The sequence below is a fragment of the Bacillus sp. MMSF_3353 genome (genome assembly GCF_030733445.1).
Lineage (GTDB): Bacteria > Bacillota > Bacilli > Bacillales > Bacillaceae_G > Bacillus_A > Bacillus_A wiedmannii.
This window is the reverse complement of sequence record NZ_JASHJA010000003.1, coordinates 57,672-115,342: the sequence shown is the minus strand read 5'-3', so window position 1 is coordinate 115,342 and position 57,671 is coordinate 57,672. Positions and strand designations below refer to the sequence as shown.

The window sequence follows — 57,671 nt, the reverse complement described above, 5'->3', positions numbered from 1 at the left end:
TGCTGCTGCGAAACTACTTACTGGAGACGATAATAAACTTGCGGCTAAAATACCTGCCGCGACTGCACGATACTTCATAAAAAATAATACTCCTCTCGACAATCAATTTTTAATAACGCGTAATCTTAATATATAAATTTCAATAAATCCGAACAAAAAAAATTAATGCGCCTCTATCATTTTATAATACTCGAATTATGTAGTAAACCTACTTTCTTAATATTGTAAAATAAAATACAATTAATTTACTTTTTGTTAAATAAAGTCGATTTCCCTGCAAACAAAAAATAGGCTACTAGAGGTAGCCTATTTCTTTTCTTATTCTGCAATCATCTCTGATAATACATATGCATAAACAAGTGCTTCTGTATGAGCAATCGAACTTTCATGTGTACGCTCAAATGCATGAGAAGAATCAATACCCGCTCCAATTAATGCATGTTTCACATCAAATCCAGCGTGAATCGCAGCTGATGCATCCGATCCATAGTACGGATAAATATCTACTTTATATTCAATATGATTCTTTTTCGCAAGCTCTACTAAATGTTTACGCAGTGCATAATGATACGGACCACTAGAGTCTTTTGCACAAATAGATACAGTATACTCGTCAGATGCTTGTCCATCACCTAGCGCTCCCATATCAACTGCTAAATATTCAACCGTTTCTTCTGGAATGTTAGAGTTACCACCGTATCCAATCTCTTCATTATTAGAAATTAAGAAATGAGTTGTATATGGTAATGTTATGTTTTCATCTTGTAATCTCTTAATTAATTTTAATAGAATCGCAACACTTACTTTGTCATCTAAATGACGTGATTTTATGTATCCACTTTCTGTAATTTGAACGCGCGGGTCAAATGAAACGAAGTCTCCTACTTCAATTCCTAATTCGCGTACTTCATCAGCTGAAAATACACGCTCATCAATACGAACTTCAATATTTTTCTCATCGCGTTTCGCTTCACCTGCATCTTTATATACATGCACAGATGTTTGATGCATTAAAATCGTTCCTGTATACGTCTTACCGCTTGATGTTTCAATTTCGCAATATTCTCCTTCTACAGAGTTCCAGCGAAATCCGCCAATCATAGAAAGACTCAGACGACCGTCAGGCTTAATTTCTTTCACCATCGCACCTAACGTATCAACGTGTGCCGTTAATAAACGGTGCTGTGCATCATTTTTCCCTTTTACCGTTAAAATGAGAGCGCCTTTATTGTTACGCTTCGTTTCTACATTCCACTCACTTACATAGTTTTCAATAAAACGAATGATTTTCTCTGTATTTCCAGATGGACTTGGAATAGAGACAAGCTCCTTAATAAGTTCCATCGTTTCTTTCGTATGATGTGCCATTGTCGTTCCCTCCTCATTTTCTCTATTATTTAGTATACCGAATTTACTATAAATCCTCTACTCATATAGCTTAATTTTCTAAATTGCGGTAAAATTCTTTTTAGTATACAAAAGGAGTTATAAAATATGAATATATCAAAAAAATATATACATATTGCACTCATTTGGTTTTTAGCATCATTATTTTGTTTACAAGTTTCTTATGCAGTTCACACTACTACTTCTATTACAATTGGCTGGGTATTAACAGTTATCTTCTTCATTATTAGTTTAATTGCAACAAAAAAGCATAGCGTTACTCACTAACGCTATGCTTTCCCTACGAAACTATTCTTCTGAAACATCCAACAAATAAATGCCTCTTTCAAATCCACCGCGCTCTATTTCTTTTTTCTTACGAAGACGTTCTACATCTTCAATTGTTGCACCTTCTGCACGCGCTAATGAAATGATCACTTCCAGTGCATCCGCAAGAGAATCTAGCGCATGTTCACGCTCTTTCATAGAAGCAAATTCACGAATTTCTTCCGTTCCAATTTTCGCTAAAGCTTGTATGTATGCTTGTCCTGTTAATTTTTGTGCTGTATATGTTTTTCCAGACCTTAAAATCTTCTCTGGAACACGATCTCTTACTAACTTGTTATATGCTGACATCATTCATCCTCCTATGTTTAATAACATCCGAGCTCTGCTTTATAGAAAAACCATTTTTTCTTCACGCACGCACTAAGCATATCAATTCCTGATCCATGTGCCCTTACGTGAGGAAAGAAATAGTGCTCTGATTCTTCTTCCTTACCATATAGAGTTTGGTACTCAGCTGGAATTGCTTCTTTTTTCACATCTTTTTCTTTCGTCACTTCGCCAGAAAACGCAACGCTTGGATGTCCTTCAAAAAACAACGCAGTTCGCACAGCCATAGATGGTGTACTATGCAAAGTATAATATGCTATTACAATCATGCCGATAACACCAATAATTTTCTTCATATATTACTCCTAAAAAAAAAGTGCTAACACAATTATACTAAAATGTGTTAGCACTTTCTCCCCTTTACCTTAAATTAACCGGCAGTAAAACTACTATTAATTCAAATTTCACTTTATTCCCCTTTAAATGCAGGCAAACGTTTTTCTAAAAATGCAGCAATGCCTTCTTTATGATCCGCTGTTTGTCTCATCGCATATTGGCCGCGCTTTTCAAGTTGCAATGTTTGTTCTAAATTGGAGCGATTTACTTCACATAAAATTTGCTTCGTTTGAATCATCGCTTTGATCGGCTTTTGTGACCATTCACTAATTTTTTGCTTCACAGCCGTTTGGAAATCCTCACTGATTACTTCATCAATTAAACCGATATTAAGCGCTTCTGTTGCTGATAATTTCTTTCCTTCCCAAATAATTTGCTTCGTCATATTTTCACCGACACGCTTTTGAAGGAAGAAATGGCCGCCACCATCTGGAATTAAAGCGATTCCAATAAAGTTCATCGCAATAATGGATGATATATCTGCCATCACATAGTCAGCTGTTAACGCAATACTTAACCCAAGACCAGCAGTTGGTCCATGAATCGCACTAATAACAAGCTTCGGCATCGTATATAAAGTCACAACAACTTCAGAAATGGTATTCATAATGCCATCAAACTTGCTTTCATCATTACTTGAAAGCATCGATTTAATATCTCCACCCGCAGAAAAACCACGACCACTTCCGCATAACACAACAATGTGTGCAGAACTCTCCGCTACTTCTTTCAATTTTTGTAATAACTCTTTTAATGTTGGCTCATCTAATGCATTTAACACCTCTGGGCGATTGACCATAACCGTTGCAACGTGCCCTTCATATTTCACAACGACAGATTCTGTTTTACTTGTTACTTCCATTATATATACCCCTCTTTTCTACATAAAGATTATACTTATATAATTATAGAAAGGTGGTGAAAAACCCTTCTTTTTTTCTCAATTTTCTGTCTAATAATCTCGTAATTTGTATATGACCTTGTATAAAACATACAATTCCGTTGAAAAATATAGAAATTAAAGTCGGTTTATCACCTCTCTTCATCTATTTACCATTACAATGAAATGGTGTATTCTTAAGTCTGATATAAAAATTAAATATAGAAATTCATTCTCCTTCCTATTTATATAGAGGTTCTGAAATAAAGGAATGAAGAAATGGAGGAACATATGGTTACTAAGTTCAAACAGACGGATAACTACTTCCCGCATTTCCTACTGCTATTCATTGTGTTTCAACCAATTTTAGATTTGTTAACGTCTTTTTCAATCTATGTATTACACATGAGCGCAACAGTCGGAATCGTAGTCCGTTTCGCCTTTATGCTTCTTGCATTAGGTTATCTACTTCTTCATCATAAACAACAAGGCGCGAAAAAGTATATTCTTTATTTATGTCTATTTGGCATTGTACTCGCAATTGGCCTTGTGAATAATTTAATGGTCAAATCTCCAGTTTCATTTGGAGAAGAAGTGAAATTTATTTTGAAAAGTGTATATCCAATAGTACTACTGTTTGGATATATTATCGCACTAAAAGAATTAAAAAATAACGACTACGCGTTTCATAAAATCATTACGTATTTCTTATATGCAACGTTAATTTTAAGTATTTCAATCATCGCGGCTATGGCAACTGGTACAGATTTCCCAAGCTATCCGAACTCAAAGATCGGTTCAAGAGGATGGTTCTTTGCTGGAAATGATTTAAGTTCCATTTTTGCAATTATGTTCCCAATCGTTGTCTTATACTCAGTTCATAAAACAACTTCTTTCTCAAAAGCGTATTACTGGATTCCAACTGTAGTTGCAATGTATGCAAGCATTATGATTGGAACGAAAGTAGGCTATGGTGCCATCGTTATTACACTTGGTATCGCCCTTTTCTTCTTATTCATTGAATATATAATACATCGTAAAAAAGAAGGAAAAGGATTCACATATCTTGTAAATACAGTTGTTGCTGCTGTCGTATTAGGAGGGTTACTCGTACTTACACCGCAAACTCCTATCGCAAAAAACATGACCATCCATTTACAAATATATGAATACAAAAAATCAGTACAAGAAGAAAAAGACCGAAAAGAAGGAAAAGTAGTTACAGAAGAAGAACATGAGCAAGGCGAACTAACAGACTCTGAAATGAAAAGTTTAATTTACAGTGATCGCGACAAGTTTTTAAAAGTATATAAACAATACTATAAAGAAGCACCACTATCTCAAAAACTATTTGGAATGGGGTACGCTGGTAACTATACAACGAAAATGAAGTTAGTCGAAATGGATTTCCACGACCTATTCTTCGCATTCGGAATTGTTGGCTTCCTTATGTACTTACTGCCACTTCTTTATTTCGGTATAAAAATATTCATTCGCATCATCACAAACTTCAAGAAACTATTTAGCGTAAAACATATGCTACTAGCTAGCACACTCGTCTTATCGCTCGGTATCGGCTTTATGTCTGGACACGTATTAACAGCACCAGCCGTTAGCATTTTCTTTGTTGTGATACTCGCTTACTTAATTGTTGATTTAGAAATAGAATAGAAAGAAGCAGCATCCATCTGGATGCTGCTTCTTTCTATTCCAAGCCTTTACCGCCTCTAGCATTCAAAGTGCTAATTCTTTCTGCTCCAGTAATCATTGGTTTTGCTCGCTTTATTAAATTTTGTGTAGACTCTAACGTTAAAGATGCTTTATGTGCTTCTTCATTACTCCATACTTCAAAAACATATACAGCATTTGGCTCGTCATCAGAAGTACTTACAATATATACCTCACAACTATGAAGTACGTTCATCGATTCCGCAGCCTCTAGCAAAATATTCGTTAATTCTTCCCGATTACGTTCTTCCACAATAAACTTACCATACAATCCGAATTTACTCATTCTTCTCCCCCTAATTATGCCACTTCTCTTATCTCAAAATTAATAATTTCCATAAAAAAACACTTAATGGCACACCTTTCTTATGTATGAAATGAGAAACTACTTATATAGAATAATTATTTTAATCAAATTATTAACATGATAAAATATTAAAGGCACTATTATATAAAAGAATATATAATAGATATGTCGGTTTTTTTTTGCACGAAATGTATTTCGAAAAAAGTGAGGAGAGTCCTTTGGTATTTAGTAGTTCGATTTTCTTATTTATCTTTTTACCTCTCGTATTATTTCTCTATTTTATAGTGCGTGCCGAGCTACGTAATTTCGTATTACTTGCATTTAGTTTAATTTTCTATGCATGGGGCGAACCGCGTTTCGTTCTTTTAATGCTCTTTTCCATCGTATTAAACTACTGCTTTGGCCTACTTGTGCATCATTATGATAAACGAAAAAATATGAAAGTCACATTTTTAGTTATGGCTGTGGTCGGAAATATTTTATTACTTTCTTATTTTAAATATATTTCATTTTTCACAGACATTTTAAACAAATCATTGCATTTATCTATTCATGTGGAACCTATTCCACTACCAATCGGAATTTCATTTTATACATTCCAAGCGATGTCCTATGTCATCGATATATACCGTAAAGATGGGGATGTTCAAAAAAATCCACTTAATTTAGCGCTATATATATCTATTTTCCCTCAGCTTATTGCCGGACCAATTGTTCGTTACAATATCGTCGCTGAGCAAATTAAAACGCGCATCCATTCTTTTGAACGATTCACAGAAGGTATTCAAATTTTCGTTCTCGGACTAGCAAAAAAAATATTAATCGCCAACCAAGTAGGATTTGTCGCCGATAAAATATTTGCCTTACCACCATCTGAAATAAGTGTTGGAACGGCATGGATTGGTATTATCGCCTACACTCTCCAAATTTATTTCGATTTCTCAGGGTACTCTGATATGGCAATCGGACTTGGAAAAATGTTCGGATTTGATTTCCCGAAAAACTTCAACTACCCATACATCTCTAAATCTATTTCAGAGTTTTGGAGAAGATGGCATATTACACTCGGTTCTTGGTTCCGCGATTACATATATATCCCGCTCGGCGGAAACCGTGTTTCAAGACTAGCGAATTATCGTAACCTCTTCATCGTATGGGGATTAACTGGTTTATGGCACGGGGCGAGCTGGACATTTATCGCCTGGGGCTTATATTATGGCTTTATTATTTCAATTGAAAAAGCTGGATTCGAAAAAATATTAAACAAACTATGGAAACCGCTGCAACATGCATACGTATTACTAATCGTTATGATCGGTTGGGTCTTCTTCCGAGCTGACAACTTCGCTTACTCGTTCCAATATTTAAAAGCGATGTTCGGCATAGGAGGACAATCTTTCATCGATGACAATACAATGTTATACGTACATGAATACATTATCGTATTTCTCATTGCCTTTATCGCAGCGACTCCAATTTTAAAACGAATGAAAAACATACTAGAACTTGCGCCAAAAACGTATATGTTCACGACGCAATTTGTACGTCCTATATTATTACTAACATTATTTATGATTTCGGTTATGTACTTGATTAACTCAACATATAATCCATTTATTTATTTCAGGTTTTAACTGATGTAGGAAGGAAAAGTTATTATGAAAAAATTGGGGAACCTCATCCTGTTTATCGGTTTTCTCACCATTATCTTTTCATTTGGCATATTATCGTTACTCAAAACAGACCGAGACATTTCACCAGTTGAAAATCGGCCGCTCGCTCAAAAACCAGCACTTACGAAAGAAGCTCTCCTAACTGGTAGCTTCTTTAAAGATTTTGAAACATACACAAATGATCAATTAATCGGACGAGATGAGCTTATTAAAAACTATACGATTGCCCAAATTAATATGGGCAAGTCTCTCATTAACGACATTATTTTAACTGATGATAAATGGCTCCTAAAAAACCCGGCGTGGACGACAAAATATAACGAAATTGACCAATCCATGCCTGCTATAAACGACTTATCTCAGTTTTTAAAAGAACAAAACGTCGAGTTTTACTTTGCTTTACCACCGTCAAAAACGAATGCATTATCATTTAAATTACCTTCTCATATTCACACTTATGCACAGGACAATTTAAATTACTTTCTAACAAAACTTCCAGCTGACGTAAAGCCAATAAAACTTATGGAACACTATAAACAGAACTATACGAACGAAGAAATACAGGACATGTATTTCAAAACAGATCATCATTGGAATATGGACGGTGCCTTCTTAGGCTACCAATATATAATGAACACAATCGGGCAACAGTCTTCTATATATAAAGGAAAAGAAATAAAAAAAGAAGACTACACTCGTACATGTGCGCAAAATAAACATTTAGTCGGAAGCTTCAACAACCAACTATACCAACTCATCGATGCAACTGGGGAAAAATTGTGCTACTACACACCGAAAGGCGGTTTCAACTTCACAAGCGTTACCGCAAAAGATGTGAAAGGTACTGTTCATCAAAACTTAGATGACATATACGGCGTAGAAAAACAAAAAGATACAACATCATACGCAGGATATTACACGGACGACTATCCAGAAATCGTCACCGAAAATAACAATGCACCAAATGAAGTACGCGCCTTAGTCCTAAAAGACTCATTCGCAAACGCAATCGTGCCACACTTAGCACAAAGCTTCAAACACACATCTATCCTCGACCTGCGTCACTATCACGAAAAAGATGTATATCAATACATTAAAGACAACAATATTAACATGGTATTGTTCGTGTATAGTGATTCGAATTTGATTGGGGATATGTTTAAGTTTAAGAAATAGAAAGAAGGCTCTTGTAAATGTACAAGAGCCTTCTTTCTATTAAAAAATCAGTGGGGATGAATCCCCACTGATTTTTCACTTCATCTATAATCGAATTATAGATTTGGGTTGTTAAGAACGTTAACGTGTACAGCTTGTGAACCGATTTCGCTTGTAATAACATTTTTATCTGTTAATACTTTGAATACTAATGTACCTTTGTCAGTGTACTTAGTAGTTAAAGTATCGTAAAGGTCTGCCTTGAAGTTTGGAAGTGTAGAATCACTTGTTTGAGATACTGTTACATCTCCAAGTTTTACATCGCCAGCGTTAAATACAGCATCGCCGTTTCTATCTAAGTAAAGTTTACCTTGCTCGTCACCAGATTTTACAACACGTACTTTATGTTGTGTTTCTTTCGTTAAGTTAATACCTTTTACGATATCATCAAGGTTACTCTTCTCAAGCTCTAATACAGTACCGATGTTGATTTTCTTCTCAACGAAGTTTTCTGTTTGAACTGGTTTGAAGTTTACAGATTTAATAGCGATTGTTTCTTGAACGATTTCAACTGTCGCTTTACCAGCAGTTGCACCATTTTTCGTTAAGTGGATATCAACTTTACCTGGTGCTTTACCTGTTACAACAACTTTATTTCCAACAATTTTAGCATCAGCTATATCTTTGTTTTTAGACTCAACTACATAACCCTCTAAGTTTTCAGGATCAGAGTATACGCGATCTGAAGTGTACTTAGATAATTGATACTCAACTTTGTTAGAAACATTTAGGTCAAGTTTCGTATCAGGTGATTGGCCGTATTGACCTACTTTAGATACAAGTTCAAAGTTTTTAAATGCAACGTTACCTTCTGTTACATTCACATATAATGAACCTAAAGTAGCTCCATTAGCATTTTGGAAGTGAACTGTACCTTCGCCTACTTCGTTACCTGTAACCGATACAGTTTTTGTACCGATTGAGCCAGCATCCGTTGTTACTACATCTAATCCACCTTCTGCAACTACACCTGTTTTTGGAAGAACTTCTTTAATTGCAGCTGAGTTAGCACCAAATGGATCACCATATTGGTCAGTTGTTACGAATGTAACAGGTAATGTTTTATTTTGAACAACTTGTAATTTGTCTGGGTTAGCTTTTACTGATACTAATTTACGAGAATCAGTCGTTACTTTAAATTTAACATCTTTCGTTACGTCACCTACTTTAATAGTAAGTGTAGCTTCACCAGCAGCCTCAGCAGTAATATAGTTGTTTACTACAGAGATAATACCGTGGTTTGAAGATTTGATGCTAATTGATCCTGGATCAACTACTTTATCTTCTCCAGCAATTGTAGCAACTAATTTACTAAGAGATGCTTTTTCACCAACAACTAAAGTTTGGCTATTTAAAGCAAAGTCTTTACCAGCAAGCTTGCTGCCATAGTTTACAGCACCATCATTATCAGCATCTACCGCAAATACAACATTTTTAATTGCAGAAGCTGGTGTATCAAGGTTTTTCACTGTAATAATACCAGTGTTAGAAACTGTTAAACCACCGCGTTTTGTAACTTGTACTTCTACTTTGTAGTCACCTTGCTTAATGCCAACAGCTAGTTTACCTGTAGTAGAAGTAGCTTCTCCACCTTCAAAGATGTTTGCTGATGTACCATCTAAGTTATTTGCTACAAATTTGACGTCATGATCTGCTAAGTTTAAGTACTCAACATCAGCGTTACCTTTTTCATCGTTTAATTTGAAAGCAACTGTTTGACCAGCACGATCATCGTCAAATGTAAGTTTTTCTACTGCTAATTTTTTCACTTCGTATACGAATTTCGTTACGAATGATTGATTTTTCACTTTTACAGTAAGATTTTTATTTGGAGCTACTTTACCACCAAGTGTTACAACTGCAGAAGTACCGTCAGCACTTGCTTCAATCGCAACAGCTTTGTCTCCATCAAGAGTTACATCTTCAGCAGCAAGCTTATCTAAACCAGTACCTGTTAATGTTAATTTCGTTGGTTCAGAAATTTTCACATCAGTTACATATGCTTGTGCATTATCTTTTTTGCCATATTTTTTATCTGCTACTGCGATAAATTTAGCTGCTTCTGCACGAGATACAGATTTATTTGGCTCCCATTTATTTCCGCCTGTTCCTTCAGAAAGTCCAAGATTGATTAGGATGTTTGCTTTTTCTTCACCCCAATGATCTAATAAATCTTCAAATTTTGTAACTAACTCGCCGTTAACTTTATCTTTTAAGTTATAAGCACCTACTATCATAGAAGCGAAAGAAGCACGGTCAATCTTTTTATCTGGAGAGAAGTTTTCTTTACCATCACCTCTAACAACACCCGCTTTTTCAACAGCTGCAATGTATTTAGAAGCCCAATGATTTTTAGCATCTTTGAAAGATGGTTGTGCACCCTCTTCAACTTTTAAACCTAAAGTAATTGCCATAATTTTCGCAGCAGAAGCACGATCAATTTCTTCAGCTGGAGCGTATGTACCATCTGGCTTACCTTCGATTGCACCTTTATCTACTAAGTAATTGATAGAATCTAATCCCCAATGACCAGCTGGAACGTCTGGGAATGATTTTCCTGCTGCTGCTACTGGAGATACAACACCTGCTACCATTGCTGCTGTCATTGTACCTGCGATTACTTTTTTGTAAGAGTTAGTCTTTGCCATTTTATAAATTTCCTCCTTCAGGAATATGCTACTAGTTTCATATCATATTAAATTTGAAAACTAGCTAGTTAGAAAAACCATAAAACAATAAAAGCACAAACAAAAATACTATAATGAAAAGTAGTTCATATAATAAAATGATACAAACCGTTAAATGTAAATATAAGGTTTAAATACCATTTTTTGAAACAAGTTCATCATACTATACAAAACTATTCGTTATCAAGAACTTTCTCAAAAGAAGATTCGACACATTCTGATAATTCAGTCTTTTCATTGTATTATTAGTATATTAATAATACTCAAATATAGAAATGAACAAACTGTTTTCCTATAAACCACTCTCACTGCGCTTCGTATATTTTTCATATCGAATACACAATTGGAATTATAGCACATATTTCCACTTCATCACTTAAATGTTTTTTACAATAAATACAATTTTCAGACTGCATTCGACTAAAATTATTGAATTTCGACATTTTATTCTTCTTTTCGAATGTTTTTTTAACAAAAAAAGGTGTGAATTTACAAATAATTTACATATTAATGAGATATTCTTCTATTTTTGAAAACGCTTTCGATTTATTTCTCAATAAAACGAACTACTAATTTGCAAAATATAATCTATTTTTTAGAGATCGTTTTATATAGAAATTAACCATAAAAAAAGAGCCCACATATTGTGGACTCTTTTCATTGAAATAAATTTCAATTAGCGAGTTGCTGTTACTGATTTGAAAGCAGCAAGTGCATTTCCTGCTTTGTCAGTAGTCTTAAACTCATATTTAGCATTATTTTCTAGTTCTTTAGCTTTTACTGTAACTGTACCAGTTGCTAAGTTAACATCTGTTGGAGCTGTTACTTTAAGAACTACGTCTTTAGAAGCTTCAGCTGTTACATCAGCTTTTGTCGTAGTTAATACTACACCGTTTAGGTCAATTACAAAGTCATTTGCATCAACGTTTACAGCTTCAGAGAATGTTAAAGTGATTTCTTTAGCATCAACTTTTGTAATTTTAGCTGATTTGAATTCAGGAGCTTTTGTATCTACAACATTTACTAATAAGTTTGTTGTACCCATTTTTACTCCATCTTTGTTTGCAACGTTAGCTACTGTGAATTTCACTGTTTCTGATTTTTCGAAAGTAAATGTTTCTGGTAATTCAATTGTTACTGATTTTCCATCAGCATTAACAACGATTAAAGTACCTTCTGGTAATTTAGCACCAGCTAAAGTGTAGTTGTTTGCATTAGAAGCTGAATCAGTGCCTTGGCCACCTTTTACTTCTTTATCAAATGTTACTGTAAACTTAGTTTTGCTATCTGCAACACGCTCAACTTTAGTTGCTTTTGGTGCTACTTCATCTTTTTTACCTTCTTCTTTTTTCTCTACAACTTTTACTTCTTTAGTAAATGCTGCAGATTCATTACCAGCTGTATCTTTTACAAATCCTTTTGTAGCAGCAACTTTATAGTTACCCTTTTCTGGGAATGTTAAAGTGATAGCTTTTTTATTATCCTCAACTGGAGCAACAGCTACTTCTTTAGTTACATCTTTACTTGTATCTAAGTTAATTACACGAAGTTTTCCTTCTTGCGCAGTTACATCTTTATCGAAAGTAAGTGTTGCTGCTTTATTTTCATTAGCTTCAACTTTTACGAAGTTAGGAGCTACAACATCTTTTGTAATTTTTACTTCTTTAGTTACTTTAGTACCTACATTGTTAGCTGCATCTTTGTAGCCAACAAATTCAACTGTAATGTTTGCAGCTGTTTCTTTCTCTGTAAGAGCTCCTGGTACTGTAACAATTGCTTTTGTAGTATCTTGATCAAGAGCGATTGTAGTACCTTCTACTACTTTATTACCTTTTTTAACTACTACTTTACCTTCTGCAGAAAGTTCTTCTGAGAATGTAACTTCTAATGTAGCTACGCCTTCAGCAAGTTCTTTCACTTTAACTTCTTTAACTTCTGGAGCTGTAACATCTTTTTCTACTTTATAAGTAGCTTTACCTTCGTACATTTCCATTGTGTTACCAACTAAATCTTTAGCACCAGTTACGATTACGTTAAATGCTTCACCGTTTTTAACTACAGATGCAACATCAGCTTTTGTTAATGTAACTGTATTGTCTACAGGAGAAGCTGTGAATTTCGTACCGTTAATAACAACAGTTACTTCATCTGCACTTAACTTTTCACTGAATACTACTTTAACATTTCCGTCTGGAGTAGATACTGTAGATACAGTTGGAGCTACTTCATCGTTAAAGAAAATTACTTCTAATGCTTTTGGAATGTCTTTTCCATCTACAGATTTAACCTCTTTAACATGTGCAACATAAGCTTGTTTATTTACAAGTGCATTTTTTAGTGTAATAGTTGCTGATTTTTTATCTTTGCTTAACTCAACTTTTTCAATATCAAGTTCTTTTGAACCTTCTACAACTGCAAAGTTTGCAGCAGTTACATCTTTAACTTCAGTACCGAATTTAACTTCGATCTCTTTAGCGTTGATTGCTTTAATAGACTCAACTTTAGCTTCTGCTTTTTGTCCGAACTGCATGTCAGTCTTAGCAATGAATTTAGCAGCTTCTGCACGAGTTACAGATTTATCTGGCTCCCAACCATTACCAGTACCATTAGTGATACCTAAAGCAACTAAAATGTTAGCAGCTTTTTTACCCCAGTGCTTTTCTAAATCAGAGAATTTAGTTTCTAATTCTCCGCTTACTTTGCTGTCTAATTTGTATGCTTTTACGATCATTGTTGCCATAGAAGCACGATTAATTTGGTTGTTTGGATTAAACTTACCAGTTTCATCCCCTTGAATCACACCAGCTTTTTCAACAGCTGCGATATATTTAGCAGCCCATGAATCTTGAGCATCTTTGAAAGATGGTTTTGCACCCTCTTTAACTTCTAAACCTAATGTAATTGCCATAATTTTCGCAGCAGAAGCACGGTCAATTGCTTCAGTTGGAGCGAATGTTCCGTCTGGCTTACCTTCGATTGCTTTTTTTGCTACTAAATAATCAATGTACTCTGCACTCCAAGAACCAGGTTGAACGTCTGGGAATGATTTTCCTGCTGCTGCTACTGGAGAAACAACACCTGCTACCATTGCTGCTGTCATTGTACCAGCGATTACTTTTTTGTAAGAGTTAGTCTTTGCCATTTTATATATTTCCTCCTTAGGAATGTAATACTAGTTCCATAAGTTTTTAAATAGATATTCTATTTATTTTTGAAACTAGTAGATATAAATGTGGTTAACATATTCTTTGTACAGAATAATAGAATATCCTGTATTACGGAATCGTAAAGAAATCATACACCCTTTTCATCCAATTTAAAATCTCAAATTCGACAAAAAAGTGAATTTTCGAAATTCTGAACGATCATTTTTTCGACTTTTATTTTAAAACATCCAGATTATAAAATCAGAATATTTTAAATGAACGGAAAAACGCGTCAGAATTACATTTTCAACCATCTTCTTATAACCATTTACAACTATAACAGAAAAACGTTTCCAATTTCAATATTTAACTATGAAGATATTACGACATTAATCGACAGCTTATTTTTATATACTTCGACATTTTTATTACATTCTCATTCTTTAAAATTAACAAACCTATTTTCTTATAATTTACCAAATAAAACGCATAATCCTAACATTCTCTATATAAGAATGTTAGGATTATCAAACATACATCTTATCTCTCAAACTTCTTTTTTATGAGCATACATTTAAAAGTATTTATACAATTCGACATTTTTCTACAAATATTTATTTTCTTTCGACATTTTATATTTTTCAACTAATAAAAAAAGAGGATGTCCTCTTAAATTAAGATTACATTCCCCTTTTTTCGAACTCTTTTGAATTCAAGTCACTTATGATGTAGCGAGACGCTGTTGAAATTTGTTCTCTCAATTCTTCTACTCTTTGTTCCAATGTTTCTTGTACATATTCTTTTTGTTCCAGTTGTTTCGTTGCCACGTTATACAAAGTTTCAGCCGTCCAGTCACCATCTACGTTTCCGATAATCGGCTGATTTACTTGTTGTAAAAATGAATCGATCTTTGGATCATATGAAATACCGACCATAGGAATATTAGCAACCGCTGATAATATAAGCGCATGAAGTCTCATACCTATTAGAAGCGAACATTCCGACAAAATTGAAATTTTCTCATGAATATCCAGCTTATACGGAAGCATATGAGCTTCTTCTCCCATTAAGTTAATAATATCGCGTGATGCATTTTGATCAAATGGTCCGTGCATTGGTACGAATAAAATATGGTATCCTTCACGCTTAAATTTTTTCAGCGTATCTGCTAGCTTCTTCATATAATCTTCTTTCGCGTCCCAATACCTCACACTAACTCCAATTACTTTCCCTTGAATCGAATGTTTTTGCAGCCAATCCGACTTCATTCCTTCTGGTTGACATGCCAATACTGGATCTGGAACTAGTTCGATCTCTTTCTTAATACCCATTTCTTTTAAATACAAAAATGAATCTTCATCACGAACTGATATATATGCCGCTTTTGATACTTGCCATTTCACTAATAAACGATTTTGTCTTTTCGTAATTGGACCAATTCCTTGCGCGTAAATATAATACGGCTTCTTCAAAAAACGAGCAATCCGCATAATACCTGTATAGTACAAAATGCTTTTAATACTCGTTTTATCTTGAAGGAGACTTCCCCCTCCGCTAATTAAACCGTTACTTCTCTTTATTTCCTTATAAATTGCTCTTATATCCCAGCGATTTACTGCCTCTACACCGTACATTTTTCTTGTATAGTCGGGGTCATTCGAAAGTACAACAAGCTCAAGAGTAGGATTCTCTTCATGTAGCGCTTTAATAATTGATTGCAAAATTGCTTCGTCCCCAACATTATAAAAACCATAATATCCTGATAAAACTAACCGCACTCTTAATCTCCTCCAACATTTCGCAATCAACTTTTTGTCATTCAACAAATTGCTATCAACTCTTTAATAAGAAAAGTTGGATAACTTCAAATTGATTTCTTTCACAAACATATACATAGCCATACTCATTTATAGACAAATTTACTTACTTAAAAATGGAATTTGCTTTTTGGATATCCAGTTCAACTTTAATGCGCATATGCCATATATGAACAAGGCCACACAAAATGCTAAACCACTATACATCATTGCAATAAATCTAGAATCTACCACATTTATTACAGTAGATGTGAAATATAATCCTATACCTACTATACTAGATACTCCGATTACAGCAAAAAATCTCCCCATGCGAATTGAATAAGCCAATTCTTTTCGAATGTATATATAATTTACGATACAAATTATGATATATATGATCAGTGTACTATAAGCCGCACCAGTTATGCCAAATTGACTTACGAGTACTATATTTAATATGACTTTTACAAAACTCGCTCCAACAACTATCCACGCCGCTTGCTTAGAACGGTTAATTCCTTGCAAAATCCCTATTGATAATACCATAAGTGATGTGAAATACGAACTACCAATTAAAATAGCTAACATGCCGCTCCCTTTAGCATCTGTAAACAACCCAACATTTAACGGGACTGTAAGTGCCATGAGCCAGATTGTTATCGGCGTTGTTAAAACATGAGCAAGCTCATTTGTTCGTTCAATTGTGTGTTTTGCTAACGCTATATCTTTCTTTGTTAATGCAGCAGTTAACAACGGGATTAACGGAAATACCATCGCGCTTGCAAACACGACAATTAATTGTGTAAACGCAAAGCCACGACTATATATACCAAATTGTTCTTGAATCGTTGTAGTGGATTCATGCAACATATGTGGAATCGTTACAGAATCAACTAAATTTAACAACGGCATCGATAATGCTCCAATCGCAATTGGAATCGAAACCTGAAGTATCTTTTTTGCATTTTCTTTAAAGTCTTGCAGTGAATATGTATTACTTTTATAACGATATATACTTTTTACATACTTCAATCTCAAATAGATAAGTGACGTAATTACCCCAAGGCAAGAACCAATCATTGCGCCGCCTGTTACAACATCACTATCTTTATTCCAAGATACGAATAAGAATGCAATTGCTAACATAAAGAAAACACGAATGAACTGCTCAATCACTTGTGACACCCCGGTAGGAATCATATCTCCAAAACCTTGGAAATACCCTCGATATACCGCCATATATGGTGCGATTAATAAAGCAAACGAAGTGACAATTAATGGGAGTCTCGTATCTTGTCCACCAAGCATATTTGCAAACATACTTGATCCAATCATAATAACCGAAAATCCAAGCACCCCAAATATTACTCCAATAATAGATGCTGACGTAAATAGTTTGGCAATCCCGCCCTGGTCATTCTTCTCATGAAGTTCAGCGATTAACTGTGATATAGCTAGCGGTACTCCCGCTACTGATAAAGTTAAAGCTATCATATATACAGGAAAAACAAGGCGGAAAATCCCAAGCACTTCATCTCCTGCTATATTTTGTAATGGGATTTGAAAAAAACTTCCCAACACTTTCGATAGAAACGTTGTAATCGTTAAAATCGCAGCGCCTTTCACAAACTTATTATTCATCTTCTAGCTCTTTTCTTTCAATATATAATTTAAATACTTATTACATCATAAAACGAGATAGCTATATTCTTCTCTTTTTTGAAAATTTTCACTTTATCTCATTTAGCTATCATACCAAATTTCTTATACATTGAATACTCTCTTTCTTTATGCCCTTCAAATATAGCATGTGCAATAACACCTTATTTATATCCAGTTTTTTCTTCAATTTACTACTTCTACTTATTCCAGATAAACATGTGCTATAATGTAGCTATTGTCAGTAAGAGGAGTGTTTACAACATGCTGAATTCGGTAAAAAAGCTGTTAGGAGATTCTCAAAAGAGAAAACTAAAAAAATATGAACAACTTGTTCAAGACATTAATAATCTAGAAGCAAAACTATCTGCTTTATCTGATGAAGAATTACGTCATAATACTATTATATTTAAAAACATGCTACATGATGGAAAAACAGTGGATGATATAAAAGTAGAGGCGTTCGCTGTTGTACGTGAAGCAGCAAAGCGTGTACTTGGATTACGACACTACGATGTGCAGTTAATTGGTGGCCTTGTACTATTAGAAGGTAATATTGCAGAGATGCCAACTGGCGAAGGAAAAACATTAGTTTCTTCTCTTCCAACATACGTACGTGCTCTTGAAGGAAAAGGCGTTCACGTTATTACTGTAAATGACTATTTAGCAAAACGAGATAAAGAATTAATTGGCCAAGTTCATGAATTTCTAGGTTTAACGGTTGGATTGAATATTCCTCAAATCGATCCTACCGAAAAGAAACTTGCTTACGAAGCTGATATTACATATGGTATTGGAACAGAATTTGGCTTTGACTATCTACGTGATAATATGGCCTCTTCAAAAAATGAACAGGTACAACGTCCCTATCATTTTGCTATTATCGATGAGATTGATAGCGTTTTAATTGATGAAGCGAAGACGCCTCTTATTATCGCGGGTAAGAAATCAAGCAGCACTGATTTACACTATTTATGTGCAAAAGTTATTAAATCATTCCAGGATACTCTTCATTACACGTACGATGCAGAATCGAAATCTGCTAGTTTTACAGAAGACGGTATTACAAAAATAGAAGATTTATTTGATATCGATAACCTATATGATTTAGAACATCAAACTTTATATCATTATATGATCCAAGCATTACGAGCTCATGTCGCTTTCCAATGTGATGTTGACTATATTGTACATGATGAAAAAATTCTACTTGTAGATATTTTCACGGGCCGCGTTATGGATGGTCGCTCTTTAAGTGACGGTTTACACCAAGCTCTTGAAGCAAAAGAAGGTTTAGAAATCACTGAAGAAAACCAAACGCAAGCATCCATTACAATTCAAAACTTCTTCCGTATGTATCCAGCATTATCTGGTATGACAGGTACAGCAAAAACGGAAGAAAAAGAATTTAACCGTGTATATAACATGGAAGTTATGCCAATTCCGACAAACCGTCCTATCATTCGTGAAGACAAAAATGACGTCGTGTACGTAACAGCCGATGCTAAATATAAAGCTGTACGTGAAGATGTTCTAAAGCACAATAAACAAGGACGCCCGATTTTAATTGGGACAATGTCTATTTTACAATCTGAAACCGTTGCGCGTTACTTAGATGAAGTGCATATTACATATCAATTATTGAATGCGAAAAGCGCAGAACAAGAGGCCGATTTAATTGCAACAGCTGGACAAAAAGGACAAGTTACAATTGCGACGAATATGGCCGGACGAGGTACTGATATTATACTAGGTGAGGGTGTTCACGAACTTGGTGGATTACATGTAATCGGGACAGAACGCCATGAATCAAGACGCGTTGACAATCAGTTAAAAGGTCGTGCTGGTCGTCAAGGAGATCCAGGTAGTTCTCAGTTCTTCCTTTCTTTAGAAGATGAAATGTTAAAACGTTTCGCACATGAAGAAATGGAGAAATTAAATAAATCACTGAAGTCAGATGAAACAGGACTTATTCTAACTTCTAAAGTTCATGACTTCGTGAACCGTACACAATTAATTTGTGAAGGTAGCCATTTCTCAATGCGTGAGTACAATTTAAAGTTAGATGATGTAATAAATGACCAACGTAACGTTATTTATAAATTACGTAATAACTTGTTACAAGAAGATATAAATATGATTGAAATTATTATTCCAATGATTGATCATGCTGTAGAAGCCATTTCTAAGCAATATCTTTTGGAAGGTATGCTTCCAGAAGAATGGGATTTCGCTAGTTTAACAGCAAATATAAATGAAATTTTACCAGTAGAAAACATGCCATCACTATCAGCGAATAATGTACATTCACCGGAAGATTTACAATCCGTTTTGAAAGAAACATTATCTCTTTATAAAGAGCGCGTAAATGAGCTAAATAGCCATACTGATTTACAGCAGTCGCTACGATATGTTTCCCTTCATTTCCTAGATCAGAACTGGGTAAATCACTTAGATGCAATGACTCACTTAAAAGAAGGCATCGGGCTAAGACAATATCAACAAGAAGACCCTACTCGTCTTTATCAAAAAGAAGGCTTAGATATCTTTTTATACACATATGGTAATTTCGAAAAAGAAATGTGCCGCTATGTTGCAAGACATTTAGGTGTTCCTGAAAACGTACAATAACGAGGTGAAAGATTATGTTATCATTCCTAAAAAGAGCTAAGAAAAGCGGAAAAGATACGACTGTCTCTAGTAATCAATTATTCGGACAAGAAGAAACAAATACTGAAAATAAAACAGTAAAACCAACGCTTTACTTCCACCCTAGCTGGGGTGCAGTAGCACAAGAACAAAAATACATTTATCAATTTTTACATAAAGAACTAACACGTTTACAAGAATATCAAATTTCTTTATCTGGAATTGAGATTGAAAAACGTGATAATGGTTATGACGTAGCTGTATTTATTCGTAGCACTGTTCCGAAACCAATTTCTTTCGAAGAGGTTACATTAATCCTTCTAAATAAAGAGAAGAAACTATGTGCCCGCAAAACATTTAACCTTTCTGCATTAGGAGATATTCCTGCAAATGTAAATATGCCATTCATCTTTACATTTGAGCAAGAAACAATTACAGGTGCCGAATTATCGCAAACAGATTGGGAATTAGCGTTTGAACTTGAAAGTAAGCATGTATTAGATTTAGACCCATCTTGGGAAGCTCAGTTACCTGAAGCAAGCAAAGAAGCTTTACGTAATTTCGTAGACAATTTAACACCTCCAAATGATGGTGAAATTAACTTCCTAGGTCTGCAAGCTGCAAGAAAAGAAAACGGTGATTTACATACAACGCTTCTTATTCGTAACGGTTGCAAAGACGACATTCAACTAGAGCAACTTCCTCTTCACATTGAAGATGCAGCAGGTGCAGTTGTTGTTAAAGGTGCTTTCACATTACCGAACCTTGAAATTAAAACGAACACTACAAAACCGTGGTCATTTGTCTTCCCTGCTTCATCTATATTAAAAGAAGATATGGATCTATCTTCTTGGAAAGCATTTGTACCACAAGACTAATAATAAAGAGAGGCTGCTTCCAAAGCTACCTCTCTTCTTCTTTTTCGTACAAAAAAGCCTGTTCAAAAAGATGGTCATCACACCTCCTTGGACAAGCTTATTCTTTATGTAAAATTTACTTCGTTACTAATAAACGTTCAATATGATATTCAGCTTCTAATTTGCACATTTCATCTGCATGGTTCACTTTATTTCTCTTTAATTGCTCCACTTGCTCTTCGGTCGGTTTTTCATTAATAAACTCGTTAATTTTTTCATTCACTTTCATCGCTAATGCTTGATGGAAATCTGGATGTCCTTTCAACTCTTCGTCTACTTTATTAATCCAAGTTGATTTTGTGTATAAATACTGTTTCCACTGTTCAACAAATTGCTGCATATCAAATTTTTCTTCATGCCATTCAATTTCTTTCATATACTTCTCAAAAGAAACAACAATTGATCGCGTAATCCCGATCTTCACTCCATGTGGTAACTGTTTGTACATCAAATATTCCCTCCAGCTTACAGCTCTTCCTTCTGAATATAAAGGAATCTCAAAATTCATATACCTTCTTATAATAGCACATACCTAATCTAGAATGTTACTATACTGCTAAGATTAATAAATGTCAATAACATAAAAACATCACGATATAAAGATATTGAACACAATAAAAAACACCCTCATACGAGGGCATTTCCTTACATAGCACCAGCTTCTACAAACTGTAATTTATCTTTCTGCTCATTACTCGCCAGCGTTACTAACGTTTTTTCAATATGAGTAGGCACTTGTTCTAGCGTCACACTCACTCCTGACTTATCCGACTGCTCAATGAAATTAAATAACGCCATTGCGCCTGATACATCCATATAGCGCACATCTTTCATACGTAAAACAACCGGAGACTTTACGTCTTGTAAAGCATAAAAAATACGATCCACTGTTAAAAATGAAAGTGGGCCTTTAATTTTATATGTCGCGTCTTTTTCTTTTACAATAGAAGCTTTACGTTCTTTACATTTCACCATGTATATAATGAACGAAAGAATAATACCGAACGCAACAGCAATCATTAAATCGAACTTCACTGTGACAATCATCGTTACGAGCATAACAATGACATCACCTTTTGGTGCTACATGCATTTTCTTCATGCTTTCCCAATCAAACATTCCAATACCAGTTATAATTAAAATACCTGATAATACAGCAAGCGGAATGTATTGTACGACCGATCCAAGTCCCATAATGAAAATAAATAATATAACACTATGCATACTTGCTGAAAGCGCCGTTTTACCACCGCTTCTTATATTAACGATAGACCGTACAGTCGCCCCTGCCCCTGCTAATCCGCCAAACAACCCGCTCATCATATTACCGATACCTTGTCCGACCAGTTCTTTATTACTTTTATGACGTGTACCTGTCACATTATCCATTACGACCGATGTTAGCAACGAGTCAATCGCTCCTAATAAAGCAATACTAAGCGCTGGTAAAATAAGTTCTGCAATCCCTGTTCCATTTAAAGATGGAATATGAAGCGTCGGCATCGCTTCTGGAATCGTCCCAATTTTTTCAATCACCTTATTTAATGACAAGTTTCCGATAATCGGTAACTTCACTGTAAGCCCTTCTAACGCAGAAGAAAATAAAGGAAGCAAAGCAGTTACACCGACTAATGCAACTAAACTAGACGGAATAGCCTTAATCCATTTTCCAGAAACAATCATTACAATAATCGTTAATACTACGAGTAGAAAACTATTTTGCACATGCTTTATTTCACCTAAAATAATAATTAATGCGATTCCGTTCATAAATCCTGAAACGACAGGATACGGAATGTATCGAACGTAAGATCCAAGCTTACATACACCGAATAAAATTTGAAACAGTCCCGCCATCATAAAGGCTATAAAACTCGCCTCTAATCCGTGCGTCGCAATAACTCCTGTTGCAATAACCGTAATCGGTCCAGTTGGCCCCGTTACCTGCCCAGGTGTACCACCAAATAACGCCGCAAATAAACCTGCAAAAATCGCACCATACAATCCGACTAGTGCTCCCTCAGATGTTCCCGTTGCAGCAATACCAAATGCAATGGCAAGTGGCAACGCAACAATCGCAACAGTAAAACCTGCTAAACATTCCTTTGCTATTTTTTGAAACATATAAATAACCACCTTCACATTAAGTCCACGTTCCATTGTACACCTAAAAGAATACATTCGTTAGTCCACTTTTTACAGTATCGTGACGTAAACGCATTCAATTGTAAGCTCACGCCGCATCTTTGGAAACCGTTGTAACTGTGCTATAATAGATAAATTAAATCTTTTATTATATATTTGGAGGCACTATGCTAACTTTTGAAGAAAAATTATCGATTATTGAATCTTTCCCTGAATTAGAAAGAAAGAACGTATCATTAAAACGCGTGAACTTTCACTTTGAAGAAAGTCGTTTAGATAAAAAGAACGTTGTATATCATTTACATCCAAACGGAAACGGCTTTGTATATGCAAATGGTATTAAAGGTTATAAAACGGATGATAAAGGTATGATTAACATCCGCGAATTTTCAGCAGATGAATTACGCTCAGTAATTGAGCAATCAATTGAACTATTATCTCAAGAAGAAATCGTAGTTCCTGCAGAACCTGCGAAAGAAGAAGAATGGCATAACGAAGACGGCCATATCCTTACTCTTATCTCAGAGGATGATATGTGGAACGTGTACGCTGGTGTAAACTTAGACGGTACATTCAACTCTTATCCAGAAGCTGCGGAATACCTTGATGAAGAAGGATTTTCACGTAAGTAATACGATTTAAGGAGGCCGTCCCATTTTTTAGGGATGGTCTCTCTTATTAAGTAAGTAGGCTTTTTGGATCGTCCCCCTAAATTTATAGCATCAAAACTTCTTATTCTCACTATCCCCTATCAAAATTTGAATTTGACAACTATACGTCTCCGCATTAAAAATATCACTAACTAACTCCACTTCAATAAAACTCTCTACTTCTATACTATTTTCTTTCATATATTTAATCATAGTATTTCTACGTTCCTCTTCATTCTCTTTACTATACGCTAACGTTATATATTTCCCGCCCGGTAATACTTTTATATTTTGCATCTCTTCCATATGTACATCATCTCGTACTTTATTAAAAACATACTTCGGTTCTACATCCCAATCTTCATTTACGTTGTAGAGAATCCCCATCTCCATTTCCATTTTCTCTTCATAATCTTGCACGATTTTCTCTAAATCGGAATAATACAGCAACTCCTGTAAACTCCCTACTTCTTTACAAGGCGCAACAACGACATAACGTTGTTCAAAAAATTCAATAGAGATTTCATCATTCTTTAATATTTCCTGTGAACTCACTACTTTCGCATGTAAGTCATCAATCGTTTCCATTACCTCTTTCATTTTCTTTATATGCTCTTCTGCTTCTTCTCTCTTCACTTGTAAAAATCGTAGCAATTTATCCGTATTACGTTCCTTAAAAATCTCTTGCAGCTCTACTATGCTCGTGTTCAACTCTCGACAGCTTTTTATAATATCAATGTGAATAAATTGATCTATAGAATAATATCTATACCCCGTTGATTCATCAACATGTTTTGGAATAAGAATCCCCATCTTATGATAGTATCTTAGCGCTTTTATCGTAATATCCTTTATTTTTGCAACTTCTCCAATAGAAAACATTTTTTTCATTTGCATCTCTTCCCTTATATTTTTTCGCATACAACCATTGACTCTCCCCTTAGAGAAGCCCTTACTATTTATAATAAGTCATTTACATTAATAAAGGGAGTATACAATTATGAACACAGTAAAATATAGAAGTCTTGTTAAGGAAGACTATGAGCCTATAAAACATTTAATCGGTGAAGCATTTGGATTTAATGAATTCATTACAGATAAAAAATTTTTAAACTCAGTATTAAACTTTTATCTACACAGTTGTATTTTAGGAAGTTCCTTCAGTAAAGTAGCCGAAAAAGATAATAAAGTGATTGGTGTCATTTTAGGCGATTCTGAAAAAGATAAAAACCGTTTAAAGAGCTTCCATAACACTGTTAGCTTTGCCTTTAACACGCTAAAGCTATTCATAACGAATAAAGAGAATAGGGAATTTCTAAAAGCATTTATACAAGTACAAAAAACATATAAAGAACTCATTCAAGGAAAAGAAAATCAATTTCAAGGCTGTATACAATTATTCATCGTATCCGAAGAATCTAGAGGTCTTGGAGTTGGGAAGTCTTTACTAAACGATTTGTTCCAATATATGAAAAAAGAAGACGTAACATCTTTATATTTATATACAGATAACGAATGCAACTATGAATTTTATGATAGACAAAACTTCCAACGCATACAAGAAAAAGCAGTTAATTTTGGACCAAAGGAAGAAGATTTCAACGTATTTTTGTACCGCTATAACTTTAACTAATTAATATGTACACTTGATGCTTACAAAAATAATAAAAAGCGGAGATACATACTCTCCGCTTTTTTACATATACACTATTTCCTTATTAAAAAAGATAATCTTATTTGTATAAATCGGTTTCTATTGTTTTGCGCCTTTCAACGACTCTCTCAGGACAAATTTTTGTAATTTCCCACTCGCATTACGAGGCAGTTCATCCACAAATAAATAGTGACGTGGACGTTTATAATCTGCTAATTCATCACTTTCTTTACAATATATTTCCAAATCCTTTTCTGTAATCGCTTCATCTTTCTTTACAACAACAGCCACAACACGTTCTCCCCATAATTCATCTGGCTCACCAAGCACCGCAACATCTAATATACCAGGATGACTATGTAGAAAATCTTCAATTTCACGTGGATAAATATTAACGCCTCCGCTAATTACCATATCATCCACACGATCTGCGACGAATAAATAGCCATCTTTATCGAAGTAACCTAAATCACCAGAGTGATACCATCCTTTATACATCGATTTTGCATTTGCTTCTTCTCGGTTATGATAACCAGCCATCATAGTTGGGCCGCGTAAAATAATCTCCCCTACTTCATAAGGAGGTAATACATCATCTGGTTCTGCTGGTGCATCATCATTTGGTTTTACAATGCGGATTTCATGACTAAAGCACGGTGTTCCTGCTGAACCTGCTTTCGTAATTTGATCTTCTTCTACAAGAAACGCAACAACTGGTCCCATTTCTGTCATTCCGTATATTTGTACGAGATCAATATAAAGACGTTCTTTACATTCCTTCACTAATGCTGGAGCCATTGCCGCTCCTCCATATATACCAATCTTCATCGATGTTAAATCGTACTGCGTTAAATCTTTTTGCAGTAACATATTCCACATCGTCGGTGCTGCAAAAAATGTCGTAATCTTCTCTTCTTGAATCGTATGTAATACTCTATCCGTATCAAAGTGATGTAAAATAACATTCTTTCCACCAACTTGAATACGCGGAATGATTCCAGCATTTAACTCGCCGCAATGATATAAAGGCGCCACTACAAGCCCAGCACTATCTCTATTATATTTTAAGAAATACGTACAAATCATACTATGCTCAGCCATTTCACGATGACGATGTAGCACGCCTTTCGGATGACCTGTCGTACCGCTCGTATATAGCATAGAACAATAATCCATTTCATCAATTTCGATATCTACTTTGTCAGAAGATGCTGCGTTCACTTTTTCATGGTAAGAACTAGCATAGGAAGGTGTATCGTCTTCTACGTACCAAAAAGACGAATTTGGAAAATCTCGTTCAATGATAGCAACAGTTGATTCAACTGCTTTTTCAAAGACTACTACTTTCGAGGTTGCATCTTGGAGGATATACGATAATTCTTTTGCTTTTAGGCGGAAATTAATCGGGTTAAAGATCGCTCCAATTTTCGCACAAGCTAAGTAAACGTTTACAAATTCACGGCAATTATATAAGTAAACAGATACAGTATCTCCCTTTCTTACCCCTTCTTTCAATAGAGCTTGCGCCGTTTTATTTATTTGCTCATCCCACTGTTTATATGTCCAGCGAATATTTTTTTCCGGCTCTACTAACGCCTCTTTATTCGGATACTTACCAACCGCTAAATCAAATATTCTCCCTATCGTCATGTACATGCCAACAATTTCCCCCTTTTCTCTTTCATAAATCTATCATTTCGTCCATAAGTAGACATTGTCCTCTAATGATTTGACTAATTTTTCTGATTATTATCGACATAGTTTTACAAACAGTGTGGTCTCTTGATAAGTGAAATTATAGCAATTTACTCACAACAATATAAAAAAGAGGCTGTTCCAAATCGGAACAACCTCTTTCTTCTTATACGAATAGCTCTTCTAAAATTTTCAGTTTGTCTTCTGTATATTTTACGAAGCCATCGTTATATGATTTTGGATCTTTCGGATTTGCGAAGTGCGTAATTGCGCCTGTCTTCGGATGAACAAATTTACTTGATGCACCACAGCCAAGTCCGATAATCGATTGAACTTCTTCCATAATAACAATGTTATAAATACTTTCTTGCGTCGGCATTGCATAACCAACGTTCTCTAAGTTACCTAAAATATTCTTTTGACGATATAGGTAATATGGTACGTAATTATGCTTTTGCGTCCACTCTTCTGCTTCGTGCATCATCGCTGTAATTTCTTCGCGACCAGCTACTTTATATTTACGTTTGTTTTGCGTCATTTCAGAAGCACGTTTGAATGATAACGTATGAACTGTTAACGATTCTGGCATTAACTTTTCTGTTTCATCTAACGTATGCTTGAAAATATCTAGCCCTTCACCAGGAAGACCAATAATTAAGTCCATATTAATATTGTTCATTCCCATTTCACGAGCTAAGTGATACTTCTCAATTGTTTCTTCTACAGTATGATGACGCCCAATTGCTTTTAATGTCTCTTGATGGTATGACTGCGGATTAATACTAATACGGTCAATGTTCCATTTATTTAACACTTCTAGTTTTGCTGGCGTAATTGTATCTGGGCGACCTGCCTCAACTGTTACTTCACGCACATTTTTCACATCTGGGAACGCTTCATACATTTCTTCATACAGCATATCCATCTCTTCTGCTGTAATACTTGTCGGTGTACCCCCGCCGTAATAAATCGTCGTAACTGTTACACCTTTTTCTTTTAAAAACTTACCAATTTCCCGAACTTCATAATGTAAACCACCTAAGAATGAATCAACAGAGCCTTGGCGTCCGTTAATTGCATACGCCGGGAATGTACAATATGCACATTTTGTTGGGCAGAATGGAATACCGATATAAATACTTACTTCCTCTTTCAAACGGTATAAATCCGGAACTACCGCTAATTGGCAATCCACAATACGCTGAAGAAGTTCAATTTTCTCTTCATGAATTAAATAGCTTTCACGAAGTTCTTGGTGTGCTTCTTCTTTTGACATACCACTTTGAAGCATTTTATGAAGAAGTTTTGTCGGACGAACTCCTGTTAAAATGCCCCAGCTTTGTTCAAGACCAGTTAACTGCTGAAGAACAGAAAGATATACATAAGAAACAACGTGCTTCACTTGCTTCATACGCTCTTTTTCATCTGTGAAAGCAGATAAATCTTTTGCGAAAGTTTCTTCATACACATTTCCAGTAGCAACATCTGTTAAACGAGCAGATGCTTTCACATTCTCTTCAATGTGTATATCAACGATAAGATTTGCTTCCTCTTGTTCAAATCCAATCGTACTATCTTCAAAAAATAAGCCGCCAATATTTTGCAGCGGACGTAAAAAACGATCATCTTGTAACGTTTTAATTGAAATTAACAACATTATCACCTTTTCATTTGCAAACTCTCTTTAGTTTACTTGAAGGGCGTTTGTAGGTCAATACAGAAGGTTTTACCTTATTTCTATATCCTATTTAAAACAAACTGAATATTAGTTTTTCACGAACTTTTCCTAGTTGTATAGACATTACAATATGCTCTTGTTACAATCTAGAACGTATTAATACTTGCTACTAATTTAAAATACATCTAAAGGAGGACTGTTAACACGACATATATACTATAACGTGTTAAAAAATAACTATGAAAAAAAGGTTTTACAACATTTTAGCACTATCTTTGGCATTACAAGCATTTATAGCACCTACCCATTCATTCGCAGAAAATATAGAGAAAACTGCGGAATTGTCTATTGATGAACAAGCGTTAAAAAGCATTGAAGAACATGCAAAACAGCATAGACATGACGAAGAAAACGACCTTGAAATCTCGGGTGAATATCTTCTCCACTTATCAACAAAACTTCCACTATACGATGCAAACGACTTAAAAACCAAAACAAATATTGAAATTGCTGAACCAGTAGTAAAGGCAACAAAGAAAAAAGGTAATACATATTACGTACAAACTACATCCGGTTCTGGTTGGGTTAATAAGGAAAATAATAGTTTAGAAGTACAAGAGATTCATAAACTTTCAAATCAAAAACTAATTGTGAAAGACGAAACATCAATATATTCATTCCCTTTCCAATCGTTTAAAGAAGAAACGACATTACAGCCACAAACAGTAGCTCCTACTGAACAAGCTGGAAATTGGTTTAAAATTCAACTGAACGGAACTGAGAAATGGATTTATGCTCCTTCAGCTACATTTGAAGGTACAAAAGCATCATTATTTGAAAAAACAGGTTCTATCGAAAAGAGAAGCGCAACTTTCTTCAAAACACCATCTAATTTGCCTACAAATAACGTTTATGGTGTTACATTTAAAGAAATGATCGTTCCAAAAGGGAATGAAAACATTCGTCCTGGCTACGCAATGGAACCGAAATACATTACAATTCATGAAACTGCTAATACAAGTAAAGGTGCTAACGCGTTAAATCATGCGAAGTACTTAGATAGCCAAGCACGCGGAAATACTGATCGTTCAGCATCTTGGCATTTTACAGTGGATGACAAAGAAATTTATCAACATCTTCCATTAAATGAAGTTGGTTGGCATGCTGGAAATAAGACAGGAAACTATGAATCTATCGGAATTGAAATTGCTGTGAATAGTGATGGGAATTATACGAAGGCGGTAGAAAATGCCCGAAAATTAGCTGCTTATTTAATGAACGAATTAAACATATCTCTAGATCACGTGCAAAAGCATCAATTTTGGAGCGGAAAAAACTGCCCTGCATTTATGATTCAACGCGGACAATGGGATGCTTTCTTAAAAGGCACGAACGCTTACTATAATGAACATCGTAAAGAGGTTATGCCACCGCCAGAAGTCCCTCATGAAAAAGATGACATTACAGGTGGTTGGTATGAACAAGACATTCGTCAATTAGCAGCTAGGAAAATCATGTTCGGTGATGGAAATGGTTCTTACTGGCCAAACCGCCTCGTAACACGAGCGGAGTTTGCAAATTTAATGTCGCGAGCTTTAAAATTACCGGCTGGAAACGCTAAATTTACAGACTTAAACGAAGCACATCCATCTTTAGTAGACGGAATTAATCGTGCAGCTAGCGCAGGTATCATTAATGGTCGTGGGAATAATAAATTTGATCCGACTGCTACAATAACACGTGATGAAGCTGTTATTATGATTGACCGTGCATTAGAATATAACTGGATTTATAGAAAAGAAGTGAAATTACCATTCACTGACCAAAATTTAGCATACGATAAGAAAGCATTACAAAATGTTTACGCATACGGCATCGTAAAAGGGAACGAGCGCAATGAATTCGTACCAAAAGGCACAGCAACACGTGCTGAATCAGCCGCATTTTTAAATCGAATGCTTAAGGTTATTGAAGCTTAAACAAAAAACTAAAAGGCATAAGAGATAACATTTCTCTTATGCCTTTTATAAAACTATTAACTATTTTTAATCATAAATCTAAGACGTATCCCTAATAAAACAAGAGCAAAACCAACGAATGGAAGATAATTCATATCATGTCCTGTGGCTGGAAGGCGTTGTGCATGAGACGCACCTTGTCCTTTTTCTGGTGAGGTAGGTTGTTCTTTATCTACGTTTACCATTCCTTCACCCGGTTTCTCTGTCTCTTCACCTGGCTTTTCTGTTTCCTCACCCGGTTTCTCTGTTTCTTCACCTGGCTTTTCTGTTCCCTCACCTGGTTTCTCTGTTTCTCCACCCGGTGTTTCTGTTTCTCCACCCGGTTTCTCTGTCTCTTCACCTGGCTTTTCTGTTCCCTCACCTGGTTTCTCTGTTTCTTCACCTGGCTTTTCTGTTTCTTCACCTGGCTTTTCTGGACCTTTTTCTGTCTCTTTTTCATTCAATACTTCTTGTTTCGCTACTTTATTAGCTACAACATTTACTTCTACTGTAACCTCTAACGCTTTGTAGCCTTCCGGCGCTTTCGTTTCTTCTAACGTATACTTTCCTGGCACTAAGTTTTCGAATTTCACAACGCCGTCTTTATTCGTTGTTTTCGCCTCTCCAACTACTTGACCAGTTTCATTTTTTAGCTTAAATTCTGCACCTTCTAGAACTTTTCCACTCTCTGCATCCTTTTTGATTACTTGTAAGCTTCCTAGTTCTTTTGCATTTTCTACTTGTACTTGTACTACTTTGTTTGCTTCCACAACGACTTCAATTTCTTCTTTTAACAACTTATATCCTTGTGGTGCTTTCGTTTCTTTTAATGTGTATGTTCCTGGTTCTAATTTCTTAGAGGTTACTTTACCAGTTTTATCTGTTCGTAACGTCTCTACTTTTTTACCATCTTTGTACACTTCAAATTCTGCATCTGATAATACTTTCGCTTTATCTTCTGCATCCACTTTTACGATTTCAAATTGACCAAGGCTCTTACTGTTCGTTACTTTTACATCAATAACTTTTTCACCATCAACTGTTACATGAATTACTTGTTTTGTTAACTCATAACCTTCTGGAGCTTTTGTTTCTTCTAACGTATATTCACCAGGCACTAGTCCGTCTACTTTAACGATTCCAGATTTATCTGTTGTAATTCCTTCTTTTACAACATTTCCTTTCACATCTTTCAATGTAAATTCTGCGCCTGCTAAACGTTTCGCTTGATCTTTATCATCCGTCTTAATAATTTGTAGAGAACCTAAGATTCTTTCGTTTTCTGCCTCTACTTTTACTACTTCTTTCTCGTTTTGTATTGTTACTTTCCATTCTTTATTTGAAAGCTTGTAACCTTCTGGTGCTTTCGTTTCTTTCACTGTATATTCTCCTAATGGTAATTTTGGTGACATCACTTTTCCATTCTCATCTGTTTTCAGTTCCGCTACCATTTTACCATCTTTATATACTGTAAATTCTGCACCTGATAATACTTTCGCTTTATCATTCGCATCTACTTTTACAATTTCAAATTGACCTGTTACTTTTTCATTCATAACTTCTTGTTTTACTACTTCATTTGCTACTACGTTTACTTCTACTGTTACTTCTACTGCTTTATAGCCTTCCGGCGCTTTCGTTTCTTCTAACGTATACTTACCTGGCACTAAGTTTTCGAATTTCACAACGCCGTCTTTATTCGTTGTTTTCGCTTCTCCAACTACTTGACCAGTTTCGTTCTTCAGTCTAAATTTTGCGCCTTCTAGAACTTTTCCACTCTCTGCATCCTTTTTGATTACTTGTAAGCTTCCTAGTTCTTTTGCGTTTTCTACTTGTACTTGTACTACTTTGTTTGCTTCCACAACGACTTCAATTTCTTCTTTTAATAATGTATATCCTTGTGGCGCTTTCGTTTCTTTTAATGTGTATGTTCCTGGCTCTAATTTCTGAGAGATTACTTTACCTGTTTTATCTGTTCGTAACGTCTCTACTTTTTTACCATCTTTGTACACTTCAAATTCTGCGTCTGATAATACTTTCGCTTTATCTTCTGCATCCACTTTTACGATTTCAAATTGACCTGTAGCTTTTTCAACAGTTTTTTTATTCAACACATCTACAGTCACTGTTTTATTAGCAGCTACATCAACATGAACTAAGCTAGATGATAGTTCGTAACCTTTTGGTGCTTCAACTTCTTTTAATGTATATGTTCCAACTGGAAGTTGTTTTGATAAAGCTTCACCTTTACCATCTGTAATAATTGTTTCGACAACGTTCCCATCTTTATCTATAACATCAAATTTTGCACCTGGTAAAAGTTGACCAGATTCACTATCTTTTTTCAATAATTTAAATTGACCATTTTCTACTTTTTTCGTATTCTTCATAACAAATTCAATTATGTTTGTATTATCAATTGTTACTTTTACTGGTGTATCAACTTTTATATATCCTTCTGGTGCACTAATTTCTTTTACAAAATAATCACCAAATGGTAAATCTTTAACTTCCGCAATACCCTTTTCGTTTGTTGTAACAGTAGCCACAACATTATTATCTTTGTCTATAACATCAAATTTTGCGTCTTTTAAAACAATGTTTTCATCGTTTTCATCAACTTTTTTAATTTGTAAATGTCCTTTTTCAGCTGCTGGCTTATTCCACTTTGGCCAGTTAAATTTAAAGTTATGGACCTCAAAGCCATCTCTTTGGTGTAATCCTCCAACATAGGCTTGTCCATTAATAGAACCACCTTTTGTTTCTACAACTGCATTAGGTGCAAACACACTACCTACTACACCATAACCTTTAGTTGTTATCTTTGTAGCATTAGGAAATACCCAAATTACCTTACTAGCTAACTCAGTAAAAGATGAATTAGGGTCGTATGCTTGAGATGTATTAATTAAATCCGTCGCCATCCCAGTATTTCTTGTATCATACAAAATTGCACCGCCACCAAAACTCACTTCTTCTGCATCTGAATAAATAACAATAAAGTCTTTATTCTCTACATTCGGAAGAAAAACGTCTTTTACATCAAATGCTTTCTTTCCCGTCTGGCCTGAAGAGACATAAATATTAGGGTTGTTTACATCTTCACCGATTCCAAAGCTCATATTAGGTTTTGGCTTATCAGTGTGTAGTTTACTTGCATCCCCAATTACACCATCAACGTCTTTTCTAAATTCTTTAAACTTAGCATCAATCTCCGCTTGCTCTTTATAAGAGATACGGTCATATGATGATTTCATTGCACCTTCTGGGTCACCATCTTTTGTCATCGCCACTGTTCCATCTTGGATAATTACTTGTCCTGTTCCCGCTTTCGTAAATTGACCGCCTAGTAATAATGACGGATATCCTTCATCTACCCATGTCGCCCCAGCTAAATTATTCGCTCCAGTTGCAGCCGCTAAGACTGTATAACTTGATGCATTCATATTTTTTTGAACAGCCATCGCACCCTCAATATCCGCACTCGTTGCACTATGATCTCCAAAAATGATTGCATTGTAATAAGATACATCACCTAAACCTTTTAATTCTGTTGTAGCTGCCTCTGCTTTATACGGTAAATGGATTAAAAAATTCATACATACTAGTAACACAACTATAAAACTACTACTTAATTTTTTTATTTTTTGATTAAATGATTTCCTCAAAAAATTCATTCCCCCTTTTAAATTTCCTAAAACTACAAAAAAGCATCTTTCATATGTACCAAGCCTTACTCACAATAACTTAAAATCATCCATTTAAATAAAAACAAGAGACTCTACAACTGCTTAATAAAATTACTACAATTCATTTTTGAGATAATACGTGAACTAAACTATCATGCGGAAGTATTTTTTGCATATGGAGCTCAACAAAATTAATCTGAAGAATATTTCATGTGGTGTAACTATTTTGGCAACATCACCCACTTTACAACAGTTTTCTAAAGGATTCAAGTAAATTGTATGAACTTCAGACACAATTTATCTAGTAAAACGTTTTCATCTTTCGAATAAAACCAATAAAAAAACGTAGCCAAAAAGCTACGTTTTTCTTTCATCGTTTCGGTGTATTTTTATGATTTTTCAAAAACGGAAGCGGGAATTGCTTACGGAAATGTTCTTTAATCATATACTCTACACCGTTCTCACTATTTGAACGTGTAATCCAGTCTGCTGCTTGCTTTAATTCTACAGGCGAGTTCCCCATCGCTACACCAAGCCCTACATTTTCAATTACTTCTAGATCTTCTAAACTATCTCCAATCGCAACCATTTCGTTTAGCGAAATATTTAAATGCTCTCCAAGCAATTGTAATCCGCGTAATTTTGATACATTTTGCGGCAAAATTTCTATTCGTTTTGAATCACACTCAATATACTCTATATCTTGGAATGCTTTTCGTAATGTATTTAACCCTCGTTCTCTTTCACCTTTACTTTGGAAAATTACATCAATTTTCGGAGCCGCTACTGGATGATCACGAAGCGCATCACCTAATGAGTCTACAAATTGAACTGGATAAAATAACGGATCTGCACTTGATAATACAGTACGCGCAATTAAGTTTGGTGTATTCCTCTCCCGATTTCCGATTGAAAACCGTTCATGAGAAATGCGGATGTTACAATCAAAGTGCTCTAATACTTGCACAATGTTAAACGTCTTCTCTTCCGATAATCTTCTTTGAACGTACGGCTTATCTAACGTTGCTGAAACGAAAGCACCACCGTGTGTCACTAGGATAGAATCTAATTTTAACGCCTTTGCAACTTTATGAGCAGACTGAAAATTACGGCTCGTAAATAATGTAACGTATACATCTTTTCTTTTCACAAATTCAATTGTTTCTCGTAATCCTTTTGCAATTTTTCCGTTGTTGTATAGTAGTGTCCCATCTATATTAAGAGCTAGTAAGCGATAAATCATGTCGCACTCCCCCTCTTCGCTGTTGTACTCTATCCATAATTTATGAAATAAATGTAGCAAATAGAACGAGTTAGAATTACTACTGAAAATTTGGTTTACTATATACATATACACTCAGTAAAGGAGATAGTACAATGCAAGCACCACCTTCCTTTTATGAAGGCGATACGTTAGAAGTCGCAAAGAAATTACTCGGACAAAAACTTGTACATACTGTAGATGGAATAAAACGAAGCGGAATCATTGTAGAAGTAGAAGCATATAAGGGGCCCGATGATAAAGCCGCACATAGTTACGGCGGCAGACGAACAGATCGCACAGAAGTCATGTTTGGCGCACCGGGGCATGCTTACGTATATTTAATTTATGGTATGTATCATTGTTTTAACGTCATTACAGCGCCAGTTGGCACCCCACAAGGTGTTCTCATTCGAGCCCTTGAGCCAGTAGACGGGATTGAAGAAATAAAACTTGCACGATACAATAAAACCGACATTACAAAAGCGCAGTATAAAAATTTAACGAACGGCCCTGGCAAACTATGCCGTGCCCTCGGAATTACTTTAGAAGAACGAGGCGTATCCTTACAAAGCGACACATTACATATTGAACTCGTCCCAGAAGAAGAACACATATCATCACAATATAAAATAACAGCAGGACCTCGTATTAACATCGACTATGCAGAAGAAGCTGTACATTATCCGTGGCGTTTTTATTATGAGGGGCATCCGTTCGTTTCAAAGAAATAAACGATATCAACAAGAAATATTAATAAAAGAAGACTGTTCCACAATGGAACAGTCTCTCCCTTTTACTCTGCACCTTCCGCAGTCGCAATATTATCCTCTAAGTTTTCTCTAGATAATTCAGCCGCCATAAAATCAGCTGTTTCTGGAAGTGCTAAATGCATATGAGCTTTTTGACAAATTTGGATCGTACAGCTTTCAACAATATAATCGAAAACATGTCCTCCCCCGCTTCTTTCATCATCAATATAATGTAAGTGGAAACCCGCTACACCAATACCTTGCGCGTAATCTGGTGTCCAAAATCCAGCAAGCGTACCTTCTGTATGTTTAAATGAAAAGATTGGTTGTGATTTCGTCACTTCAACGAGCGGTGTATACGGTTTTTCTTGTCTTGGAACAGTTCTCGTTCTTACTTCACGGAACGTACCGTCCATTCGAATAGCGTAAAATAAGTTTTTACTTGGCATTAATTCATGTAATAATGCCTCAACTTCTTCACGATTCATCGGACGCTCTACCGTATAACTCATTTCTTTTTCGAAAAACGTTACAGTCGCAAACGGTGTCGTTTCTTCCGGTTCTACTTTTTCTGCTGAACCGTCTGAACGTAAATGATAAAATTCGTTATCGAATGCAATCATTTCACCATCTAATTGATCAAATGTACCGATGCCGAAATCACCACGTTCTTTCAATTCCTCAAAGCTAATTACACCATCATATATACCATCTAATAGCGCAAGCATTGTAGATGTTTGATATACTTCATTACTCATTTTCGTTCTTTTTGCATCAATATCAATGAGTTGTGCAACAGTCATCTCAATCATGCCTCCATTAGTTTAATTGGTTTGGTAATAATTTTCCGCTTAATTTAATGTTGTCACGGTAGTCAATTGGAACATCAATAATGACAGGACCGTCTGCTGCTAATGCTTCTTTTAATACACCTTCTAATTCATCAGGCGTGTTAACACGAAGACCCTTTGCACCGAAACTTTCTGCATATTTCACAAGATCGACATCGCCAAACTCTGTAGCTGATGTTCTACCGTATTTCATCATTTGTTGGAACGCAACCATATCATATGTACCATCTCTCCATACAAGATGTACGATCGGTGCGTTTAAGCGTACCGCTGTTTCTAATTCCATCGAAGAGAATAAGAAACCACCATCACCTGACACGGAAACAACTTTCTTGCCCGGTTCAACTAAAGTAGCAGCAATTGCCCAAGGAAGTGCAACACCTAACGTTTGCATACCGTTACTAAATAATAATCTACGTGGTTCATAAGAACGGAAACATCTTGCCATCCAAATAGAATGTGAACCGATGTCACATGTAACGGTTGTATCGTCACTAATTAAAGAACGAAGTGTACGAATCACTTGAAGCGGATGCGTAACACCTTCTGAAGCACGGTTTGGAACTTCTGCTTGTTCTGATAATTTCGCACGTAATCGTTCTAACACTGCTTCTGATTTCGAACTTAATACAAGTTTCGGTAATTTTTCTGCAATGCTATTTACAGTTAAAGCGATATCGCCAATTAATTCGCGCTCTGGTTGGTAATCATGGTCGATATCTGCTTGATGGTCATCAAGATGGATAATCGTTCTGTCTCCAAGTTTATTCCAGAATTTCGGATCATACTCAATTGGGTCATAACCGATCGAAATAACAAGGTCTGCTTCTTCTAGTAAAATATCACCTGGTTGGTTACGGAATAATCCAACGCGGCCAAAGAAATGATCTTCTAACTCACGCGAAATTGCACCAGCTGCTTGATATGTTTCAACGACAGGAAGTTCTGTATCCGCAATTAATTCACGAACGGCTTTCGTCACTTCATTTGTGCTCGCTCTCATACCGAGTAAAATAACTGGTAATTTCGCCGATTTTATTTTTTCTACTACATATGTAATTTCATGTGTGGGAGCGATTCCAAGCTGTGGCTTAGAAAGCGCACCGATAGACTCTACAGTCGTTTCAGCTGTCATAACGTCTTGCGGCAGACTTACTAAAGTAGCTCCTGGATTAGTGGAAGTCGCACTTCGGAATGCATTTGATAGTGCTTCTGGCACATTATCAGGATGCTCTACTTCTACGCTATATTTTGTGATTGGTTCGAATAGTGCAGCATTATCCATAGATTGATGCGTACGTTTTAATCGATCCGTACGTGGAACTGCACCAGCTAAAGCAACAACGGGATCACTCTCCGCATTCGCAGTAACAAGACCTGTCGCTAAATTCGATGTCCCTGGTCCTGAAGTTACAAGACATACGCCCGGTTTCCCTGTTAATCTACCAATAGCAGCTGCCATAAATGCTGCGTTTTGTTCATGACGACAAACAATTAACTCTGGTCCTCTTTCTTGCAGTACATCAAATACAGAGTCAATCTTCGCTCCTGGAATACCGAAAACATGTGTAACACCTTGTTTAATTAAACAATCAACAACAAGATCTGCTCCTTTTGTTTTTGTCTTCACGTCGTTTGCTTTTACACCTGTACTCAAACTAATCATCCCTTTATTTCATAATGTGTGTAATAAAGATTTTTAATTTCACCTAGTTAATTAACGTGGTGAAGTATTATTTATCATTATATTACAAATGCATTATTTTTCCAACAATATGAATTTAACATTATTTTGACAATCGCAAAGGAATGCGCTTACAACCCTTTATTTATCCTAAAATAATATTTTTAAAACTTCTCTAAAAATGTACAAAAAACTTCCATCTTGGCACAGTATTAAAAACATAACAGTACCTTGCAAAGAAGACTAGTAAATGATATATTTGTAAATATTGGAATACCCATTAATTGGAACACACTTTGTAATTCGTATCCCCCTTTCAAAATATAGCATTCTCAACTTTAATCCATCATTCTATAAAGGAAAGTGATTGTTATGAACAAAAATGAATTTTTGGAACAACTTAATTCTTCCCTGCGGAATATGCCTAATGCAGAAAAGAAAGATATTATTTCAGAGTATGAAACTCATTTTATCAGTGGTAAACAGGATGGGAAATGTGAAGAAGAAATTGCTAGAAAACTAGGAAACCCCAAAACGATCGCGAAAGAACTTAATGTTTCCTATGCAATAAGCAATGCTGACAAGAAACGAAGCTTCAAAAATATGATAACCGCACTATTTTCTGTTATGAGCTTAAGTGTTTTAAACTTTACCTTTATCATTATCGCCTTTTTCGTACTACTCTTTTTATTACCGATTCTTCTAGCACTTATCATTGCTACTCCACTATTAATCATTTCACCTATTTTATTAATAGGGTTAGGATTTTTTAAAGGGTTTCATCAAATCAGTTATTCCGATGTTTACAATGTGTTCATCGCTTTTTGCAGCGGTTTACTCATATCCGTCATATGTTACCAAATGGTGAAACATCTATACGCAACTTTAGTAAAGTATTTGAAATGGAATATAGCTATTTTACAAAGATAATAATGAATATAAAAGGAGATTAAAATGAAGAAGTATACTTTATATCTACTCATGTTACTTACAATTTTATTTCTATCAGCTTGTTCAAACAGTGCACAACATAAGGAAGAAAACGATGTGCAATCTATTAAAGATGTAACGATAAAAATTCCAGAAACTATATTCACTTCCTCAAAAAAGAATGAAACGATTAACGAAGACGAAATGAAACAAAATATAAAAACGTATTTAAATTATAGCGGAGAGTTAGACGAAAACATCGTTCCACTTTCATCAGCCATGTCTGACGAGGAAGTCACGGAATCCGATCGGAAGAAATTAAAACAACTAGTAGATTTAGCGCAACAAAACGATGCGAATTTCCTTAATTTTATTAGTAACAATACGATTCCTGATGATTACAAACAGCCTTCGAAGGAAATTCATGATTACATTTCAGCGTCTACGGCACTTTCAGTAGAGCTAGAGCAAGAATTAGACAAACTCGCGCAAGATGGTAACTTATTCAAAACTGATTTTTCTTTTACAAAACGCTTTGAGAAAGTGAATGGTAGGAAGCAAAAAGAAATTGAAACATTTTTGAAGGAAAAGAATATTAAGACGGAGTATTTCCACAAATAACAAACAAAAAAGACGCCCCTATACAAGGGCGTCTTCCACTATTACGCTTGTTGTTGCGCGTTATATAATTCTTCAAGTGGCTGCATGATAATTTTGTTAACGTCAGTGATAACGATGTTTAGGCGTTGCTCAGTTTCCATTAACTTTGTGATTTTAGCATCTTGTTGAATGCGAGCTACAACTTCTTGTGCTTTTTGGTTATCTTCTTCAGTGATTTCTTGACCTTGCATCATTTTTTGTTGTAGGCCAAGTTGCATTGTGCGGAACTCATCGAATAAGTTCTTTGAATTTGCATCACCTTGTACTGCTGCGTAGCTTGCTTTTAATGTTTGGAAATCTTCGTTTTCAGCGATTGCTTTTTGTAATTCATATGCAACATCATGAATGTTTTTTGTCATTTTATTTTTCCTCCTTTAGAAGGCTAGCGCTTATCATGCGCACCGCCTTTTAAGTGCATTTACATACGCACCTCTTCTTACCATATCAAACTATGCAAGAGATGTGAAGAAATTTCACTTTTATTTCTATGTACTTATCTTTACTACATAAGGAACAACAGTAATAGCCCTTGCACGAGTCCAATCATTCCGCCTAATAAGGCACCTAAATACGTAATCATTTTCAGCTCATTTCTTGTAATGGACAGCACTAAATCTTCTAGTCGCTCTGTTGAAAATGTAGACACTTCTTGTTGGACAATTTCCGCAAGGTGGAGATTGTTTAATATACTTTCTACGTTTTCTGTCCCCCACTTTAAGCCTTTCGTTACAGCACTTGGGACTAGCTTTTCCTTGATTGTTTCTCGAACTGGCTCACATACTTGCTGCACAGATTGATTTAAAAACTTACTCACTGTTTCCTCCACTTTAACTGCTGACAATATGGAGCTTACAATCATTTCTTTTTCTACAAACGTTTCTAATTCTTTTACATCTCTTCCTTTTAACTTTTCCCACTCTTTTTGCAGTACGTCAGTTAAAAGCTGCTTTGTTCCATCTTGCCCTAAAAACTTAATGACTTCTGGCTGCACACGATCCACTACACTTACATTCCCTAAAAACATTCCGACTAAGTTAAGTAGCGTTCCCCTAGAAGCAAAGAAATCATCAATCATTTTTGAAAGACGTGCTTTCCCTTCTTCACTCTCAAAGAAACTAATTCCTCGCTCTAAAATAAATGCCGAGACATTTGGGATTGTATTCTCTATTTTTTCATGAACAGAATGAGGTAAAACCTGTTCCCATGTATATGTATAATACTCTGCTAAAAATGCCTCTATTTTTTCTGTAATCACATGTTCGATTTTCCCGGTCGCCTCTTTTTCTACATGTACTACATTCCATTTTTCTAACATATGTCGTAACGACTGTTCATTCGTAATTACTTTATCCACTTCTACTTGTGTCCATTGAATTAAACCTTTTTGAAACTCTTCATTTGTTAATTTCTTTCCGATTCCTTCTGGCGTTAACAAATGTTCGACAACCATTTTCCCTAATTGAACAGCAAGTTCATCGCGGCGCTTCGGAATTAACCCTGGTGTAAATGGAACTTGAAATTTTCCAATATAAATAGGGCGATGAGGACGAAATAACATTTTTATCGCTAAATGATTTGTAAATCCTCCAATAATCGCTCCGAGCCCTGTCGTCGTTAACATACTTAACCATATATTCATTACAATCAACCTTTCGCTTCTCCAAAACTATAGCATATCATCATACGGACAAAAGTATAATGGTATAAAAACGTATTTGCAATATATAGCTATGCCTATTATGCCAACATTTTGTTAGTAAAGGAGTGATTTCGTTGGTTCTCGGTATTTTAACTTCTCACCCTCATTATGAGCAAATGTATTACACCGAAATCGCTAAACGCGCTCGGCTTTATCATAATGTCGTGGCCCAGTTTACGCCATTTGGTATTGATCCTAAAACGGACCTTGTCTCTGGTCTTATTTATGATACAGATACAGGAAAATGGAAAGAGCAAATATTCCCTATTCCTTCTTATATTTACGATCGTTCTTCTTTTAACGAGGAAACAGACTTCAACAAAGCAAAATCAATTATTCACTCATTACACAACCGTCCTACCACTACCTTTTTAAATAACACACTCATTGACTTAAGCGAACTTCATGATTTATTTCTCACGAATAAAAAATTATCTCCTTATATACCAAAATTTGAAATAGCAACGATACAAAACATTTTCAAACTGTTATTAAAAACAAAAGATATTATTATACGGCCTACTAACACACATTCCAATGAAAGTCTGTACCGGATCACTTATAAAAACAAAACGTTTCATATCGATACGATAAATGGTGACTATCATACTTCTACTCCAATCAAACGGACAGATGAATTTATATCTTGGTACAAATCTAACATACGATCAGCACGTTACATCACCCATACAATGCTGCAACCACCAAATCAATTAACATACCCGCTCCATATTCGAACCATTTTGCAAAAAAATAAAGAACAGAAGTGGACTGCTATCGGCCAATTTATACAAAAAAGCTCATTTCCGAATCAACTTTTACTTTCGGCAACGGATGATTCCTCGCTGCATTCATTTTCAAAAATTAAATACGTACTATCTAGTACCGGTGTACAATTATTACAAGACGCTTTACATGACATTATCAATGAAGTGTTTCAAACATTAGATGAATCTTATTCTTCGTTATTCGAGCTAGAGCTTTCCACTATTATGGATCAAAAAGGGGCAATTTGGCTTATGTATGTCAACACGATTCCCCCGTACGAACATTACATTCGTCATAGTGATGCACTAGCCGAAAAAATATATCACGGACCACTAAAGTTTAGTCGCTTCACACCATAATGAAAGGAGGTAACACCATTTTGAAAGAGCACATATATACATTAAACATTTCAAATGAGCATCCAAATAGTATTACTTTACCTTACATTTTTTCCATTACACCACCAATTGCATCTCTTTCCTTCGGCGTACGCCATGTTGCAAGTGAAGAGGTGAAAATTCATTATTCCTTTACTCGCGAAATCATTATCGGAAAACAAATTGCAGAGAAACTTTTACTTCCTCATTCCACTACTATCCATGCATTCACGCAAAATGAAACCATTATTTTCGGACCATTAATCGGGATTTTCACAACTGGTTTTAACGATGACTCTTCTAATCCTTTAGGAAACCGTTCAACTTCTCTCAGCGAGTTACTAACGCCACCATTCACCTTGCGACCATTTGTATTTGTTTTTGGTGTGCAACATATAAACTGGGCAGACGAAACAATTGAAGGTTATTTCTTTCAAGAGGAACAGTGGATTAAGAAAAAAGTCCCTTTACCGAATGTCATTTATGATCGATTACCAAATCGGAAAGCCGAAAATTATAAACCGATCGTAAGAGCAAAAAGAAAATTAGAGCATGACTATTCCATTCCGTGGTTTAACCCAGGTTTTTTCAATAAATGGGAAGTGCATCAACTTCTTATGAAAGATGAATCCATTACTCCCTTATTACCAAACACGGAAGCTTTTCAACATTTCGAACAAGTAGAACGCTTTCTTGGCACGTATAAATCTGTTTACATGAAACCGATACACGGTAGCTTCGGGAGAAACATTCATCAAATATTTTACTCTCAAACAGAGAATTGCTACTACTGTCGTTATCGCGAAAATGAAGAAAATAAACTAAGAAAGTACCAATCATTAGAAACGCTTCTGAACCATGTGTTAAAAGGACATGATTTAAAAAAGTTTATCGTACAACAAGGTATTTCCTTACTTCGCTTCGATGGGCAACCTGTTGATTTTCGCATTCATACAAATAAAAATCATTTCGGCCAATGGATGGTCAGTGCAATCGTTGCAAAAATTGCTGGCAAAGGTAGCTTAACAACGCATGTAAATAGCGGTGGCGATACAAAATTACTGCAAGAACTTTTTCCAGATTCAACGAAACAAGTTCAAATTGAAAATAAATTAAAACATACAGCCTTACAAATCAGTTACGCGCTCGATGAACAAGTAACCGGAAATATTGGAGAAATTGGTTTTGATATCGGTTTAGACACGCAAGAAAACCCGTGGCTCTTTGAAGCAAACTCTAAACCTGGGCGAACTGTATTCCAAGATGAAAAGTTAAAAGAACAAAGTGAACTGACGCGCCAATTATTTTACGAATATGCCATCTACTTAACTGAACATTCTTTACGCGATGCAAAAGAAAAAATGTCTCAAATAAAGTCCGGAACTCCAACAAACACCGAACATATCCCATCCCCTATGATTCACTCACAAATACAAAAACAAAAACTTCCACCTCATTCATAAGGTGGAAGTTTTCTATTTACACAAATTTCACTACAACCTCTGTTTCCACGTTACATACTCCGCAATAAAAAATATGATTGCAGTATTCATTTGAATTATTATGTGTTAATCCATCTACTGCACTCAATAATTCTTGGTCCATATACGCACTATAATCGTCTATGTAATCTACAGTTTTTCCATAATCTTGGAGTATACCTTGGCAATTTTGACAAGAATATGTTTGTGATTCTAATGCGTTGCAAAGCGGGCAAATTCCCATCACGATTCCTCCATACGTTATCATTTACAAGCAGATTGAAGAGAGCATCTAGCCGTGCATAGGAGCGTCCTGTCCCCCCTACTTAAAATAGAACTATAAAGTTGCTACCGATTTAATTTTAGTAAGTCATAAATAAGAAGTTAATGATTTGCCCCACAATAGCGGGATACAAAAAGAAAAACATATTTCATATCGCTCTTAGTTTAGCCTTCTTTCTAAAAAATACAACGATTACTCTTATTTCATAATTTACGAAATCACTAAGATTTTTTTACAAAATTTACAAATTATTATTTCGTATATCTTTCTAGGTAACATCCATACTATGAGTACAAACTTAATTACCGATGGATTAGCGCCAAACGGGGCGATAATCTGGTTCAAATCCAGCTAGTCCAACCAAAAAAAATTTTTATAACTCTAAGGAGGATATATTCCTATGGCAAACCAAAATTCTTCAAATCAATTAGTAGTACCAGGAGCAACAGCTGCAATCGACCAAATGAAGTACGAAATCGCTCAAGAATTTGGTGTACAATTAGGAGCAGATTCTACGGCTCGTGCTAACGGTTCTGTTGGTGGAGAAATTACAAAACGTCTAGTTGCAATGGCTGAGCAAAGCCTTGGCGGATTCCAAAAATAAATATATATGGCAAAAAGGTCTCAAGGCATATGCCTTGAGACCTTCCTTCATTTACTGCAACATTTGTAAAAACTTCTTCGTGCGTTCTTCTTTTGGATTTGTAAATACATCTTCTGGTGTACCTTGTTCGACAACGACACCGCCATCCATGAAAATAACGCGGTTTGCAATTTGATGCGCAAAACGCATTTCATGCGTTACAATGACCATCGTCATGCCTTCTTTAGCAAGTTCTTTCATTACTTTCAGAACTTCTTGAACGAGTTCAGGATCAAGTGCTGACGTCGGCTCATCAAATAGTAACACTTCCGGCTCCATCGCAAGCGCGCGAGCAATTCCAACGCGCTGTTGTTGTCCGCCTGATAATTGGAACGGATATAAGTCTACTTTATCCGCAAGACCAACTTTTTCAAGGAAATAGTTTGCTTTTTTCTTCGCTTCTTCTTTCCCCATCTTTTTCACTGTAACGAGCCCTTCCATTACATTTTGAAGTGCTGTTAAATGCGGAAATAGATTATGGTGCTGGAACACCATACCTGTTTGCGTACGAAGATTGACAATATCTTTCTTCGATACTTTTTGAGAGAAGTCGAGCTCTTTATTACCGATGCGAATATTACCAGCGTTCGGCGTTTCTAACACGTTGAGACAACGCAGGAATGTCGTTTTACCAGATCCAGATGGGCCGATAATAACAACAACTTCCCCCTTCTCAACTGATAAATCTATATGTTTTAGTACGGTATTATCTCCGAAACTTTTTTGTAAATGTTGAATTGAAATCATAAAAACAAAAACTCCTTTTATGAAAGGGTTATTTTAGAGTGTAACGTTCTGAACGTTTTTCTAATATTTGTTGCACAATAGATAATAAGAAGCAAATTGCCCAATAAATTAGACCTGCTTCGAAATAAACAATTAAAAACTCATAGTTCATTGCCGCAATTTCCTGCGCTTTTCGGAACATTTCTGTTACTAAAATTAATGATGCTAATGAAGTATCCTTCACTAAACTAATAAATGTATTCGAGAGCGGCGGAATAGATACTCGCGTTGCCTGCGGTAAAATAACACGTTTTAATGCTTGCGGGTATGTCATCCCAATTGTGTAAGCTGCTTCCCACTGTCCTTTCGGGATTGAAAGGATAGAAGCACGAATAATTTCAGATGCATACGCACCAACATTTAACGAAAATCCAATAACTGCTGCTGTATATGGCTCAACTTCAATATTAAGAGTTGGAAGACCATAGAAAATAATAAATAACTGTACAAGAAGTGGCGTTCCGCGAATGATAGATACATAGATACGAGCAATCCATTGTAAAATACGACTACCTGAAATACGTGCAAGCGCTGTTAACGTCGCAAGTATAATCCCGATAATAAATGTAATAAGCGTTAATGGAATTGTCGTAAATACAGCTTCCTTCAGCATAGGCATGAAGGAAGACTGCATAATATCTATCCAAGTAGACAATCGATCTGAAACCAACGCACTACTTAGATACATTTTCACCGAACCATTTTTTCGCTATTTTATCGTACGTACCATCTTTTTTCATATCTTCTAACGCTTTATTTACTTCTTGTACTAGCTTGTCGCTACCTTTACGGAACAAGAATCCACTTTGTGACGCTTCTTTTTCTGTATCTACAATTTTAATTTTTGCATCTTTTTTCGTTTCTAAATAATTTAACACTGATAATTTATCATTAATTGTGAAATCAACACGGCCAGTGTTTAATAATTCTGCAGCTTGGCTAAAGCCTTCTACATTCGTGATTTCCGCACCATTTTTCTTAGCAATATCTGCATAGTTACTTGTTAAAGATTGTGCTGCTTTTAATCCTTTTACATCAGCAAATGTAGCAGGTTTATCTTTATCCTTCGCAATAACTAATACCGCTGAAGATGAAACATATGGGCTAGAGAAGTCATATTTCTTTTGACGATCTTCACGAATACCAACTTCATTCGCAACCATGTCGAAACGTTTTGCATCTAAACCAGCAAGTAAGCTATCCCATTGTGTTTCTTTAAATACAGGTTTTACTCCTAAACGTTTTGCAACTTCCTCTGCTAATTCAACGTCAAATCCAGTTAATTTATTACTTGAATCGTGGAATGTGAACGGTGGATATGTACCTTCTGTTCCAATTACAAGTTCACCACTTTGTTTTATCTTTTGTAACGCATCTTGATTAGCTGTATCTTTTTTCTCTTCTTTACCGCAGCCCGCTACAATCCCGATTGCTAATGTAGTTACTGCAAGTACTGAAAATAATTTTTTCATAATGGTAATCCTCCAAGTATTCTGATAGGAATTTAAAAACTATATTGATTGTATGCAATCTTGAACAATTTTTCAATGAAAATGTTCTTATTTAGTTTATCCTTTTTCTTCATAATCAAACAAAAGGGGAAAATAACGCTACATACAAAAAATAAGTAACATTTTTTAATATAGCATTTATAAAGAAAAAGGTAAAACAATACTTCTTATTTAACAGCCCTGATTCACTAAAAAAGAACTTGTGAAAATCACAAGTTCTCCTCCATACATATTAAGCGCTCTGGTTTCCTTCCATTTGCGTTTTGTACATATCGTAATAACGCCCGCGCTTTTTCATTAGTTCATCATGGGAGCCTTTTTCTAAAATCGTTCCTCTATCAAGCACAATAATTTGATCTGCGCTTTTAATTGTTGAAAGACGGTGAGCGATAATAAATGTCGTTCTTCCTTTTTTCACAACTTCTAACGCTTGTTGGATCATCGCCTCTGTTTCTGTATCAATACTAGACGTTGCTTCATCTAAAATTAAAATGGCTGGATCAAAAGCGAGTGCTCTAGCAAACGAAATAAGCTGACGTTCTCCGGTTGAAAGTGTGCTTCCTTTCTCCGTAATTTCTTCATCTATATTGTTTGCAAACCGTTCAGCGCCAACATCACGCAATGCTTTTACGATGCGATCTTCTGAAATTTTTTCATTCTCTAAGCTTACATTAGAAGCGACCGTCCCGCTAAATAAAAACGGATCTTGCAGTACGATTCCCATATGTTCACGCGTTGCTTGTTTCGGCATCTCTTTTACATCGTGACCATCAATCGTAAGCTTCCCTTTTTCAAACTCGTAAAACTGGAAGAGTACATTCATAATGGAACTTTTTCCTGATCCAGTATGACCGACAAGTGCCACTGTCTCTCCTTGTTTCGCTTCAAAAGAAATATTTTTTAGCACTTCATCTTTTCCATTATAAGAAAACGACACATTATCAAACTTTACATTTCCTTGTAAGCGAGGCATACGTTCCTCTTCTACTGCTTCCCCTTTTTCCTCTAACAATTCAAAAACACGTTCTGATGCAACACGCGATTGTTCTAAGTTAGCAAGCTGATTTACCATATTTGTAATTGGCGAGAACAATCGTGTTAAATAATCAACGAACGCATACAGTATCCCTAGAGAAATGACGCCTGAAGCACTTAATGAAGCACCACCGAAGTACCAAATCACACCTGTGAAAGCGATATTTCTTAATACAGACACTAAATTATGAGAAGTTGCTGCATTTAAATTCAAAATTTTATTTTGATATTTAAAATAATCGCCATTTAATTCTTCAAACTCTTTCTTCGTTTCACGCTCTTGACGAAACGCTTGAATAATCGGCATCCCTTGAATAGATTCATTCACTGTTCCGTTAATATCAGATAAACGTGAGCGCATTTTATGATTGTATACAGACGCATACTTTCTATAAAGAATTGCCCAAACAATTAAAATCGGGATAATAAGTAAACATAACGTCGCCAATTTTACATCGAGTAAAAATAGCGCAGCGAATATCCCAATAATATAAATGATACTAGAAACGAATGTCGCCAGTACCGTTACGTATAAATCACGAATGGCTTCCGTATCATTCGTTACACGCGATACAATTTTCCCTGCTGGTAAATGATCGAAATAACGAATCGGCAACGTTTGAATATGAGAAAAGACATCTTCCCTCATAATTTGAATAATTTTGTTCGCTGCCTTCTGTAGGAAAAATTGCTTTCCGTATGCAAATAATGAGACAACTACTAATAAAGCGAAATAACCACCACCAAGTAATAATAGGGGGTTTATTTCTGGTTTATAAAACGCAAACACTTCTTCTTTCGTTAATGATTTCGCTTTATACACTTGCACTGCCTTACCATTTTGGACGGTAATCATATCATCTTTTACAGTACGTGACCCTTCCAGATTTACTTTATTCGGTACAAAATAATATTGAAAACCAACTTGCATCACACGTACTTCTTTTCCTTTTTTCTCCCCTTCTCCAAAGCGATCACTTCGCTTATAGAAGGTGCCATTATACGAAACAGCCTCTTCACTCTTTTCTGTTTCATACCACGGTTTCTCTATTCCAACGATATGATCGTCAATCATCGTTTTCGCGACGAAAGGACCAGCAAGCTCTGCGATGACGAAAATAAATAACATTAGCATCGCTGCAAAAATCGTCCCTTTCACTTTCATCGCATATTGAAACAATCGTTTTGAAACACTCATATTTTCACCCCACTATCCGCACTTTCACTTTCACCTTGTTGTCTTTCAAACTGCTCCGCATACCAGCCTCCGCTTTGAATAAGCTGTTCATGCGTACCCTCTTCCATTACTTCACCTTCATCCATAACGAGAATCCAATCCGCATGTTGTACGGCAGATAAACGATGCGTCGTAATAATTGTCGTCTTTCCGCTTCTTTCTGTTCTTATATTTTCAATGATTGCTGCTTCCGTACGAGCATCAACAGCTGATAAAGAATCGTCCAAAATTAATATTTCCGGATTTTGAATAACAGCTCGCGCAATCGAGATCCTTTGTTTTTGCCCTCCCGATAAAGAAACACCTTTCTCTCCAACGAGCGTTTCTAACCCTTCTGGTAAAAACTCTAAATCCTTTGTAAACGCCGCAATTTCAATCGCTTTCTCGAGTTCTTCTTCAGTCGCTTCTCGGTTTCCGAATAAAATATTTTCCCTCGCTGTTTTTGAGAACAAAATATGTTCCTGAGGTACATACCCAATCCATCCGAGTACATTTTCATTCGTTATGTTATCTAACGTCACATCAGAGACTGCAATATCCCCATCTCCAAGTGGGTATTGACGAAGAAGCTGGCGTACGAGCGTCGTTTTTCCGCTTCCTGTTTTTCCAACAACCCCAAGCGTTTCCCCTTGTTTTAATGTAAATGAAACCTTTTTTAAATTTGTTTCAGTTGATGAAGGATATGAAAAGGTAACGTCATCGAACTGAATATAATCCGGCTCTTGTACAAGCTTTGGATTTTTCGGATCCTTTACATCCGGTTCATACGCTAACGTTTCATTCACACGGTCTAATGAAGCATTTCCTCTTTGCATAACATTAATTAATTCGCCAATTGCAAACATCGGCCAAATCATCATCCCTAAATACACGTTAAATGAAACAAGTTCACCAAGTGTTACCTTTGATTGAAATACAAGATACGCGCCATACACTAAACCAATTAAATAACTAAGACCAACAAGCATTTTCACAGTTGGCTGGAATAATGCATCGATTCTAGCTACTTTCATATTTTTTTCGTATACGTCATCTCCTAAATGATGAAATCTTTCCTGATCCGCGTTCTCTTGTACGTATGCACGAATAACGCGCACACCAGCGATCGATTCAAGTACTTTATCATTCATATCTCCGAACGCATCTTGCGCAACTGTAAATCTCTCATGCAATTTCTTTCCATATATGTTCATCGCATACGCCATAATCGGAAGCGGTATAAGTGCCGCAAATGTAAGCTCCCAACTAATTGTAAATCCCATCATAAAGACAATCGTAAGCATATATAAACTCGAATCCACGAGCGTTAATATACCGAAACCAGCTGTCATAGCAATTGCTTTTAAATCATTTGTCGCTCTCGCCATTAAATCACCAGTACGATTTTTATGATAAAACGTCGGTGTCATCTTAAGTAAATGCCCCATAAATTTAGAGCGCATCGTCTTCTCCAGTACGAATGCTCCCCCAAACAATTGATGTTGCCAAACGAAAGTAAGACCATATCCAATTACCGTAACCCCTATTAAAATAAGAATAAATTGCATAATCGCTGCATTCGTTAACGTTCCTGTTTTTATATTATCAATCGTAACCCCTAACACTTTCGGGGGAATGACTTCAACTATATTTACAATTAAAAGAGCTCCAATGGCGATACTATATCTCTTCCAATGCTCTTTAAAAAACCATTTTAACTTTAGTAATACTGATAACAATGTAACCTCTCCCTTCTCGTTCTCGTTTCACTCCCATTTCTTTACCCACTATCCAGATCCATCACATTTACATTTCGTAATCCATACAATCTCATCACATTTTTCCACCTTCCAAAATTTTATATAGTAATGTGGAAAACAAAAAAAAGCATACCGCCGCTTGACGATATGCACAAAAATGCATAAAAGCGTACGTTACGATATACGCAACGTACGCTTTTTATAAGACAAAGATGCCTTATATATCCGCACGGGTTGCGTAATGATATGAATGTTTTCTGCCATTTAACAGAGCTAAGCCCATCACATTTACGATTACAATCATTACGCACACCCCCTTCATTTATTTTCCATTTATAATCTTACAACTTTATTGAGTATTCTGTCAATTGTTTTTTTACACAATGAATAAAAATATACGCTACATCATTTTGAAATAAGGGAATCTTCTGTAAGAAAGGGCATACAAAATAAAAAAAGAATAAGAAATCGTTTTCACAAACATTTCATTTGAAAAATGTTATCAAACACCCTACAATCACCTTATACTCACTCTTACAAGTTGCTATTTTAGGAGGACTAATCATGACAACTAGCAATACGTACAAATTTTATTTAGACGGAGAATGGAGAGAAAGCTCTTCAGGAGAAACAATCGAAATTCCATCTCCATACTTACACGAAGTAATTGGACAAGTACAAGCAATTACTCGCGGAGAAGTAGATGAAGCAATTGCATCTGCAAAAGAAGCTCAAAAATCATGGGCGGAAGCTTCTCTACAAGATCGCGCAAAATATTTATATAAATGGGCTGATGAGCTCGTAAATATGCAAGATGAAATTGCCGATATCATTATGAAAGAAGTCGGTAAAGGTTATAAAGATGCGAAGAAAGAAGTTGTTCGTACAGCTGATTTCATTCGTTACACAATCGAAGAAGCTCTTCATATGCACGGAGAAAGCATGATGGGCGATAGCTTCCCTGGCGGAACGAAATCTAAACTTGCGATCATCCAACGCGCACCACTTGGTGTTGTATTAGCAATCGCACCATTTAACTACCCAGTAAACTTATCTGCTGCAAAACTTGCACCAGCATTAATTATGGGTAACGCTGTTATTTTCAAACCAGCAACCCAAGGTGCAATTAGTGGTATTAAAATGGTTGAAGCACTTCATAAAGCTGGCCTTCCAAAAGGTCTTGTAAACGTAGCTACAGGACGCGGTTCTGTCATTGGTGACTACTTAGTAGAACACGAAGGCATCAATATGGTATCGTTCACAGGTGGTACAAACACAGGTAAACATTTAGCGAAAAAAGCTGCAATGATTCCACTTGTATTAGAACTTGGTGGTAAAGACCCTGGTATCGTTCGTGAAGATGCTGACTTACAAGATGCTGCAAACCATATCGTAAGCGGTGCATTCTCTTACTCTGGTCAACGTTGTACAGCTATTAAACGTGTACTTGTACACGAAAACGTAGCAGATGAGCTTGTTAGCTTATTAAAAGCGCAAGTAGCTGAACTATCAGTTGGATCTCCAGAACAAGATAGCACAATCGTTCCATTAATCGACGACAAGTCTGCTGACTTCGTTCAAGGTTTAGTTGACGACGCTGTAGAAAAAGGTGCAACAATTATTATCGGTAACAAACGTGAGCGTAACTTAATTTACCCAACATTAATCGACCACGTAACAGAAGAAATGAAAGTTGCTTGGGAAGAGCCATTCGGCCCAATCCTTCCAATCATCCGTGTTTCTTCAGATGAGCAAGCAATTGAGATCGCTAACAAATCAGAGTTCGGCTTACAAGCAAGTGTCTTCACAAAAGACATTAACAAAGCATTTGCAATTGCTAATAAAATCGAAACTGGTTCTGTTCAAATTAACGGACGCACAGAGCGCGGCCCTGACCACTTCCCATTCATCGGTGTAAAAGGTTCAGGTATGGGCGCACAAGGTATTCGTAAGAGCCTTGAGTCTATGACACGTGAAAAAGTAACTGTATTAAACTTAGTTTAATCCTATATGTAGAAGCTGATCTAGTTTTAGATCAGCTTCTTTTTATATCAAATAATTATTCATTCCTAATAACAAACTCTTCTCTATAATCTGATTATTACTATATCCATTGACGTATAAAAATTCATTTGTTACTCTTAAAGACGTTAATTTAATATTTAAATCCTCATTCGTATCTCGGTGAGGTAGAGGTTGCAGTCATTAAGAGTATCATTTCAGGAGATGTAGTGGCATTGATGAAGGAATGAGAAAGGAATGATTGCCGAAGTAAGCCCGTGTCCACCATGCACGCTTGCTGGGTCTGCATTTAATAAGTGCAGAACTGTCACAAACGAAACGTTTCGTTTGTGGAGAGCTATCGAGAGGTATGTCGTGGGTTTCTTATAAGATAGAAAGCATGTAGCGGCAAATTACGTGCTTTTTTTGTTTTGTTTGGGACTTCTCTTCTCTACTAAGAAGACATACATATCTCCTCGCTTGACTTGGTTATACTAACTTTGGAGGTATTTTCTATGCAACAAAAAAAATGGGGCTTTTGGGTACTAACAGCTTTCGTTGTCGGTAACATGGTTGGCGCTGGTATTTTCATGGTGCCAAGTACGTTGGCACAAACAGCAAGCCCTCTCGGTGTCACTTTAGCTTGGTTAACAACAGGGTTTGGTGTTTTAATGCTAGCTCTTGTTTTCGGTAATTTAGCAATTCGTCGTCCTGATTTAACGACAGGACCACAAAGTCATGCATATGCTTTATTCTCAACACCAAAAAAGAAAAAAATGGCTGGTTTCAGTATGGTATGGGGATATTGGGTTGCAAACTGGGCAAGTAACGTTGCCATCATTACATCTTTCGCGGGATATTTATCACTCTTCTTCCCAATTATGAAAGATACACGACTACTATTTTCAATCGGTTCTTTTAACATAGAAGTCGGAAAACTAATTACATTTACGATTTGTTCCATCTTACTTTGGGGAACTCATATTATATTAACAAACGGTGTAAGCGGAGCTGGAAAACTAAACTTCTTAGCAACAACAACGAAAGTAACAGGATTCCTTTTATTCATCGTCGTTACGTTATTTGCATTCGAGGCTTCTAAGTTTGGACAATGGTACACACCGATGATCGATAAATCAGGTGTATCACACGGCCTTCTTTCACAAGTAAATTTAGCCGCTCTTACAACACTTTGGGCATTTATCGGAATTGAATCAGCAGTACTTTTATCAAACCGTGCTACCTCTCCTAAAACAGTAAAACGCGCAACAGTTGCGGGATTACTTATTACAGTTGCGATTTACTTAGGAATTACAATTTTAACAATGGGTGTCCTTCACGTTGATAAATTACAAGCTTCTGAACGTCCATTAGCAGACGCATTAAACGCTGCAATGGGGCATGGCGGCGGGAAACTGATGGCATTACTTGCTCTTACTTCCCTATTCGGTTCTATCTTGGGCTGGATTTTATTAAGCTCAGAAGTACCATATCAAGCTGCAAAAGAAGGTTTCTTCCCTTCCTTCTTTACGAAAACAAATAAAAAAGGAAGTCCAATTTACTCATTACGATTAACAAACATTATGTCGCAAGTGTTCTTATTCTCAACACTATCCGGAACAATTGCGGAAGCTTATACATTCGTTATTACCGTATCAACACTAGCCTACCTCATTCCATATCTCGTTTCACCAATCTTCCAGTTAAAACTAGTCGCAACTGGTGAAACATATAAAAATGAAATGCGGGCAAGAATTACAGATGGCATAGTAGCAGTAATCGCACTTTGCTACGCACTATGGGTTATTAAAACCGGCGCATCCGATATAAAAACGTTCCTTCTCGGAATTGGTTTATTCGTAATCGGATTTGCTTTCTATCCATTAATGAATCGTGATGAGAAAAAAAATAACGAAAAGAAAAACGGGCAAGTTGCATAACGCAATTTGCTCGTTTTTTCTTTTGTAAAACATATATAATAGAACAAAGAGGTGAAAAACATGTCAATCGAATCACTATGGAGCAGTCGCTTCCAACAACATATTCAAAATATCATTACATACTTTGCACGTATGATTAACGGTTTACTATATAGCTTTATCTTTATTTCATGCGTTGGCGCATATTACTATGCTCAGTTTCTAAAAGCATCTCCTTCTAAAGGAATATCTTTACTACTTATCACGATTGTACTTACATTCATTATAACGAGATGCCCGATCCGTACATTTATTCAAAAACCTGATGCTGTCTATTTGCTTGCATTAGAAGAGAAACTAACGTCTTATTTTAAAAAATCTCTTCTATATAATTACATCATTCAGCTTTTCCCATTATTATTTACGTTCCTTATTCTCGTTCCACTTGCACTGCAATCATTACAATTAACTGTACCTTTCTTATGTACAATCTTTATCGTTTTAATGATTACGAAAGCTTGGAATATATATACACATTGGATGTGGCGTGATAGTCATGAAAAAAACATATGGTTCATTATTCGTATTACTTGTAACGCCCTAATCATTTACATGCTATTTTACTCGGCACATGTTCTCATATTAGGCGGATTGCTCTTACTACTTGCTTTCCTACTTCTATACACGAAAAAACAGCCTACAAAACGAATACCGTGGGATTACATAATCGAGCAAGAAGAAAAAATGAACGTTCGTTTTTATCAATTTGCTAGCATTTTCACCGATGTTCCACAACTAAATAAGCAAGTAAGTAAAAGAAAATGGCTTACAAATTGGATTGAACCTTTATTACATAAAAAACGAGCAACTTTCTTCTATTTACATACACTAGCATTTTTACGTGGGAATGATTATTTCGGTATATATATTCGTTTAGGGTTGATCGGTGCCTTCGCCTTATATTTTATACCAAACATATACGTAAAAGGCGCTATCGCTTACATCGTCCTATATATGATTTCTATGCAGCTCCGTTCCCTATGGAAATATTTTTCGGGAAATATTATTGTAGCATTATATCCAATTGATACTGAGAAACGAATGAATCAATTTCTTCACTTAATCTTTATATTGCTAAGCATTCAACTCATTGTATTTTCAATTGTTATACTCATTGCTACAGGACAATTTTTACATAGCCTTATCATTATGATTGTCGGGTTACTCTGGATCAAATGTATTATTGTACCAAAAACGAAGCAACGCGTTTCCTCGTTTTAACGAAAGGGATTATCATAAAAGCCAAGGAGAAAATAAATTCTCTCCTTGGCGTTTTTATTTTTCCTCCTCAAACAAGAATCATCGGCACAATCGATATTTTATAATTTTACATATAAAAACGATAATACATGTTTACGTCCTAATAAAAAGGGTATGTATTAAATTAACAGGGCAAAGGAGGTGCCTATATTGTGAATAAGAAAATGGA

At 35.7% G+C, this 57,671-nt stretch carries 46 protein-coding genes and 1 riboswitch (2 of these 47 cut by a window edge); of the genes, 19 read left to right on the top strand and 27 right to left on the bottom strand.

Going from position 1 to position 57,671, the window contains the following annotated elements; all coding sequences use genetic code 11:
- Nucleotides 1-78, bottom strand: the 5' end (the start) of a protein-coding gene (locus RBB48_RS08615) for an N-acetylmuramoyl-L-alanine amidase (RefSeq protein WP_306007535.1). The gene continues 1,512 nt to the left of window position 1, outside the view; the window shows 78 of its 1,590 coding nt (coding positions 1-78); the start codon lies at nt 76-78; its stop codon lies off the left edge, out of view.
- 240 nt (nt 79-318) lie between these two features.
- The gene (locus RBB48_RS08610) at nt 319-1,368 is read right to left on the bottom strand and encodes a M42 family metallopeptidase (protein WP_097892144.1); all 1,050 of its coding nucleotides are present in this window, start codon (nt 1,366-1,368) and stop codon (nt 319-321) included.
- Nucleotides 1,369-1,494: 126 nt separating this feature from the next.
- Between RBB48_RS08610 and RBB48_RS08605 the strand changes: the two genes are divergently transcribed.
- A complete protein-coding gene (locus RBB48_RS08605; protein WP_087985735.1) occupies nt 1,495-1,674 on the top strand; it encodes a hypothetical protein in 180 nt (59 codons plus the stop codon).
- A 21-nt stretch (nt 1,675-1,695) separates the two neighbouring features.
- On the opposite strand, the gene RBB48_RS08600 is transcribed toward RBB48_RS08605, so the two are convergent.
- The 3 genes from RBB48_RS08600 to RBB48_RS08590 all read right to left on the bottom strand — a co-directional run bounded on the left by RBB48_RS08600 (nt 1,696) and on the right by RBB48_RS08590 (nt 3,259).
- On the bottom strand, nt 1,696-2,022 hold the full coding sequence (locus RBB48_RS08600) for a nucleoside triphosphate pyrophosphohydrolase (RefSeq protein ID WP_087985736.1): 327 nt from the start codon (nt 2,020-2,022) through the stop codon (nt 1,696-1,698).
- Between the two features lie 17 nt (nt 2,023-2,039).
- The gene (locus tag RBB48_RS08595; protein ID WP_087985737.1) at nt 2,040-2,357 is read right to left on the bottom strand and encodes a hypothetical protein; all 318 of its coding nucleotides are present in this window, start codon (nt 2,355-2,357) and stop codon (nt 2,040-2,042) included.
- A 113-nt stretch (nt 2,358-2,470) separates the two neighbouring features.
- Complete coding sequence (locus RBB48_RS08590) at nt 2,471-3,259, bottom strand: enoyl-CoA hydratase (protein ID WP_098135144.1); 789 nt, start codon at nt 3,257-3,259, stop codon at nt 2,471-2,473.
- Nucleotides 3,260-3,568: 309 nt separating this feature from the next.
- Here RBB48_RS08590 and RBB48_RS08585 point away from each other — a divergent pair, with 309 nt between their 5' ends.
- Nucleotides 3,569-4,948, top strand: a complete 1,380-nt coding sequence (locus tag RBB48_RS08585; protein WP_098135142.1) for an O-antigen ligase family protein — start codon at nt 3,569-3,571, stop codon at nt 4,946-4,948.
- A 34-nt stretch (nt 4,949-4,982) separates the two neighbouring features.
- Here RBB48_RS08585 and RBB48_RS08580 read toward each other — a convergent pair whose 3' ends face one another.
- A complete protein-coding gene (locus tag RBB48_RS08580; protein WP_088062140.1) occupies nt 4,983-5,291 on the bottom strand; it encodes a putative quinol monooxygenase in 309 nt (102 codons plus the stop codon).
- Between the two features lie 239 nt (nt 5,292-5,530).
- On the opposite strand from RBB48_RS08580, the gene RBB48_RS08575 reads away from it, so the two are divergent.
- Nucleotides 5,531-6,946 carry an MBOAT family O-acyltransferase gene (locus RBB48_RS08575; RefSeq protein ID WP_098082468.1) on the top strand — a complete coding sequence of 472 codons (1,416 nt, stop codon included), beginning with the start codon at nt 5,531-5,533 and terminating at the stop codon, nt 6,944-6,946.
- A gap of 24 nt (nt 6,947-6,970) precedes the next feature.
- Nucleotides 6,971-8,161, top strand: coding sequence for a secondary cell wall polysaccharide O-acetyltransferase PatB1 (gene patB1 / locus RBB48_RS08570; protein WP_262719703.1), 1,191 nt, complete (start codon nt 6,971-6,973; stop codon nt 8,159-8,161).
- A 95-nt stretch (nt 8,162-8,256) separates the two neighbouring features.
- Here patB1 and RBB48_RS08565 read toward each other — a convergent pair whose 3' ends face one another.
- The 4 genes from RBB48_RS08565 to RBB48_RS08550 all read right to left on the bottom strand — a co-directional run bounded on the left by RBB48_RS08565 (nt 8,257) and on the right by RBB48_RS08550 (nt 17,473).
- Entirely contained in the window at nt 8,257-10,848 is a 2,592-nt protein-coding gene (locus RBB48_RS08565; RefSeq protein ID WP_088062136.1) for an S-layer homology domain-containing protein, read from the bottom strand.
- Nucleotides 10,849-11,563: 715 nt separating this feature from the next.
- A complete protein-coding gene (locus tag RBB48_RS08560) occupies nt 11,564-14,029 on the bottom strand; it encodes an S-layer homology domain-containing protein (protein ID WP_306007534.1) in 2,466 nt (821 codons plus the stop codon).
- Nucleotides 14,030-14,713: 684 nt separating this feature from the next.
- On the bottom strand, nt 14,714-15,811 hold the full coding sequence (gene csaB / locus RBB48_RS08555) for a polysaccharide pyruvyl transferase CsaB (RefSeq protein WP_306007533.1): 1,098 nt from the start codon (nt 15,809-15,811) through the stop codon (nt 14,714-14,716).
- Between the two features lie 141 nt (nt 15,812-15,952).
- On the bottom strand, nt 15,953-17,473 hold the full coding sequence (locus RBB48_RS08550; RefSeq protein ID WP_087985744.1) for a putative polysaccharide biosynthesis protein: 1,521 nt from the start codon (nt 17,471-17,473) through the stop codon (nt 15,953-15,955).
- A gap of 282 nt (nt 17,474-17,755) precedes the next feature.
- On the opposite strand from RBB48_RS08550, the gene secA2 reads away from it, so the two are divergent.
- On the top strand, nt 17,756-20,122 hold the full coding sequence (secA2, locus tag RBB48_RS08545) for an accessory Sec system translocase SecA2 (protein WP_306007532.1): 2,367 nt from the start codon (nt 17,756-17,758) through the stop codon (nt 20,120-20,122).
- Between the two features lie 14 nt (nt 20,123-20,136).
- The gene (locus RBB48_RS08540; RefSeq protein ID WP_088062128.1) at nt 20,137-21,018 is read left to right on the top strand and encodes an accessory Sec system S-layer assembly protein; all 882 of its coding nucleotides are present in this window, start codon (nt 20,137-20,139) and stop codon (nt 21,016-21,018) included.
- Nucleotides 21,019-21,133: 115 nt separating this feature from the next.
- Here RBB48_RS08540 and RBB48_RS08535 read toward each other — a convergent pair whose 3' ends face one another.
- Nucleotides 21,134-21,505: a hypothetical protein gene (locus RBB48_RS08535; RefSeq protein WP_087985747.1), complete on the bottom strand. Its 372-nt coding sequence runs from the start codon at nt 21,503-21,505 to the stop codon at nt 21,134-21,136.
- A 197-nt stretch (nt 21,506-21,702) separates the two neighbouring features.
- Complete coding sequence (locus RBB48_RS08530; protein ID WP_306007626.1) at nt 21,703-23,217, bottom strand: SulP family inorganic anion transporter; 1,515 nt, start codon at nt 23,215-23,217, stop codon at nt 21,703-21,705.
- A 152-nt stretch (nt 23,218-23,369) separates the two neighbouring features.
- Between RBB48_RS08530 and RBB48_RS08525 the strand changes: the two genes are divergently transcribed.
- A complete protein-coding gene (locus RBB48_RS08525) occupies nt 23,370-23,834 on the top strand; it encodes a hypothetical protein (protein ID WP_088057384.1) in 465 nt (154 codons plus the stop codon).
- 90 nt (nt 23,835-23,924) lie between these two features.
- On the opposite strand, the gene RBB48_RS08520 is transcribed toward RBB48_RS08525, so the two are convergent.
- Nucleotides 23,925-24,773: a MerR family transcriptional regulator gene (locus tag RBB48_RS08520; protein ID WP_306007531.1), complete on the bottom strand. Its 849-nt coding sequence runs from the start codon at nt 24,771-24,773 to the stop codon at nt 23,925-23,927.
- 79 nt (nt 24,774-24,852) lie between these two features.
- On the opposite strand from RBB48_RS08520, the gene RBB48_RS08515 reads away from it, so the two are divergent.
- Nucleotides 24,853-25,485, top strand: coding sequence for a GNAT family N-acetyltransferase (locus RBB48_RS08515; RefSeq protein WP_088062123.1), 633 nt, complete (start codon nt 24,853-24,855; stop codon nt 25,483-25,485).
- 120 nt (nt 25,486-25,605) lie between these two features.
- Here RBB48_RS08515 and RBB48_RS08510 read toward each other — a convergent pair whose 3' ends face one another.
- Both RBB48_RS08510 and RBB48_RS08505 read right to left on the bottom strand, forming a co-directional pair.
- Nucleotides 25,606-27,162 (bottom strand): fatty acid--CoA ligase, encoded by a 1,557-nt coding sequence (locus RBB48_RS08510; RefSeq protein ID WP_088062120.1) that lies wholly within the window; start codon nt 27,160-27,162, stop codon nt 25,606-25,608.
- A 205-nt stretch (nt 27,163-27,367) separates the two neighbouring features.
- A complete protein-coding gene (locus RBB48_RS08505; protein ID WP_002007015.1) occupies nt 27,368-28,858 on the bottom strand; it encodes a coproporphyrinogen III oxidase in 1,491 nt (496 codons plus the stop codon).
- Between the two features lie 260 nt (nt 28,859-29,118).
- Between RBB48_RS08505 and RBB48_RS08500 the strand changes: the two genes are divergently transcribed.
- A complete protein-coding gene (locus RBB48_RS08500; RefSeq protein ID WP_306007530.1) occupies nt 29,119-30,858 on the top strand; it encodes an S-layer homology domain-containing protein in 1,740 nt (579 codons plus the stop codon).
- Between the two features lie 56 nt (nt 30,859-30,914).
- Here the strand turns inward: RBB48_RS08500 and RBB48_RS08495 are convergent, their stop codons facing one another.
- Together RBB48_RS08495 and RBB48_RS08490 are read right to left on the bottom strand one after the other, a co-directional pair.
- Nucleotides 30,915-34,544, bottom strand: coding sequence for an MSCRAMM family protein (locus RBB48_RS08495; protein WP_262719707.1), 3,630 nt, complete (start codon nt 34,542-34,544; stop codon nt 30,915-30,917).
- Nucleotides 34,545-34,935: 391 nt separating this feature from the next.
- Nucleotides 34,936-35,808: a Cof-type HAD-IIB family hydrolase gene (locus RBB48_RS08490; RefSeq protein WP_306007529.1), complete on the bottom strand. Its 873-nt coding sequence runs from the start codon at nt 35,806-35,808 to the stop codon at nt 34,936-34,938.
- A 134-nt stretch (nt 35,809-35,942) separates the two neighbouring features.
- On the opposite strand from RBB48_RS08490, the gene RBB48_RS08485 reads away from it, so the two are divergent.
- The gene (locus tag RBB48_RS08485; protein ID WP_098082645.1) at nt 35,943-36,560 is read left to right on the top strand and encodes a DNA-3-methyladenine glycosylase; all 618 of its coding nucleotides are present in this window, start codon (nt 35,943-35,945) and stop codon (nt 36,558-36,560) included.
- Nucleotides 36,561-36,622: 62 nt separating this feature from the next.
- On the opposite strand, the gene alsD is transcribed toward RBB48_RS08485, so the two are convergent.
- Both alsD and alsS read right to left on the bottom strand, forming a co-directional pair.
- A complete protein-coding gene (alsD, locus tag RBB48_RS08480; RefSeq protein WP_306007528.1) occupies nt 36,623-37,381 on the bottom strand; it encodes an alpha-acetolactate decarboxylase in 759 nt (252 codons plus the stop codon).
- A gap of 16 nt (nt 37,382-37,397) precedes the next feature.
- Nucleotides 37,398-39,086, bottom strand: coding sequence for an acetolactate synthase AlsS (alsS, locus tag RBB48_RS08475; RefSeq protein WP_306007527.1), 1,689 nt, complete (start codon nt 39,084-39,086; stop codon nt 37,398-37,400).
- 399 nt (nt 39,087-39,485) lie between these two features.
- On the opposite strand from alsS, the gene RBB48_RS08470 reads away from it, so the two are divergent.
- Both RBB48_RS08470 and RBB48_RS08465 read left to right on the top strand, forming a co-directional pair.
- Nucleotides 39,486-40,043 carry an HAAS signaling domain-containing protein gene (locus tag RBB48_RS08470; RefSeq protein ID WP_199694994.1) on the top strand — a complete coding sequence of 186 codons (558 nt, stop codon included), beginning with the start codon at nt 39,486-39,488 and terminating at the stop codon, nt 40,041-40,043.
- Nucleotides 40,044-40,067: 24 nt separating this feature from the next.
- Entirely contained in the window at nt 40,068-40,664 is a 597-nt protein-coding gene (locus RBB48_RS08465) for an NDxxF motif lipoprotein (RefSeq protein ID WP_306007526.1), read from the top strand.
- A 41-nt stretch (nt 40,665-40,705) separates the two neighbouring features.
- Here the strand turns inward: RBB48_RS08465 and RBB48_RS08460 are convergent, their stop codons facing one another.
- The gene (locus RBB48_RS08460) at nt 40,706-41,062 is read right to left on the bottom strand and encodes a YlbF/YmcA family competence regulator (protein WP_048545636.1); all 357 of its coding nucleotides are present in this window, start codon (nt 41,060-41,062) and stop codon (nt 40,706-40,708) included.
- Between the two features lie 143 nt (nt 41,063-41,205).
- A complete protein-coding gene (locus tag RBB48_RS08455; RefSeq protein ID WP_141542748.1) occupies nt 41,206-42,342 on the bottom strand; it encodes a DUF445 domain-containing protein in 1,137 nt (378 codons plus the stop codon).
- A gap of 134 nt (nt 42,343-42,476) precedes the next feature.
- Between RBB48_RS08455 and RBB48_RS08450 the strand changes: the two genes are divergently transcribed.
- Both RBB48_RS08450 and RBB48_RS08445 read left to right on the top strand, forming a co-directional pair.
- The gene (locus tag RBB48_RS08450; protein WP_088062103.1) at nt 42,477-43,529 is read left to right on the top strand and encodes a YheC/YheD family protein; all 1,053 of its coding nucleotides are present in this window, start codon (nt 42,477-42,479) and stop codon (nt 43,527-43,529) included.
- A gap of 20 nt (nt 43,530-43,549) precedes the next feature.
- Nucleotides 43,550-45,010, top strand: a complete 1,461-nt coding sequence (locus RBB48_RS08445; protein ID WP_088062101.1) for a YheC/YheD family endospore coat-associated protein — start codon at nt 43,550-43,552, stop codon at nt 45,008-45,010.
- A gap of 16 nt (nt 45,011-45,026) precedes the next feature.
- On the opposite strand, the gene RBB48_RS08440 is transcribed toward RBB48_RS08445, so the two are convergent.
- Nucleotides 45,027-45,272 (bottom strand): hypothetical protein, encoded by a 246-nt coding sequence (locus RBB48_RS08440; protein WP_088062099.1) that lies wholly within the window; start codon nt 45,270-45,272, stop codon nt 45,027-45,029.
- Between the two features lie 439 nt (nt 45,273-45,711).
- Here RBB48_RS08440 and sasP point away from each other — a divergent pair, with 439 nt between their 5' ends.
- Entirely contained in the window at nt 45,712-45,915 is a 204-nt protein-coding gene (gene sasP / locus RBB48_RS08435) for a small acid-soluble spore protein, SasP family (RefSeq protein ID WP_000013339.1), read from the top strand.
- Nucleotides 45,916-45,966: 51 nt separating this feature from the next.
- Here the strand turns inward: sasP and RBB48_RS08430 are convergent, their stop codons facing one another.
- From RBB48_RS08430 to RBB48_RS08410, 5 genes are all read right to left on the bottom strand, one after another.
- Nucleotides 45,967-46,701, bottom strand: coding sequence for an amino acid ABC transporter ATP-binding protein (locus RBB48_RS08430; protein WP_000623593.1), 735 nt, complete (start codon nt 46,699-46,701; stop codon nt 45,967-45,969).
- 28 nt (nt 46,702-46,729) lie between these two features.
- Nucleotides 46,730-47,428: an amino acid ABC transporter permease gene (locus RBB48_RS08425; protein WP_033657688.1), complete on the bottom strand. Its 699-nt coding sequence runs from the start codon at nt 47,426-47,428 to the stop codon at nt 46,730-46,732.
- Nucleotides 47,415-48,212: an amino acid ABC transporter substrate-binding protein gene (locus tag RBB48_RS08420; protein WP_000732834.1), complete on the bottom strand. Its 798-nt coding sequence runs from the start codon at nt 48,210-48,212 to the stop codon at nt 47,415-47,417. Before RBB48_RS08420 ends, RBB48_RS08425 begins: the two co-directional genes overlap by 14 nt.
- A 271-nt stretch (nt 48,213-48,483) precedes the next feature.
- A complete protein-coding gene (locus RBB48_RS08415) occupies nt 48,484-50,484 on the bottom strand; it encodes an ABC transporter ATP-binding protein (protein WP_088062097.1) in 2,001 nt (666 codons plus the stop codon).
- Nucleotides 50,481-52,241 carry an ABC transporter ATP-binding protein gene (locus RBB48_RS08410; protein WP_306007525.1) on the bottom strand — a complete coding sequence of 587 codons (1,761 nt, stop codon included), beginning with the start codon at nt 52,239-52,241 and terminating at the stop codon, nt 50,481-50,483. The genes RBB48_RS08415 and RBB48_RS08410 overlap by 4 nt, the downstream gene beginning before the upstream one ends.
- A gap of 585 nt (nt 52,242-52,826) precedes the next feature.
- Between RBB48_RS08410 and gapN the strand changes: the two genes are divergently transcribed.
- The 4 genes from gapN to RBB48_RS08390 all read left to right on the top strand — a co-directional run.
- Nucleotides 52,827-54,266, top strand: coding sequence for an NADP-dependent glyceraldehyde-3-phosphate dehydrogenase (gene gapN / locus RBB48_RS08405; protein WP_098133070.1), 1,440 nt, complete (start codon nt 52,827-52,829; stop codon nt 54,264-54,266).
- 178 nt (nt 54,267-54,444) lie between these two features.
- A riboswitch (Lysine riboswitch) is annotated at nt 54,445-54,632 on the top strand.
- 146 nt (nt 54,633-54,778) lie between these two features.
- Nucleotides 54,779-56,203, top strand: coding sequence for an amino acid permease (locus RBB48_RS08400; RefSeq protein WP_088062091.1), 1,425 nt, complete (start codon nt 54,779-54,781; stop codon nt 56,201-56,203).
- Nucleotides 56,204-56,263: 60 nt separating this feature from the next.
- A complete protein-coding gene (locus tag RBB48_RS08395) occupies nt 56,264-57,463 on the top strand; it encodes an ABC transporter permease (RefSeq protein ID WP_097907499.1) in 1,200 nt (399 codons plus the stop codon).
- Between the two features lie 191 nt (nt 57,464-57,654).
- Nucleotides 57,655-57,671 carry the beginning of a catalase gene (locus tag RBB48_RS08390; RefSeq protein WP_142291679.1) on the top strand. 1,981 nt of this gene lie beyond the right edge of the window, so 17 of the gene's 1,998 nt are visible here — the first part of the coding sequence; it begins with the start codon at nt 57,655-57,657; its stop codon lies off the right edge, out of view.

Bases quoted from the DNA above. Each gene is read 5' to 3' on its own strand.
- RBB48_RS08460 (WP_048545636.1), bottom strand. From the start codon at position 41,062: ATGACAAAAAACATTCATGATGTTGCATATGAATTACAAAAAGCAATC.
- RBB48_RS08485 (WP_098082645.1), top strand. From the start codon at position 35,943: ATGCAAGCACCACCTTCCTTTTATGAAGGCGATACGTTAGAAGTCGCA.
- RBB48_RS08540 (WP_088062128.1), top strand. From the start codon at position 20,137: ATGTTATCATTCCTAAAAAGAGCTAAGAAAAGCGGAAAAGATACGACT.
- RBB48_RS08535 (WP_087985747.1), bottom strand. From the start codon at position 21,505: ATGTACAAACAGTTACCACATGGAGTGAAGATCGGGATTACGCGATCA.
- RBB48_RS08425 (WP_033657688.1), bottom strand. From the start codon at position 47,428: ATGTATCTAAGTAGTGCGTTGGTTTCAGATCGATTGTCTACTTGGATA.
- RBB48_RS08420 (WP_000732834.1), bottom strand. From the start codon at position 48,212: ATGAAAAAATTATTTTCAGTACTTGCAGTAACTACATTAGCAATCGGG.
- RBB48_RS08520 (WP_306007531.1), bottom strand. From the start codon at position 24,773: ATGCGAAAAAATATAAGGGAAGAGATGCAAATGAAAAAAATGTTTTCT.
- alsD (WP_306007528.1), bottom strand. From the start codon at position 37,381: ATGACTGTTGCACAACTCATTGATATTGATGCAAAAAGAACGAAAATG.
- RBB48_RS08525 (WP_088057384.1), top strand. From the start codon at position 23,370: ATGCTAACTTTTGAAGAAAAATTATCGATTATTGAATCTTTCCCTGAA.
- RBB48_RS08605 (WP_087985735.1), top strand. From the start codon at position 1,495: ATGAATATATCAAAAAAATATATACATATTGCACTCATTTGGTTTTTA.
- RBB48_RS08400 (WP_088062091.1), top strand. From the start codon at position 54,779: ATGCAACAAAAAAAATGGGGCTTTTGGGTACTAACAGCTTTCGTTGTC.
- RBB48_RS08465 (WP_306007526.1), top strand. From the start codon at position 40,068: ATGAAGAAGTATACTTTATATCTACTCATGTTACTTACAATTTTATTT.
- sasP (WP_000013339.1), top strand. From the start codon at position 45,712: ATGGCAAACCAAAATTCTTCAAATCAATTAGTAGTACCAGGAGCAACA.
- RBB48_RS08515 (WP_088062123.1), top strand. From the start codon at position 24,853: ATGAACACAGTAAAATATAGAAGTCTTGTTAAGGAAGACTATGAGCCT.
- RBB48_RS08580 (WP_088062140.1), bottom strand. From the start codon at position 5,291: ATGAGTAAATTCGGATTGTATGGTAAGTTTATTGTGGAAGAACGTAAT.
- RBB48_RS08595 (WP_087985737.1), bottom strand. From the start codon at position 2,357: ATGAAGAAAATTATTGGTGTTATCGGCATGATTGTAATAGCATATTAT.
- RBB48_RS08590 (WP_098135144.1), bottom strand. From the start codon at position 3,259: ATGGAAGTAACAAGTAAAACAGAATCTGTCGTTGTGAAATATGAAGGG.
- RBB48_RS08395 (WP_097907499.1), top strand. From the start codon at position 56,264: ATGTCAATCGAATCACTATGGAGCAGTCGCTTCCAACAACATATTCAA.
- RBB48_RS08565 (WP_088062136.1), bottom strand. From the start codon at position 10,848: ATGGCAAAGACTAACTCTTACAAAAAAGTAATCGCAGGTACAATGACA.
- RBB48_RS08530 (WP_306007626.1), bottom strand. From the start codon at position 23,217: ATGGAACGTGGACTTAATGTGAAGGTGGTTATTTATATGTTTCAAAAA.
- RBB48_RS08560 (WP_306007534.1), bottom strand. From the start codon at position 14,029: ATGGCAAAGACTAACTCTTACAAAAAAGTAATCGCTGGTACAATGACA.
- RBB48_RS08440 (WP_088062099.1), bottom strand. From the start codon at position 45,272: ATGGGAATTTGCCCGCTTTGCAACGCATTAGAATCACAAACATATTCT.
- gapN (WP_098133070.1), top strand. From the start codon at position 52,827: ATGACAACTAGCAATACGTACAAATTTTATTTAGACGGAGAATGGAGA.
- RBB48_RS08470 (WP_199694994.1), top strand. From the start codon at position 39,486: ATGAACAAAAATGAATTTTTGGAACAACTTAATTCTTCCCTGCGGAAT.
- patB1 (WP_262719703.1), top strand. From the start codon at position 6,971: ATGAAAAAATTGGGGAACCTCATCCTGTTTATCGGTTTTCTCACCATT.
- RBB48_RS08505 (WP_002007015.1), bottom strand. From the start codon at position 28,858: ATGTTGTTAATTTCAATTAAAACGTTACAAGATGATCGTTTTTTACGT.
- RBB48_RS08550 (WP_087985744.1), bottom strand. From the start codon at position 17,473: ATGAATAATAAGTTTGTGAAAGGCGCTGCGATTTTAACGATTACAACG.
- RBB48_RS08455 (WP_141542748.1), bottom strand. From the start codon at position 42,342: ATGAATATATGGTTAAGTATGTTAACGACGACAGGGCTCGGAGCGATT.
- RBB48_RS08430 (WP_000623593.1), bottom strand. From the start codon at position 46,701: ATGATTTCAATTCAACATTTACAAAAAAGTTTCGGAGATAATACCGTA.
- RBB48_RS08610 (WP_097892144.1), bottom strand. From the start codon at position 1,368: ATGGCACATCATACGAAAGAAACGATGGAACTTATTAAGGAGCTTGTC.
- RBB48_RS08510 (WP_088062120.1), bottom strand. From the start codon at position 27,162: ATGTACATGACGATAGGGAGAATATTTGATTTAGCGGTTGGTAAGTAT.
- secA2 (WP_306007532.1), top strand. From the start codon at position 17,756: ATGCTGAATTCGGTAAAAAAGCTGTTAGGAGATTCTCAAAAGAGAAAA.
- RBB48_RS08500 (WP_306007530.1), top strand. From the start codon at position 29,119: ATGAAAAAAAGGTTTTACAACATTTTAGCACTATCTTTGGCATTACAA.
- RBB48_RS08415 (WP_088062097.1), bottom strand. From the start codon at position 50,484: ATGAGTGTTTCAAAACGATTGTTTCAATATGCGATGAAAGTGAAAGGG.
- RBB48_RS08490 (WP_306007529.1), bottom strand. From the start codon at position 35,808: ATGATTTATCGCTTACTAGCTCTTAATATAGATGGGACACTACTATAC.
- RBB48_RS08585 (WP_098135142.1), top strand. From the start codon at position 3,569: ATGGTTACTAAGTTCAAACAGACGGATAACTACTTCCCGCATTTCCTA.
- RBB48_RS08600 (WP_087985736.1), bottom strand. From the start codon at position 2,022: ATGTCAGCATATAACAAGTTAGTAAGAGATCGTGTTCCAGAGAAGATT.